At 72.6% G+C, this 56349-nt stretch carries 51 protein-coding genes (1 of these 51 running past the window's edge); 23 read left to right on the top strand and 28 right to left on the bottom strand.

From position 1 onward, the window contains the following. Positions 1–1033, bottom strand: partial view of a lipase maturation factor family protein gene (locus ACZ5NW_RS21505; RefSeq protein ID WP_468745644.1) — the 5' portion only. It extends 389 nt beyond the left edge of the window; 1033 of the gene's 1422 nt are visible here — the first part of the coding sequence; it begins with the start codon at positions 1031–1033; its stop codon lies beyond the left edge, outside the window. 127 nt (positions 1034–1160) lie between these two features. On the opposite strand from ACZ5NW_RS21505, the gene ACZ5NW_RS21500 reads away from it, so the two are divergent. Genes ACZ5NW_RS21500 through ACZ5NW_RS21490 form a run of 3 tightly spaced genes read left to right on the top strand, consistent with a single transcriptional unit; the run spans position 1161 to position 4551 of the window. Beyond that, positions 1161–1541 (top strand): hypothetical protein, encoded by a 381-nt coding sequence (locus ACZ5NW_RS21500; protein WP_468745467.1) that lies wholly within the window; start codon positions 1161–1163, stop codon positions 1539–1541. Positions 1542–1577: 36 nt separating this feature from the next. Further along, a complete protein-coding gene (locus ACZ5NW_RS21495) occupies positions 1578–3665 on the top strand; it encodes a SpoIIE family protein phosphatase (protein WP_468745466.1) in 2088 nt (695 codons plus the stop codon). 22 nt (positions 3666–3687) lie between these two features. Beyond that, positions 3688–4551: an Fpg/Nei family DNA glycosylase gene (locus ACZ5NW_RS21490; RefSeq protein ID WP_468745465.1), complete on the top strand. Its 864-nt coding sequence runs from the start codon at positions 3688–3690 to the stop codon at positions 4549–4551. A 7-nt stretch (positions 4552–4558) separates the two neighbouring features. On the opposite strand, the gene ACZ5NW_RS21485 is transcribed toward ACZ5NW_RS21490, so the two are convergent. The 5 genes from ACZ5NW_RS21485 to ACZ5NW_RS21465 form a co-directional block, all read right to left on the bottom strand. Then, positions 4559–7060 (bottom strand): caspase family protein, encoded by a 2502-nt coding sequence (locus ACZ5NW_RS21485; protein ID WP_468745464.1) that lies wholly within the window; start codon positions 7058–7060, stop codon positions 4559–4561. Next, on the bottom strand, positions 7057–7452 hold the full coding sequence (locus tag ACZ5NW_RS21480) for a hypothetical protein (protein WP_468745463.1): 396 nt from the start codon (positions 7450–7452) through the stop codon (positions 7057–7059). Before ACZ5NW_RS21480 ends, ACZ5NW_RS21485 begins: the two co-directional genes overlap by 4 nt. 89 nt (positions 7453–7541) lie before the next feature. Beyond that, positions 7542–8192 (bottom strand): zf-HC2 domain-containing protein, encoded by a 651-nt coding sequence (locus tag ACZ5NW_RS21475; RefSeq protein ID WP_468745462.1) that lies wholly within the window; start codon positions 8190–8192, stop codon positions 7542–7544. Positions 8193–8332: 140 nt separating this feature from the next. Then, a complete protein-coding gene (locus ACZ5NW_RS21470; protein ID WP_468745461.1) occupies positions 8333–8848 on the bottom strand; it encodes a hypothetical protein in 516 nt (171 codons plus the stop codon). Between the two features lie 149 nt (positions 8849–8997). Beyond that, entirely contained in the window at positions 8998–9546 is a 549-nt protein-coding gene (locus tag ACZ5NW_RS21465) for a sigma-70 family RNA polymerase sigma factor (RefSeq protein ID WP_468745460.1), read from the bottom strand. A gap of 222 nt (positions 9547–9768) precedes the next feature. Between ACZ5NW_RS21465 and ACZ5NW_RS21460 the strand changes: the two genes are divergently transcribed. Beyond that, a complete protein-coding gene (locus tag ACZ5NW_RS21460) occupies positions 9769–10920 on the top strand; it encodes a CapA family protein (RefSeq protein WP_468745459.1) in 1152 nt (383 codons plus the stop codon). A 66-nt stretch (positions 10921–10986) separates the two neighbouring features. Here the strand turns inward: ACZ5NW_RS21460 and ACZ5NW_RS21455 are convergent, their stop codons facing one another. Next, positions 10987–11442, bottom strand: coding sequence for a universal stress protein (locus ACZ5NW_RS21455; RefSeq protein ID WP_468745458.1), 456 nt, complete (start codon positions 11440–11442; stop codon positions 10987–10989). Positions 11443–11623: 181 nt separating this feature from the next. On the opposite strand from ACZ5NW_RS21455, the gene lysX reads away from it, so the two are divergent. Beyond that, positions 11624–14902 carry a bifunctional lysylphosphatidylglycerol synthetase/lysine--tRNA ligase LysX gene (gene lysX / locus ACZ5NW_RS21450; RefSeq protein ID WP_468745457.1) on the top strand — a complete coding sequence of 1093 codons (3279 nt, stop codon included), beginning with the start codon at positions 11624–11626 and terminating at the stop codon, positions 14900–14902. A 92-nt stretch (positions 14903–14994) separates the two neighbouring features. Further along, the gene (locus ACZ5NW_RS21445) at positions 14995–15840 is read left to right on the top strand and encodes a polysaccharide deacetylase family protein (protein ID WP_468745456.1); all 846 of its coding nucleotides are present in this window, start codon (positions 14995–14997) and stop codon (positions 15838–15840) included. Between the two features lie 45 nt (positions 15841–15885). Here the strand turns inward: ACZ5NW_RS21445 and ACZ5NW_RS21440 are convergent, their stop codons facing one another. Next, positions 15886–16557, bottom strand: a complete 672-nt coding sequence (locus tag ACZ5NW_RS21440) for a class F sortase (protein ID WP_468745455.1) — start codon at positions 16555–16557, stop codon at positions 15886–15888. 337 nt (positions 16558–16894) lie between these two features. Between ACZ5NW_RS21440 and ACZ5NW_RS21435 the strand changes: the two genes are divergently transcribed. Further along, the gene (locus ACZ5NW_RS21435; protein WP_468745454.1) at positions 16895–17413 is read left to right on the top strand and encodes a hypothetical protein; all 519 of its coding nucleotides are present in this window, start codon (positions 16895–16897) and stop codon (positions 17411–17413) included. A gap of 92 nt (positions 17414–17505) precedes the next feature. On the opposite strand, the gene ACZ5NW_RS21430 is transcribed toward ACZ5NW_RS21435, so the two are convergent. The 3 genes from ACZ5NW_RS21430 to ACZ5NW_RS21420 form a co-directional block, all read right to left on the bottom strand. Beyond that, positions 17506–18039, bottom strand: a complete 534-nt coding sequence (locus ACZ5NW_RS21430) for a hypothetical protein (protein WP_468745453.1) — start codon at positions 18037–18039, stop codon at positions 17506–17508. Positions 18040–18263: 224 nt separating this feature from the next. Next, positions 18264–19028 (bottom strand): bestrophin-like domain, encoded by a 765-nt coding sequence (locus tag ACZ5NW_RS21425; protein ID WP_468745452.1) that lies wholly within the window; start codon positions 19026–19028, stop codon positions 18264–18266. Positions 19029–19049: 21 nt separating this feature from the next. Next, positions 19050–19655, bottom strand: a complete 606-nt coding sequence (locus ACZ5NW_RS21420; RefSeq protein ID WP_468745451.1) for a hypothetical protein — start codon at positions 19653–19655, stop codon at positions 19050–19052. Between the two features lie 260 nt (positions 19656–19915). Between ACZ5NW_RS21420 and ACZ5NW_RS21415 the strand changes: the two genes are divergently transcribed. From ACZ5NW_RS21415 to ACZ5NW_RS21405, 3 genes are all read left to right on the top strand, one after another. Further along, a complete protein-coding gene (locus ACZ5NW_RS21415) occupies positions 19916–20887 on the top strand; it encodes an SCO0930 family lipoprotein (protein WP_468745450.1) in 972 nt (323 codons plus the stop codon). A gap of 326 nt (positions 20888–21213) precedes the next feature. Next, positions 21214–22026: an SAM-dependent methyltransferase gene (locus tag ACZ5NW_RS21410; protein WP_468745449.1), complete on the top strand. Its 813-nt coding sequence runs from the start codon at positions 21214–21216 to the stop codon at positions 22024–22026. Continuing rightward, entirely contained in the window at positions 22023–24158 is a 2136-nt protein-coding gene (locus ACZ5NW_RS21405) for a putative bifunctional diguanylate cyclase/phosphodiesterase (RefSeq protein ID WP_468745448.1), read from the top strand. Before ACZ5NW_RS21410 ends, ACZ5NW_RS21405 begins: the two co-directional genes overlap by 4 nt. Positions 24159–24278: 120 nt before the next feature. Here ACZ5NW_RS21405 and ACZ5NW_RS21400 read toward each other — a convergent pair whose 3' ends face one another. Beyond that, a complete protein-coding gene (locus ACZ5NW_RS21400) occupies positions 24279–25163 on the bottom strand; it encodes a LysR family transcriptional regulator (protein WP_468745447.1) in 885 nt (294 codons plus the stop codon). 120 nt (positions 25164–25283) lie between these two features. On the opposite strand from ACZ5NW_RS21400, the gene ACZ5NW_RS21395 reads away from it, so the two are divergent. The 3 genes from ACZ5NW_RS21395 to ACZ5NW_RS21385 are packed head-to-tail and all read left to right on the top strand — an operon-like array spanning position 25284 to position 28650. Beyond that, entirely contained in the window at positions 25284–25955 is a 672-nt protein-coding gene (locus ACZ5NW_RS21395; RefSeq protein ID WP_468745643.1) for a succinate dehydrogenase, read from the top strand. Between the two features lie 2 nt (positions 25956–25957). Continuing rightward, positions 25958–27904 (top strand): fumarate reductase/succinate dehydrogenase flavoprotein subunit, encoded by a 1947-nt coding sequence (locus ACZ5NW_RS21390; RefSeq protein ID WP_468745446.1) that lies wholly within the window; start codon positions 25958–25960, stop codon positions 27902–27904. Then, complete coding sequence (locus ACZ5NW_RS21385; protein WP_468745445.1) at positions 27901–28650, top strand: succinate dehydrogenase/fumarate reductase iron-sulfur subunit; 750 nt, start codon at positions 27901–27903, stop codon at positions 28648–28650. The genes ACZ5NW_RS21390 and ACZ5NW_RS21385 overlap by 4 nt, the downstream gene beginning before the upstream one ends. A gap of 31 nt (positions 28651–28681) precedes the next feature. Here ACZ5NW_RS21385 and ACZ5NW_RS21380 read toward each other — a convergent pair whose 3' ends face one another. Next, positions 28682–30676: a HEAT repeat domain-containing protein gene (locus ACZ5NW_RS21380; RefSeq protein WP_468745444.1), complete on the bottom strand. Its 1995-nt coding sequence runs from the start codon at positions 30674–30676 to the stop codon at positions 28682–28684. A 273-nt stretch (positions 30677–30949) separates the two neighbouring features. Here ACZ5NW_RS21380 and ACZ5NW_RS21375 point away from each other — a divergent pair, with 273 nt between their 5' ends. The 3 genes from ACZ5NW_RS21375 (at position 30950) to ACZ5NW_RS21365 (ending at position 33653) form a co-directional block, all read left to right on the top strand. Then, on the top strand, positions 30950–31723 hold the full coding sequence (locus ACZ5NW_RS21375; protein WP_468745443.1) for a GNAT family N-acetyltransferase: 774 nt from the start codon (positions 30950–30952) through the stop codon (positions 31721–31723). Further along, positions 31720–32532, top strand: coding sequence for a lysophospholipid acyltransferase family protein (locus ACZ5NW_RS21370; RefSeq protein WP_468745442.1), 813 nt, complete (start codon positions 31720–31722; stop codon positions 32530–32532). Before ACZ5NW_RS21375 ends, ACZ5NW_RS21370 begins: the two co-directional genes overlap by 4 nt. A 65-nt stretch (positions 32533–32597) precedes the next feature. Continuing rightward, positions 32598–33653, top strand: coding sequence for an NAD-dependent epimerase/dehydratase family protein (locus ACZ5NW_RS21365; protein WP_468745441.1), 1056 nt, complete (start codon positions 32598–32600; stop codon positions 33651–33653). Here ACZ5NW_RS21365 and ACZ5NW_RS21360 read toward each other — a convergent pair. The 3 genes from ACZ5NW_RS21360 to ACZ5NW_RS21350 form a co-directional block, all read right to left on the bottom strand. Further along, the gene (locus ACZ5NW_RS21360) at positions 33623–35974 is read right to left on the bottom strand and encodes an ATP-binding cassette domain-containing protein (RefSeq protein ID WP_468745440.1); all 2352 of its coding nucleotides are present in this window, start codon (positions 35972–35974) and stop codon (positions 33623–33625) included. The two genes, ACZ5NW_RS21365 and ACZ5NW_RS21360, sit on opposite strands and share 31 nt — an antisense overlap. A 94-nt stretch (positions 35975–36068) precedes the next feature. Then, a complete protein-coding gene (locus tag ACZ5NW_RS21355) occupies positions 36069–37082 on the bottom strand; it encodes an LLM class flavin-dependent oxidoreductase (protein ID WP_468745439.1) in 1014 nt (337 codons plus the stop codon). Positions 37083–37172: 90 nt separating this feature from the next. Next, complete coding sequence (locus ACZ5NW_RS21350; protein ID WP_468745438.1) at positions 37173–37535, bottom strand: hypothetical protein; 363 nt, start codon at positions 37533–37535, stop codon at positions 37173–37175. A 254-nt stretch (positions 37536–37789) separates the two neighbouring features. On the opposite strand from ACZ5NW_RS21350, the gene ACZ5NW_RS21345 reads away from it, so the two are divergent. Further along, the gene (locus tag ACZ5NW_RS21345) at positions 37790–38281 is read left to right on the top strand and encodes a phosphatase domain-containing protein (protein ID WP_468745437.1); all 492 of its coding nucleotides are present in this window, start codon (positions 37790–37792) and stop codon (positions 38279–38281) included. 17 nt (positions 38282–38298) lie between these two features. Here ACZ5NW_RS21345 and ACZ5NW_RS21340 read toward each other — a convergent pair whose 3' ends face one another. Continuing rightward, the gene (locus ACZ5NW_RS21340; RefSeq protein WP_468745436.1) at positions 38299–38514 is read right to left on the bottom strand and encodes a dodecin; all 216 of its coding nucleotides are present in this window, start codon (positions 38512–38514) and stop codon (positions 38299–38301) included. 222 nt (positions 38515–38736) lie between these two features. On the opposite strand from ACZ5NW_RS21340, the gene ACZ5NW_RS21335 reads away from it, so the two are divergent. Further along, the gene (locus ACZ5NW_RS21335) at positions 38737–39990 is read left to right on the top strand and encodes an extracellular solute-binding protein (protein WP_468745435.1); all 1254 of its coding nucleotides are present in this window, start codon (positions 38737–38739) and stop codon (positions 39988–39990) included. Between the two features lie 38 nt (positions 39991–40028). Here the strand turns inward: ACZ5NW_RS21335 and egtD are convergent, their stop codons facing one another. From egtD to egtA, 4 genes are read right to left on the bottom strand one after another with little or no spacing between them, the layout of a single operon-like run. Next, on the bottom strand, positions 40029–40991 hold the full coding sequence (egtD, locus tag ACZ5NW_RS21330) for an L-histidine N(alpha)-methyltransferase (RefSeq protein WP_468745434.1): 963 nt from the start codon (positions 40989–40991) through the stop codon (positions 40029–40031). Next, positions 40988–41779 carry an ergothioneine biosynthesis protein EgtC gene (egtC, locus tag ACZ5NW_RS21325; protein ID WP_468745433.1) on the bottom strand — a complete coding sequence of 264 codons (792 nt, stop codon included), beginning with the start codon at positions 41777–41779 and terminating at the stop codon, positions 40988–40990. Before egtC ends, egtD begins: the two co-directional genes overlap by 4 nt. Further along, the gene (gene egtB / locus ACZ5NW_RS21320) at positions 41779–43095 is read right to left on the bottom strand and encodes an ergothioneine biosynthesis protein EgtB (RefSeq protein ID WP_468745432.1); all 1317 of its coding nucleotides are present in this window, start codon (positions 43093–43095) and stop codon (positions 41779–41781) included. Before egtB ends, egtC begins: the two co-directional genes overlap by 1 nt. After that, on the bottom strand, positions 43092–44420 hold the full coding sequence (gene egtA / locus ACZ5NW_RS21315; RefSeq protein ID WP_468745431.1) for an ergothioneine biosynthesis glutamate--cysteine ligase EgtA: 1329 nt from the start codon (positions 44418–44420) through the stop codon (positions 43092–43094). Before egtA ends, egtB begins: the two co-directional genes overlap by 4 nt. A gap of 267 nt (positions 44421–44687) precedes the next feature. Between egtA and ACZ5NW_RS21310 the strand changes: the two genes are divergently transcribed. Continuing rightward, positions 44688–45515, top strand: a complete 828-nt coding sequence (locus ACZ5NW_RS21310; protein WP_468745430.1) for a TIGR02452 family protein — start codon at positions 44688–44690, stop codon at positions 45513–45515. Here ACZ5NW_RS21310 and ACZ5NW_RS21305 read toward each other — a convergent pair. From ACZ5NW_RS21305 to ACZ5NW_RS21290, 4 genes are all read right to left on the bottom strand, one after another. Continuing rightward, positions 45500–45946 (bottom strand): type II toxin-antitoxin system PemK/MazF family toxin, encoded by a 447-nt coding sequence (locus ACZ5NW_RS21305; protein ID WP_468745429.1) that lies wholly within the window; start codon positions 45944–45946, stop codon positions 45500–45502. The two genes, ACZ5NW_RS21310 and ACZ5NW_RS21305, sit on opposite strands and share 16 nt — an antisense overlap. Before the next feature lie 42 nt (positions 45947–45988). After that, on the bottom strand, positions 45989–47473 hold the full coding sequence (locus ACZ5NW_RS21300) for a flotillin family protein (RefSeq protein WP_468745428.1): 1485 nt from the start codon (positions 47471–47473) through the stop codon (positions 45989–45991). A 134-nt stretch (positions 47474–47607) separates the two neighbouring features. Continuing rightward, positions 47608–47826: a hypothetical protein gene (locus tag ACZ5NW_RS21295; RefSeq protein ID WP_468745427.1), complete on the bottom strand. Its 219-nt coding sequence runs from the start codon at positions 47824–47826 to the stop codon at positions 47608–47610. Positions 47827–47852: 26 nt separating this feature from the next. Then, entirely contained in the window at positions 47853–49274 is a 1422-nt protein-coding gene (locus ACZ5NW_RS21290; RefSeq protein ID WP_468745426.1) for an amidase, read from the bottom strand. A 215-nt stretch (positions 49275–49489) separates the two neighbouring features. Between ACZ5NW_RS21290 and ACZ5NW_RS21285 the strand changes: the two genes are divergently transcribed. Then, the gene (locus tag ACZ5NW_RS21285) at positions 49490–50875 is read left to right on the top strand and encodes a glycoside hydrolase family 43 protein (protein WP_468745425.1); all 1386 of its coding nucleotides are present in this window, start codon (positions 49490–49492) and stop codon (positions 50873–50875) included. Positions 50876–51011: 136 nt separating this feature from the next. After that, complete coding sequence (locus tag ACZ5NW_RS21280; protein ID WP_468745424.1) at positions 51012–51467, top strand: archease; 456 nt, start codon at positions 51012–51014, stop codon at positions 51465–51467. A gap of 23 nt (positions 51468–51490) precedes the next feature. On the opposite strand, the gene ACZ5NW_RS21275 is transcribed toward ACZ5NW_RS21280, so the two are convergent. Both ACZ5NW_RS21275 and polX read right to left on the bottom strand, forming a co-directional pair. Next, complete coding sequence (locus ACZ5NW_RS21275; RefSeq protein WP_468745423.1) at positions 51491–52906, bottom strand: RtcB family protein; 1416 nt, start codon at positions 52904–52906, stop codon at positions 51491–51493. Positions 52907–52948: 42 nt separating this feature from the next. Then, complete coding sequence (gene polX, locus ACZ5NW_RS21270) at positions 52949–54682, bottom strand: DNA polymerase/3'-5' exonuclease PolX (RefSeq protein ID WP_468745422.1); 1734 nt, start codon at positions 54680–54682, stop codon at positions 52949–52951. A gap of 77 nt (positions 54683–54759) precedes the next feature. Here polX and ACZ5NW_RS21265 point away from each other — a divergent pair, with 77 nt between their 5' ends. Both ACZ5NW_RS21265 and ACZ5NW_RS21260 read left to right on the top strand, forming a co-directional pair. Next, positions 54760–55062, top strand: a complete 303-nt coding sequence (locus ACZ5NW_RS21265; RefSeq protein WP_468745421.1) for a hypothetical protein — start codon at positions 54760–54762, stop codon at positions 55060–55062. 106 nt (positions 55063–55168) lie between these two features. After that, positions 55169–55699, top strand: a complete 531-nt coding sequence (locus tag ACZ5NW_RS21260; protein ID WP_468745420.1) for a hypothetical protein — start codon at positions 55169–55171, stop codon at positions 55697–55699. Between the two features lie 66 nt (positions 55700–55765). Here the strand turns inward: ACZ5NW_RS21260 and ACZ5NW_RS21255 are convergent, their stop codons facing one another. After that, positions 55766–56329, bottom strand: a complete 564-nt coding sequence (locus ACZ5NW_RS21255; RefSeq protein WP_468745419.1) for a hemerythrin domain-containing protein — start codon at positions 56327–56329, stop codon at positions 55766–55768. Between the last annotated feature and the right edge of the window lie 20 nt (positions 56330–56349).

Genomic DNA, 56349 nt, shown 5'->3' with positions numbered 1-56349 from the left:
CGTCGGTGCCCTCGATCACCACCTCGTAGCGGACCCTGCTGACGGTGCCGAACGCGCCGTAGGTGTTGACCAGATGGAGGGGGTCGAAGGAGCGGTTCATGACCTGGCGGCGCGAGATCATGTTGGTGACCGGGTGATAGCTGAGGCCCAGGAGCAGCGCGGCGACGGCGAGGACCACGATCTCGTACCACAGCGGCGGCCCGGAGACGGACGGCGCGGTGCCCTGGAAGTCGACCGCCGACAGGGCCAGCACGATGGTGATCCAGTTCAGCCAGGAGAAGTTGCCCGAGAGCACCAGCCACAGCTGGGTGAGGATCATCAGCGAGGCGGCGGCCGTGGCGATCGGCTGGGGGGTGAACAGCAGGACGGGCACGGCGAGTTGGGTGACGTGGTTCGCCGCCACCTCGACCCGGTGCAGGGGCTTGGGCAGATGGTGGAAGAACCAGCTGAGCGGGCCCGGCATCGGCTGGGTCTCGTGGTGGTGGTCCAGACAGGTCAGCTTGCGCCAGCAGGCGTCGCCGCGCAGCTTGATCAGGCCCGCGCCGAACTCCACCCGGAACAGGATCCAGCGCAGCAGGAACAGCACCACGACCGGCGGCGCCACCTCGTCGTTGCCGAGGAGGACCGCGAGGAAGCCGACCTCCAGCAGCAGCGACTCCCAGCCGAACGAGTACCAGGTCTGGCCGACGTTGACGATCGAGAGGTAGAGCGCCCACGGGATCAGCCACAGCAGCATCGCGCCCCACAGCGGCAGCACCGAGTCCAGCCCGGCCAGCAGCGCCGCCGACACCGCGCAGCCCGCCCAGGCGCAGGCCGCGAAGAAGCGGTCCGAGTAGTGGAGATGGAAGAGGCTCGGGGCGACCCGGAAGGGCACCCGGGCCACGAAACGCGGCACGGGGAGCATGCCGCGCTCGCCCATGAGCGCGCGGAACTGCAGGGCCGCCGTCAGGAACGCGACGAGATACACGGCGGCCAGGGCCCGCTGGAAGACCAGCCGGCTCAGCCAGTACTCGGGTGCGGCGAACCAGTCCACGGCCATGCGCTCCTCTCCGCCATTCTCCCCCTCGTCACGGTGCGTGTTCCACCGTTCCGCTTGCGTAACCCAAGCGAGTGAAGCAGACAATAGTGACGTATTGCCGGAAACAAGGCGGGTGATTCAGGTGCGGACGTCCTTCGGAGTCCTGGGTGCGGCCTGCGTGCTCTCGACGGCACTGGTCGTCGGCTGCGCGGGCGACACGGACAGTGACGATCGGGCGGGGGGCGAGATGTACGACGCGCCGACCCTGCCCGTGGTGTCGGTGGCCGGGAGTCCCGAACCCTACGGCGACACCGCGCCCGAGCCCGTCCCGGAGGCGGTGGTGCCGGATCCGTACGATCCCGATCTCGATCCCGATCCCTACGCCGTCGAGGAGATCGGCCCCGAGCGCGTCCCCGAGATCCCCGACCTCCCCGACGGGGGCGGTCTGATACCGGACGACCCCGGCGACCCGGACGCGACCGACAGCATCTTCGCCAGCCCCGTCGGCGTGTTCGGCGGCTGACTCGAAGAATCAGACAAATGCTGGCAAGGTGGCCCCATGGCTGATCGGGGAGCGAGCGCCCTGTCCCTCCCGGAGGACTGGCCCGCCCACCCGGATCCGATCCTGGCGCTCAACCACATGGGCAGCTTCGACTGGGACCTGGACTCCGGGCTGTTCCACATGGACGCCCAGGCCCATGAGATCTTCGACCTGCGCCCCGACGAGTACGACGGCCACCCCGAGTCGCTGGGAGTGCGCGTCCCGCGCAGCGAGGCCCTGCGCCTGGACGCGCTGGTCGCCCAGGCCATCAAGGACGGCAGCGAGAACTACGGCGCCTACTTCCGTATCCGGCTGCGCGACGGCGCCCTGCGCTGGACCCACACCCAGGGCTACATCCGGCGCGACGAGACCGGCCGCCCCCGCCGCATCATCGGCATCATCCGCGACGCCACCGCCGAGCTCAGCGACCTCGCCGACCGCGACGACGCGGCCGTCCACGACGACGTCCGCCGCGCGCAGACCAACGTCGTGCAGCTCACCACGGCGGCCCTCGCGCACGCCCGGACCGTGCAGGACGTCATCGACGTCCTCAAGGACACCCAGGGACTCACCCACCTCGGCGCGACCAGCCTCGTCATGGGCCTGGTCGAGGCCGGCCGCATCCGGCTGATCGCCGAGGGGCCCGAGGGCAGCTTCGTCCCGGGCACCCTGGTCACCCGGATCGACGAGCCGTACCCGATGAGCGAGGTCGTCCGCACGCTCACCCCCCGGTTCATCGAGTCGCCCGAGGAGTTCGCCGCCGGCTATCCGATCCTCTGGCCGCACATCACCGATCTGAAGATCACCGCGGCCGCCTATCTGCCGCTCATCGTGCAGGCCCGCCCGATCGGCGCGATGGGCCTGCTCTACAGCGACCGCAGCGGCTTCCGACCCGAGGAGCGCGACATCCTCGTCGCACTCGGCAGCAGCATCGCGCAGAGCCTGCAACGGGCGATGTTCTACGAGCAGGAGAAGGACATCGCCCAGGGACTGCAACAGGCGATGCTGCCGCGCACCATCCCCAGCGTGCCCGGCGCCGACGTCGCCGTCCGCTATCGCGCCGCGACCATCGGCGGGTCCCTCGGCCGGGACATCGGCGGCGACTGGTACGACCTGATCCCGCTGCCCGGCGGGCGCGTCGGCGCGGTCATCGGCGATGTCCAGGGCCACGACACGCACGCCGCCGCCGTCATGGGCCAACTGCGGATCGTGCTGCGCGCCTACGCCGCCGAGGGCCACACCCCGGCCGCGGTGATGGCCCGCGCCTCCGTCTTCCTGAACGAACTGGACACCGACCGCTTCGCCACCTGCCTCTACGCCGAGGCCGACCTGTCCACCGGCGTGGTCCAGGTCGTCCGGGCCGGCCACATCGACCCCTTGGTGCGCGCCACCGACGGCACCTGCCGCCGCGTCGACGTGCCCGGCGGGCTGCCGCTCGGCCTGTCCGCCGAGTTCGGCACCCTCCAGTACCCCGTCGGCACGGTGGAACTCGACCCCGGCCACACACTGCTGCTGTGCACCGACGGCCTGGTCGAGCAGCCCGGCACCGACCTCGACGACGGCATGCGGGAGCTGACCGCGCTGATCGCCGCCGCTCCCGCGGACGTCCGCGCCCTCGCCGACCGTCTCATCGAACTGGCCGAGGAGCGCGGCGGCGACGACGACGTGGCGCTGCTCCTGCTGCGTCGGCGCGGCCACGACACACGGCAGGCCGGTGGCCGGCTCCAGCAGCACGTGGCACCCGGCGATCCCGAGGCGCTCACCCACGCCCGCCACATGATCCGCGCCGCCGTGCGCGCGTGGGGCGCCCGCGACCGCGCCGACGAGATCGAGCTGGTCGCCGATGAACTGATCACCAACGCGCTCATGCACACCGAGGGCTCCGCGATCGTCACCCTGCGGATGCTGACCTCCCTCGACTCCCGGCTGCGCGTCGAGGTGGAGGACTCCTCCAGCGCGCTGCCCCGCCGCCGCGAGGCGGGGGAGTCGGGCGTGTCCGGGCGGGGCCTGCTCCTCGTCGACCTCCTCACCGACGTGTGGGGCGTGGAGGCGCGCGGCGGCGGGAAGTGCGTGTGGTGCGAGTTCGTCGTACCGGGCCACGGCTGAGGGCGGGTGGCACCCTGGACGTATGCCGGAGCTCCCCGAGGTCGAAGCGCTCAAGGACTTCCTCACCGAGAACCTCGTCGGTCATGAGATCGTCCGGGTGCTGCCCGTCGCGATCAGCGTCCTGAAGACCTACGACCCACCCGTCACCGCCGTCGAGGGCCACCGGGTCGCCGCGGTGCACCGGTACGGCAAGTTCCTCGACCTGCGCACCGACGGCGGCCCGCACCTCGTCACCCATCTCGCCCGCGCGGGCTGGCTCCAGTGGAAGGACCGCCTCCCGGACGGCGTCCCGCGTCCCGGCAAGGGCCCCCTCGCCCTGCGGGTCGCCCTGGAGACCGGCCAGGGCTTCGACCTGACCGAGGCCGGCACACAGAAACGCCTCGCGGTGTACGTCGTCCACGACCCCGGCCAGGTCCCGGGCGTGGCCCGGCTGGGCCCCGACCCGCTGGCCGGCGACTTCGACGAGGAGCGCTTCGCCGCGCTGCTGTCCACGGAACGCCGGCAGATCAAGGGCGTCCTGCGCGACCAGAGCCTCATCGCGGGCGTCGGCAACGCCTACAGCGACGAGATCCTGCACGCAGCGCGCATGTCCCCCTTCAAGCTCGCCGCGTCCCTGACCCCGCAGGACACCCACGTCCTGTACGAGGCCCTGCGCACGACCCTGACGGAGGCGGTCGAACGCTCCCGGGGGCTGGCGGCGGGCCGTCTGAAGGCGGAGAAGAAGAGCGGCCTGCGCGTGCACGGCCGCACCGGCGAACCCTGCCCGGTGTGCGGCGACACCATCCGCGAGGTCTCCTTCAGCGACTCCTCCCTCCAGTACTGCCCGACCTGCCAGACGGGCGGCCGACCGCTCGCCGACCGCAGGATGTCGCGGCTGCTCAAGTAGGCGACGGTCACCAGTAGTTGCTGCCGATGAGGTAGGCGAGGGTGGCCAGCGTGCCCAGCACCAGGGTCAGGGCGGCGAAGAACTTCGCCACGCCGGTCAGGCTCCTCGTGGCGCTCCTCGACGCGTCCGAGTAGCCGTCGTGGTGGGCCTTCACGTCGTAGCGGGCGAGCAGCACGAGCAGGAGCGCCGCCACGGCGGTGACCAGGGAGACGGTGAGGGGGGTGAGCATGCCGAGGTCGTGGACGGCCCACTCGATCTCACCGGAGGTCCCCTCGTCGCGGCGCTCGTTCACGGCTTCCGGCACATCCACGGCCATCATCACGAACGCGATCACGGAGACGCCGGCCAGGATCAGCGCGCCGGTGGCCATCACGACCGCGCGCCGCAGCCGGGGAGGGGGGCGCCGGGGTGGCCCTGACGGCGGCGTGGGCCACTCGCCCTGCCGTCTCTGCCATGCCTCACGCTCGCGGGCCTGCCGTTCCGCCTCGGCGCGGGCCTGCCGTTCTTGTTGGGCCTGCTGCTCCGCTCGGGCCCGCTGTTCCGCCTCGGCGCGGGCTCGCCGTTCTTCCTGGGCCTGCTGCTCCGCCCTCGCCCGTCGCTCTGCCTCCGCCCGGGCCTGCCGCTCCTCCCGTAGCCGCTGTTCCTCGCGAGCCCGCTGTTCCTCCTCGGCCCGTAGCCGCTGTTCCTCCCGAGCGCGCCGCTCCTCCTCGGCCCGTATCCGCTGTTCCTCCCGAGCCCGCCGCTCCTTCTCGGCTTCGCGTTCCTCCCGTAGCCGCTGTTCCTCCCGAGCTCGTTGTTCCTCGCGAGTCCGCCGCTCCTCCTCGGCCCGTATCCGCTGTTCCTCCCGAGCCCGGCGTGCCTCCCGGGCCTCGCGTTCCTCCTGAGCCAGCCGGGCGGCTTCGGCGGCGCGTTCCGCCTGGGCGGCCCGCTCCTCCGCCGCCCGTCGCGCGGCGGCGGCCCGTTCGGCCTTCGTCGTGGGGGACGGCTTCCCCTCCGCCCGCTCCTCGTCCGTGGCCGCGCGTTCGCGTTCGCGCTCCGCCGCGGCCGCCGCCTCCGCCGCCCGCCGGGCCGCCGCCGCCCGCTGCGCCTTGCTCATCGGAGGGGGCGCCTCCGTCTCCTCGGACTCCGGTTCGCCCGCGGACTCCAGGTCCAGCCCCATGTCCCGGTCCGCCTCGGCCTCCCGTTCCGCCTCCGCCTCGCGCCGTGCCCCGGCCTCCCGCGTCCCCTCCGCCGCCGGCCCCCTCGGCACCGCCGCCCGTACCGCCACCGTCACGGTGACGACCGCCTCGTCGGCCACCCCCTTCAGCACGATGTCGCCCGTCAGACGCCCCTCCCGATGCGTGTCGACGCCGACGTCCAGCCCCTCGGCGGAGTCCGCGACCCGCAGCCACGGCACTGTGGGCTGGGCGGCGCAGCAGCGGGCGAGCGGAATGCCGTCCAGGATCACGCGCCGGTGCGGCATCGCGGAGCCCCGCGCCACCTCCCCGAAGTCGAGGCGTTCCGTGGACGGTCGCAGACGGACGTCCCGCAGGGCCTCCTCCGCCTTGACCGCGACCTCCTGGACATCGCCCTGCGCGATCTTCTCCAGGGCCTGCCGGGCACCTTCCGCCACAGGCAGCCGCGCGTCCCGCAGCCGGTCGCGGAGGGCGACGACGGCGCCCCGCCGGGTGAAGGCGTTCCTGCTGCGCAGAGCGCTCTGCAACTCGGCCGGGATGGCGACGGGCTCGATCCGGAGCCGGCGGCGCCGGCTGTGCGCCACATGCATGCCGCCCCGCATCTCGACGGTCTTGCTCGGCGTCTGGTTGGGATTCTGGTCCCGTACGTGGTCGTAGACGTAGTCGTAGAGGTCGTCCAGCGAGACCTCGCCGTCGTCGTCGAGATCGGCGTCACCGGTCGCCAGCCCCTCCACCACCGCGTGGGTGAACACCGACGGCGGTGCGCTGGAGCCCTCCTTGAGCTCACCGGCCTCCATGGCGTACTCCATGGACGTCGACGCGGTGATGACGGCCCAGCCCCGGCCGCCGGCCGGCTTGTCGGTGGCGAAGGAGTCGAGCACGTTCACGTCGCCCGCGGCGCGTACGGAGGACGAACCCCGGGAGAAGGCCCCGCCGTAGCAGCAGTCGAGGAACAGCACGGTGCAGCCGGCCCGGCTGCGGGACATGCACCGGCGGACGAAGTGGGCGGGGACCGCCGTGGCGTCGAGCAGCCGGGGCTCGGTGTCACTGGCCGCGAGATACAGCTCGCCCGACTCGCTCTTCAGACCGTGGCAGGAGAAGTGCAGCACCAGCGTGTCGTCGCGGCGGGCCTCGGAGAAGAAGTGCTCGATGTGACGGCGGATCACGTACGACGGCTCGTCCCGCACCACCTCGACGTCGAAGTCCCCGACCTCGGGATCGCCGAGGACGCCGGCGAGCGCCTCGGCGTCGGAGGCCGGGGAGCGCAGCTTCTTCAGCCCCGTGTCGTCGTACCGGGCGTTGGCGATGATCAGGGCGTGGCGCGAGCCGCTCATGGCGGGTTCGCCGCCCGGGTGTGTTTGCTGATGAAGGTGTCGAAGGCCTGCGTGACCTGTTCGTCCGTGGCGTGCGAGATCTCCACCTCGTCACCGTCCAGGCGCAGCCGCAGTGATGGGCGGGTGGTGCCCCGGTGGCGGCTCAGCCAGCCGCGCAGCGCGCCGATCACCTGGGAAAGGCCGGTGACGGAACCGCTCAGGTCCACCAGCAGCGAGCCGACCTGGGTCACGTCCACGGCCCGAGCGCCGGGCGGTGCCTCGCCCGCGGACACGGACCTCACGTCGGCGACATCGAGTTCGAGCAGTTCCTCGCGCAGATAGCGGGTCAGCCGCTCCACCTGCTCGGGGTCCGCTCCCTCCTCGGACAGGAGGATCAGCAGTTGATCGTCCACCGTTCGGCCCCTTCGGTCGTGCTCTGAGGGGCGACGCGGAACGGAGAGGGGCTCCGCGTCTTCGACTCCAGTCTCCGTCCGGGCCCGGGCTACCGCGACTTGAGCGTGACCAGCGGCTTTCCGTCCGCCGTCCGCACCTCGTAGCGGGCGATCTCGTCGAGGTGGCGGGACGCCCCGCCGTGCATGGTGTTGGGGCGGGCGTCGTGGTCGGGGGTCTTCCAGCTGGTGACCGTCTCCTCGGAGCCGTCCTCGCCGACCGCGACCAGCCGGCAGTCACGCGGACCCGCGCCGTCCTTGATCTCCAGCTCGACGTCGCTGCCCCAGACGGCGTCCTCGGTGGTGATCTGCGCCCACACCCCGGAACGCTCGTCCGTCGCCGCCATCCGCACGGACTGCTCGCCGCCGCCCGCGAACACGGCGATCGCCGGCCCGCCCACCGCGATCACCACCGCCGCGGCCACCGCGTACAGCAGCCGGCGGCGCGCGGCACGGTGGCGGGTGGCCACCTCGCCGATGAGCTTGTCGAGGAAGCGGGGGCCCGGTCCGGCAAAAGGGTGCACGGCCCGCGGGGTGGCCCGCCGGTAGAGCATCAACTGCCGGGTGGTGGGCCCGAACTCGGTGACCTGAGCCGCGCACCGAGGACACTCCATGAGGTGGTCCTCGAAGCGGAACGCCTCCGCTTCGTCCAGCACGCCGAGCGCGTACGCACCGACGTCCGCATGCCTCTCCAGGGACCTCATGCCGAATCCTCGTGCCGTTGGGTGCGGGTGGGGTTACTCCTTGCTCCCATCGGTACGGACCAGACCGCCGGATCACTCAAGTCACACGGAGAATCGCGCAGAGATATTCGGAGCGGCCGGGCCCATGGATTGGTGCGAATCTAAAAAAGATGAATCGCGAGGTGGCCGAGGGGCAGTCCGAGCTGCCAGGCGGGCGTCCAGACCTTCGGCCCCTCGTCCTCGCCGAGCACCGCGCCGCCGCCCGGCACCGCGTTCAGATCGGGCGCGAGGAGCTCGGTCTCCTGAAGCCAGCGCCAGGCCGCGCACGCCAGGGCGAGGTCGGGCGAGGGCTCCGCCGACTCGGCCGCCACCGCGGTGAGGTGGTCCATCCGCTCGCACACCCAGTCCTGCCAGGGCTGGTCGTACGCGGTCAGCGACAGCCAGGTCTCCAGCTGGGTGACGACCCGGATGCCGGGCAGCTCGCCGTCGGTGTCGGACAGGAAGATGGTCAGCGCCAGGGCGTCGCGCCCGGCGCGGAACTCGAAGGACGTCGGCGGCATGAGATCGCCGGTCCGCAGCAGTTCGTCGGCGATGTACTCGGCGTACAACCAGGCCATGGGGACGGTCAGTTCGCCGCCGTCGGCGCCGTCCGTGTTCTGATGACCTCTGTGCAGCATCCTTGCCTGCCTTCCTCCGGTGCGTGCCTGTCGCCCGTTGCCGGGACCCTGGTGCCCGGCCCCCATCCGGAACACGGATGGGAACAGCCGATTACTCAACCGAGGTCTTCGGCAAGGCGCTTTACGGAGGTTTGACTTGGCTGCTGGTTTCAGTGCAGGTCGGCCGCGTATCCCGGAAGCACCCGGCGCAGGGCGCGCAGCGCGTAATACGCGCGGGACTTCACGGTACCGGGTGGGAGTCCCAGCGTTTCGGCTGCTTCCGCCACACTCGCCCCCTGGAAATACACCAGCACCAGGACTTCACGGTGCTCCGGAGTGAGTGTCTTCACAGCCTCGCGCACATCGAGGGCCGCGGCGGCCCGCTCGGCGTGATCGGCGCACACCGGCGCGTGCTCCAGGACCGCGTCCCCCACCTCGGCCGGGCGGGCCTGCCGGGCCCGCCGCGCGTCGATGGCGAGCCGCCGCGCGACGGTCATCAGCCACGGCCGGACCGAGTCGAAGTCGTCGGCGCGCAGCGCCTCCGGGTGCTGCCAGGCCCGCACCAGGGTCTCCTGCACCAGGTCCTCGGCGCGCTGCCGGTCGCCGTCGCACAGCCGCAGGAGCAGCGCGAAGAGCGGCCGGCCGTGCTCACGCTGGAGCGTGGCGAGCTCGTCCTCGGCGGTCGTCGTGCGGTGCGGATACGCGATGGCGGCGGTCATGGGCGTATGGCACCGCAGGCCGCCGCGTCGGGACAGGGCGCGCACACGGCTCTGCGGCGGACGGTCGATCGCGTCGACGAACGGTTCGATGAACGGTCGGGACTACGCCGATCGCGCGCATCGGGGGGAGGTGAAGGGAGTGCCGGGGTGGTGCGCGTCCGCGCATGGACTACTAGTGGGGCGTGCATAAATACGACAATCCGCTTGCAATGGGGTGATCGGATGATCGCGCGCAGACACCAGGTGGCCCTGGCCCTGACCGCCCTGCTCGCCGCGGCGGCCGCCTGCCAGGCCCACGAGCGGGAGTCGGCCCGGTCAGGACACCCGGCCCCCAACGCCGGATCCCGCGGCTTCACCCTCGTGGCCTCCGGCGACGTCCTCCCGCACACCTCGATCATCGACCGGGCCCGCTTCGACGCCGGCGGCACCGGCTACGACTTCCGCCCCATGTTCGAGGACATCGCGCCGGTCGTCTCCCGCGCCGACCTCGCCCTGTGCCACATGGAGACGGTCTACGGCGCGAACGGCGACTACACCGGCTACCCCGTCTTCAAGTCCCCGCCCGAGATCGCCCAGGCCCTCGCCGCCACCGGCTACGACGGCTGCTCCACCGCCTCCAACCACAGCCTCGACGACGGGGCCGACGGCGTACGCCGCACCCTCGACGCCCTCGACGGCGCGGGCGTGCGCCACGCCGGCACCGCCCGCACGGAGGCCGAGGCCAACGGGGTCACCCTGCTGCGCGCGGGCCCCGCGAAGGTCGCCCACCTCGCCTACACCTTCGACACCAACGGCTACCCCCAGCCCCCGGGGGCGCCCTGGACGGTCAACCTGCTCGACGAGAAACGAGTCGTCGCCGACGCCAAGGCCGCCCGCAAGGCCGGCGCCGACGTCGTGGTCGTCTCCGTGCACTGGGGCACCGAGTGGCAGGACGAGCCCGACGAGCGGCAGCTCACCCTCGCCCGGGCCCTCACCGCCTCCCGCACCGCGGGCCGCCCGGACATCGACCTGATCCTCGGCACCCACGCCCATGTCCCGCAGGCGTACGAGAAGGTCAACGGCACCTGGGTCGTCTACGGCATGGGCGACCAGATCGCCGGCGAGATGTTCAACCACCAGGGAGTGCCGGACCCGCGCGGCAACCAGTCCACGGTCGCCCGCTTCACCTTCGCCCCGCCCGCCCGTCCCGGCGGCCGCTGGGAGGTGAGGAAGGCCGAGTTCGTACCGCAGCTGTTCGACGTCGACGCCGGCCGGATCGTCGACCTGAACAAGGCGCTCGCGCAGGGCGCCGACGTGCGCGGCGCACGCGACCGGATCCGCGACGTGGTGCTCAGCAGGGGCGCGGCCAAGGACGGCCTGGTCATGGGGGAGTAGCCCCCGGCAACGAACGCGGCCGCCGGCATCCGTGTCCCGCGGCGCCTCGACCGGCGTGCCCCCGTCCTACGGCACCACCGTCACCGGCCACCGGCCCGCCTTCACCAGGCGGATCGCGACCGAGCCCACGATGCGGTGACCGGCCTGCTCGGACGCGCCGACGATCACCGCGTCGGCCTTGAGTTCCTCCGCGGCCTTCACCAGACCGCCGTAGGGGTCGCCGCGGAACGTGTGGAACTCCCAGCGCACGTCGAATATCCCCTTCACGCGCTCGGTCGCCTCGCGGATCTGCGCGACGAGGTCCTCGGCGATCTCGTCCGTGGCCTCCGCGATCGGGGCGCCCATCGCCGCGCTCGCCGCCATCACCGGCTGGACGTAGACCACGGCCAGGAGGGCGTGCTGGCGGCGGGCCAGACCGCCCGCGTACGCCGCGGCCCGCATCGAGGTGTCCGAGCCGTCGACGCCGACGAGGATGACCTTGGGGCCGTCGGTGCCGCGCTCGAACCTTTGCTGTTCCGTCACGGGGGGAGCGTATCCGAGCGGTGCGGGTCCGTTGTGGCTGGTCTGCGAGCGGTGCGGGTCCGTGTGGCTGGTCGCGCCCACGCGGCGGGGCCGCAGGTCGCCACGGCCCCGCGCCCCTGCCGTCGGTCCGCTCACGCTCCTCGACGGGCGAGGTGGGTCCGCGCTTCCTACCCTCGGAGTCATGAGTGTCAGCGTCGAGACCGGCCGGACCAGGGAGGCCGGGCCCGTACGCCCGGGCACCCGTCGTCTGCTGGCCCATGTGCCCCAGGGCTTCGCCGCCTTCTTCGGCGCCCTCGGCCTGCTCTGTGTGCTCCTCGCCCTCATCCCGCCCCTGCGCCGGCTGCTGCGGCCCGTCGTACGGGTGCTGGACCTGGTGATCGTGCCGGTCAGCGCCAATCTCGCCTACGCCGTCTTCCTCTTCCTGCTCGCCGCCGCCACCGCCGCCCGCAAGAAGATCGCCTGGTGGCTGGTGGTCGTCTATCTCGGGCTGCTGGTGCTGACCGACGTACTCGGCGTCGCCCTCGGGCTGTACGCGGAGTCGCTCCCGTCGCTGGTGGTGTGCTCCCTCGCCCTGGCCCTGCTGGTCGTCGCCCGCCGGGAGTTCTACGCCGCGTCCCGGCACGGGGCGGTCCGTCGGGCGCTGCTCGTCCTGCTCGTCGGGCTCGCAGTCGCCGTCCTGGCCGGCTGGGGGCTGGTGGAACTGTTCCCCGGCACCCTGCCGTCCGCCCAGCGCCTGCCCTGGGCCGCCAACCGCGTCCTCGGCGGCCTGGTCTCCACCCGCTCCTTCGACGGCCGCCCGCCCCGCGCCCTCTTCTTCGTCCTCGGCCTCTTCGGCGCCCTCGCCCTGCTCAACGCCGCCGCCACCCTCTTCCGCTCCCAGCGCATGGAAGCCGCCCTGCACGGCGACGAGGAGTCCCGCATCCGCGCCCTGCTGACGGCCTACGGAGGACAGGACTCCCTCGGCTACTTCGCCACGCGGCGCGACAAGGCCGTCGTCTTCTCGCCCAGCGGCAAGGCCGCCGTCACCTACCGCGTCGAGTTCGGGGTCTGCCTGGCCAGCGGCGACCCGGTCGGCGACCGCGAGGCATGGCCGCACGCCATCGCCGCCTGGCTGGACGTGGCCCGCCGGTACGCCTGGGTGCCGGCCGTGATGGGTGCCTCCGAGGACGGCGCCACCGCCTTCGCCCGGGCCGGACTCGGCGCCCTCCAGCTCGGCGACGAGGCGATCCTGCACATCGCCTCCTTCGACCTCGCCGGCCGCGACATGCGCGTCACCCGGCAGGCCGTCAACCGCGTCCGCCGCACCGGCGCCACCTGCCGCGTCCGCCGCCACTCCGCCCTCACCGACGCGGAGATGGAGGAGATCGTCGACCGCGCCGACGCCTGGCGCGACACCGAGACCGAGCGCGGCTTCTCCATGGCCCTGGACCGCCTGGGCGACCCGGCCGACGGGGACTGCCTGCTCGTCGAGGCCCTGGACGCGGACGGCAGGCTCCTCGCCCTGCTCTCCTTCGTCCCCTGGGGCGACGACGGCATCTCCCTGGACCTCATGCGCCGCGACCGCTCCGCCCCCAACGGGGTCATGGAGTTCATGGTCGCCGAACTGTGCGCCGTCGCGCCGAAGTCGGGCGTGCGCCGGATCTCGCTGAACTTCGCCGTCTTCCGCTCGGCCTTCGAGGAGGGCGCCCGTATCGGCGCCGGCCCGGTGCTGCGGCTGTGGCGCCGCCTGCTGCTGTTCTTCTCCCGGTGGTGGCAGCTGGAGGCCCTGTACCGCTCCAACGCCAAGTACCACCCCGAGTGGTTCCCCCGCTTCCTCTGCTACGGCGACGCGGCCGCCCTCGCCCGCGTCGGCCTGGCCTCCGGCATCGCCGAGGGCTTCGTCGCCGTACCGTCGCTGCGCAAGCTCTGGGGCAAGCGGCGTCCCCGAGCCGGGCCCCGGCCCGCGACCACCGAAGGACTGCCGTCCCTGGCGGCGCTCGACCTCGACGGAGGGGACGAGGCCGGGGCGACCGGTCCGGACGCGGGCCTGCCCGAGCAGGTCCGCGTCCGGCACCGCAAACTGGACCGGCTGCGCGCCGGGGGCACCGACCCCTACCCGGTGGGCGTCCCCGCGCCCACCCACGCCCTGGCCGACGTGCGCCCGGGCGTCGGCGCCGTCACCGTGTCCGGCCGGGTCATGCGGGTCCGCGACTTCGGCGGCCTCGTCTTCGTCACCCTGCGCGACTGGTCCGGCGACCACCAGCTCGCCCTCACCCGCGACCGGACCGGCGCGGACCTGGACCGCTTCACCACCGACATCGACATCGGCGACCACATCGCCGCCACCGGCACGGCGGCCACCAGCGACCGGGGCGAGCCGACCGTCTTCGTCACCGCCTGGCGGCTCACCGGCAAGTGCCTGCACCCGCTGCCCGACAAACGACGCGGACTGACCGACCCCGAGGCCAAGGTCCGCATGCGCTATCTGGACCTCGTCACCAGCCCGGCCGCCCGCGATGTCGTACGGGCCCGCTCCACCGCCGTGCAGGCCCTGCGCCAGGGCCTGCTGGAGCGCGGCTATCTGGAGGTCGAGACCCCGATGCTCCAGCAGATCCACGGCGGCGCCAACGCCCGCCCCTTCACCACCCACATCAACGCCTACGACCTCGACCTGTATCTGCGCATCGCCCCCGAGCTGTACCTGAAACGGCTGTGCGTCGGCGGCCTGGAGAAGGTCTTCGAGATGGGCCGCACCTTCCGCAACGAGGGCGTCTCCTACAAGCACAACCCCGAGTTCACGATGCTGGAGGCCTACCAGGCGTACGCCGACTACGACGTGATGCTCGACCTCACCCGCGAGCTGATCCAGGGCGCCGCCACCGCCGCCTTCGGCGCACCCGTGGCCCGCAAGGGCGGCGAGGAGCACGACCTCTCGGGCCGCTGGCCGGTGAAGACCGTGCACGACGCGATCTCCGAGGCCCTGGGGGAGGAGATCGGCCCCGGCACCGACCTCGCCCGGCTGCACAAGCTGTGCGACCGCGCCGGAGTGCCGTACACCCCCGACGACGGACCCGGCGACGTCGTCCTGGAGATGTACGAACGGCTCGTGGAGGCCAGGACCCTGCTGCCCACCTTCTACAAGGACTTCCCGACGGACGTCTCCCCGCTCACCCGGCAGCACCGCACCGACCCGCGCCTCGCCGAACGCTGGGACCTCGTCGCCTTCGGCACCGAGCTCGGCACCGCCTACTCCGAGCTGACCGACCCGGTCGAGCAGCGCTGCCGCCTCACCGCCCAGTCGCTGCTCGCCGCCGGGGGAGACCCCGAGGCGATGGAGCTCGACGAGGACTTCCTCGACGCGCTCGCCTACGCGATGCCGCCCACCGGAGGGCTCGGCATCGGCGTCGACCGGCTCGTCATGTTCCTCACGGGTCTGACGATCCGTGAGACGCTGCCGTTCCCCCTGGTGCGCCGCCGCTGACTCCCGCGGGCGCTGGGCCGGGCGGGTGGAATCGTGCCGCCGCACCGGTGCCGTGGTGGTGCGTCGGGTCCCCGCCGGGCGACTGATGACTCATGAAGAAGGATCAGTTGCTCACCCGGCGCCGGGCGTTGCTCGCCGGCGCCGCCGCCGTGGGGGCGGCCGGCACCGCCGGTCTGTTCGCGTGGGGCACGGGCGACGCGCCCGCCCCCCACCCGGCCGCCCCGGCCGCGGGCGCCGCCCCGGCGCACCGCCTCCCGCTGAAGCCCTCCGCCTACCGCCTCCAGCCCCTGACCGGCTACGGCCCGCCGCACACCGCGCCCGACCGGGTCCCCGTCCGCCACGAACCGCTGCTGCGGATCACCGGCCGCGGCCGCACCATGGTGCTGACCTTCGACGACGGACCCGACTCCCGCTACACCCCGGGCATCCTCGACACACTCGCCGAGTACGACGTGCGCGCGATGTTCTTCGTGTGCGGCGAGATGGTCGGCGGCAACGAGCACCTGCTGGAGCGGATGGCGGACGAGGGCCACATCGTCGGCAACCACACCTGGTCCCACCCGCTGCTCACCCGGCTCACCCGCGCCCAGATCCGCTCCCAGATGCAGCGCACCTCCGACGTCATCGAGGACAGCTACGGCGAGCGGCCCCAGTGGTTCCGCGCCCCCTACGGCGCCTGGAACCGCGCGGCCTTCCAACTGGGCGCCGAGATGGGCATGGAGCCGCTGGCGTGGACGGTCGACACCCTCGACTGGACCACCCCCGGCACCCGCACCATCGTCGACCGGGTCGAGGGCGGCGCCGCCCCCGGCGTCGTGGTGCTCTCGCACGACGCCGGGGGCGACCGCTCCCAGAGCGTGAAGGCGCTGCGCCGCTATCTTCCGCAACTGCTGGATTCCGGCTATCACATCACCGTTCCGCGCCGGCACATCGTCTGAACGCGATGCCCGCGCCCCGAAAAGGGGCGCGGGCACATCGGTTGTTCAGCGGACCTCGACGAGGCGCGCGAAGGCGACCACATTCCCGTCGTATCCGTTCGCCTTGGAGAAACCGCCGCCGCAGGTGATGATGCGCAGTTCCGGCGCCCCCTTGGAGGCGTACACGCGGTCGCCGGGGAAATTGTTCTTCTCGAACACCTCGATGCCGTAGATCTCGAAGACCGCCGTCTTTCCGTCCTTGCGCGCCACCTCGACGCGATTTCCCTTCTTCAGGGCTCCGAGTCCGTAGAACACGGCGGGGCCCTGTTTGTTGTCGACATGGCCGACGACGACCGCGGTCCCCTTCTCGCCGGGCGAGACGGCTCCGGTGAACCAGCCGGCCAGCCGGGGGTCCTCCGGCGGCGGCGCCGCGACCCAGCCGTCCGCGTCCAGGCCGACCGGCATGATCGGCGCGTCGACCTGGATCGCGGGGATGCGGACCCGGTCGGGCACGCCGTACGGCAGCGGGTCCGGGGCGCGGCCGAAGACGCCCGGGGCGGTGCGGCTGTCCGGGGCGGCCGCCGAGGCGGGCTGCGGCGGGCCGACGTCGAATTCCCCCGAACCGTTCCGGATGAGCGCGAGACCGGTGAGCAGAACAAGCGCTATCACGCCCCAAGGGGCGCGCTTCTTCGGCCGCTCCTCCTCTTCCGCCATTCCGGGCAGCTCGTAACCGGACATTCGCCATCCCCTTTCGGACACGGCCGTCGCCGCGTCCCCATCGCGCATACGAGCACGCTAAGCGCAGCGGACCGAAGAGGCGACGGGGCGGCGGCGAACGGGTGGCCCCCGGGATACGCGGTGCGCCATCCGAGTTGCCGTGCGCCGGAAAATTTCTGACGGTCCGTGACCTGCGGCGATATCCCCCGGTGTGCCGGTGCCCGGGCGTGTTCGCTCACCAGGACGGACCATTGCCGAAATGCGGGCGCCCGCACGGCATCTGAGGGTCTGTTCCGGGAGGCGCTTTCTCGCCGATCGACCGGGGACGGGTCCCGGGGCGCCTTCCGCGGAGGATCCTATGCGTACCACTCGTGCCCTGGCGGCCTCGGCCGCCGCGGTCGCCGTCCTCGGGCTCGCCGCGCCCGCCGCCGTCGCGCGCGACGGCATGCCCGGCGGCCCGGGCCACGTCGTCAGCCCGACCAACATCGTCGCGCTGCCCAGCGTCATCGCCCGCGGCGGCCAACTGACGATCACCGTCGACAACTGCCCCCAGGGCGGCACCGCGACGTCCGCCGCCTTCCCGGCGACCACGCTGACCCCGATCAACGGGGCCAACCAGAGCTCGCGGGGCACCGCCACGATCAACAGCAACGCCAGCCCCGGCCCGTACGACATCACGGTGACGTGCACCGGCACCGGCACACTGACCCGCCCGGCCGCCTTCACCGTCATCGGCGGTGTCCGCGGCGGTCTGGGCGGCAGCAGCTCCAGCGGGGCCACGCCGACGGACATGGCCATCGGCGGCGGGCTCGTCGCGGCGGCGCTGATCGGCGGCGGCGTGTTCTGGATGCGCCGGCGCGCCGAGCGCCGCATCTGACGCGCCGGCGCGGTCGCCGCGCGGCTGAGAGAAGGCCTTCGGCCCGGCCCCCCTCGGGGGTCCGGGCCGAAGGCCTTGTGGCGAGCGGCGGGTCAGGCGCCGTCCTCGCCGCCGCGGCGGCGCGAGAAGTAGTACGCCGCGCCCACCGACCCCGCGATGAGGGCCGCGCCCAGCCCGATCTCCTTGAGGTCGAACCCGGCGACGCTGCCGCCCTCACCGGCGTGCACACCCCGGTCGGGCCGCAGCGGGACCGGGGTGGGGACCGGGCGGCCGCCGGCGATGGTCAGCCCGGTGGAGCCGCTCACGCCGTCACAGGTGAACGTCACCTGGTAGACCGCGCCCGGCCGCGCGTCCCAGTCGACCGTCGCCGTCGCCGCCGAACGGCCCGAGGGGATGCGTACGGTGTCGAAGACGCCCGAGGACACGGTCACGGAGCCCCGGCAGCCGCCGTCCCGGTCGACCTGGAGGGTGACCTGGCCGCCCGCCGCGACGGTGGAGGGCAGGACGCTGAAGCCGAACGGCGTGATGTCGCTCCAGGTGCCGTCGCCCGCGACGGCGGCCGGTGCGGAGAAGGTCAGGGCGCTGAGCCCCAGCAGTGCGGCCGAAGCGACGCGTATCGCGCGCATGGTGGATCCTCCGGTCCCCGAGGAGCGGCCGCGGACCTTTTCCGCTGTCGCCGGAAATGCACCTCGATGACCGAAACGCTAGGAACAGGTGTGCGCCCCCGCGATCGCAGTCGCGCGAATGGGGCACACGTGTGGGCCGCACAGGGGACACGATTCCCACGACCGGGGGACGTCGGCGGCGTGGCGGCCCGTCCCCCGGCCCTGCGGCGTGCGGTGAGGGACCGTCAGCCCTTGGCGTGCGGGAAGAGCAGGGTGAAGGGCTCGGGCGACGCGGTGATGCCCCGGCTGTAGGGCGCGTCGAAGTCCCAGATGAGGAAGAGCAGGAAGGCGATGAGTGCGGAGAACAGCCCGGCGAGGATCAGCTCGCGGGTGGTGCGCCGGATCTGGAGGGCGAACACCATGCCGATGGTGATCACGGCGCCCGTGATCAGTCCGAACCACACCACGCCCGGCATGGTCGGATCCGTCGCGTCCGCCCGCGCGGTACGCGCCTGATCGGCCGCCGCGACCTGGTCGACCAGCGGCTGGTAGGCCTGGGCCTCGAAGTCGGTCCGGGGCTGGTAGTCGGTGACGTCCGAGCGGACCCGCGCCAGGAGTTCGTCGCCGCGCCGGGTCACCTCCCCGGTGTCGGCCATCTTCTTCCACTCGACGTCGACGACGTGTCCGACATAGGCGTTGACATCCTCCCGAATGCGGTCACGGGCGTCGGCCGGATACACCCGCACCCGCTCCGTGATCTCGTGCAGCGCCTGCGCCTCCGCCTGGACGTGGTCCTCGGCGGCGCTGCGGGCCTCCCAGACGCCCGCGATGGCCAGGCCCAGCACGATCGCGTACACCACTCCGATCCACATCGTCATGTACTCGATGACGTCCGGGGTCTCGGACGGGTCCTCGTCGTCGGCGGCGGTCTTGTGCCGCACGAGCGTGATGACGACCACCACCGCGCAGGCGGCGAGCATCGCGAGGGTGAGAACAAGCCATTCCGGCAAGGGATGCCTCCTTGGTGCGCGCTAGCGCGGACGCAGCGCGGCGACGGCCGCGATCGCGGGGACCGTGATGAGCAGGACATAGGTGAGGGGCGACACCGTGCGGTGCACGGTCCGGGGGCGCGGCGGGGTGTGGTACGCCGGGTACGTCACCGGGGTCGCGGACGGGCGCGGGGCCGGGGTCGGCCTGGGGGTGGGGGTCGGTTTCGGGGACGGGCTCGGGGCCGGCCTGGGGATCACGCGCGGTGCGGGGGCCGGTGCCGGTGGGGGAGGGGGCTCGGGGGCGGGCTTCGGCGGGGGCTTCGGCGCCGGCGGAGGGGTCACGGGGGGTGGGGGCGGGGTCGGGGTGGGGGTCGGCTCGGGCGTCGGCTTCGGCGGCTTCGACGGCTCCGGGGTCGGTTTCGGGGGCGGCGGGGGCGTGGGGGTCGGGGCCGGGCACGGGGGCGGGGTGGGCCACATATGGCTCCCCGCGACCGCCCACACCTCGGTGCCGCCGGGGCCCGTCGAGGCGTACGCGCAGGCGTCGGCGACCGCCGTCCCGGCCGGTGCGCCCACGAGGATCCAGGTAGCGCCCAGCGCCGCCAACGCCCGTGCGGCGACGACGAGTCGGGTCGGTTCGGGTGCATGCACGACGAAGATCATGAGGTCTTCGGGACCGGCCGCGGACCCCAGTGCGCGCGGATTGGCCCGAAGGGGGGAAGTTCGCCCTCGCCGGTTTGAAACGGAGGCGCTCCCACGTCCGGACCGGCGCACGCCCGTACGAGCGAACACGGCCGGCGGAAAGTTTTTCCCGCCGCGATTGAACACAACCCCCGCCCCGATGCGTACCCAATGCCGTGCGGCGGCGCAGCAGGGCGCTGCAACACCTTGTGATGATCGGGGAGTTGACGATGAACACCTCCTGGCGGAACGCCTCACTCGTGGCGGGCGCCGCGGCCGTGCTGGCGCTGACGACGGCGTGCGGTCAGGAAAGCGGTGGCAGTTCGGCCGTGAGCCAGAACGTGGGAGCCACGGCTCCGGCCGCCAACGGCGGGGTCGGCGTGGGCGCCGGCTACGGCGTGGGCGCCGGCACGAGTGCCAGCCCGGGCACCGGAACGGGCGCCGGAGCCGGTGCCGAGTCCGCCGGCGATGCGGGCGAGCTGGCCGTCTCCGTGAACACGGAGCTGGGCAAGATCCTGACCGACGGCGGCGGCAAGACCCTCTACCGCTTCGACGCGGACACCGCCGAGCCGCCCAAGTCGAACTGTGACGGCGACTGCGCCAAGGCCTGGCCGCCGGTGCCCGCGGACGGCGTCACGGCCGGCGACGGCATCGACAAGTCGCTGCTCGGCGAGGTCACCCGCTCCGACGGCACCAAGCAGCTGACCATCGGCGGCTGGCCGGCCTACTACTACGCCAAGGACGCCAACCCCGGTGACACCAGCGGGCAGGGCGTCAACAACAAGTGGTTCGCGCTGGCCCCCGACGGCAAGAAGGCCAAGTCGGCCAACGATCTGGCCGGACTGTCCGTCCGCAAGGACCCCAACCTCGGCGACATCGTCGTGGACCGCAACGGCATGACGGTCTACCGCTTCATGAAGGACCAGGCCTGGCCCAAGCCGGTGTCCGCGTGCAAGGGCGCCTGCCTGGAGAAGTGGCCGGCCGTCGCGCCCGTCAACGCCAACGACACCCAGGGCGTGGTGAAGAAGGGCCTGATGAGCTTCACCCGGCCCGACGGTGTGAAGCAGCAGACGGTCAACTGCTGGCCCATCTACACCTTCTCCGGTGACAAGGCGCCGGGGGACATCAACGGTCAGGGAGTCGGCGGCACGTGGTACGCCGTGGCCCCCGACGGCAAGCCGGTCGGTGCGCCCAAGCAGTGACGATCACCTCCCCAGGGCTGATCCCCGCAACTGCTTCACCGCGCCCGACCCCCCGGTCCGCCCCCTCCGCGCCGCACGGAGGGGGCGGACCGCTGTGCTGTTCCTTCACCTTCCGTATGCGTAGGCTTCCGCCACGCTTCACTCCGGTCCGAGACCGTCCGGAGCGCAACGGGTACTTTTCGTAGGCCTCACGGGCAAGTCGATTCGGCACGTGCCGCTGGTCGTGACCGGGAACGGACGGTCAATTTCCGTTTCCACTCGCTCCTTTGGCGAGCGATCAGTAGCCTCAGCTCGAACACCGGATCGCCTACGCCTTGGAGAGATAGATGGAGCGTCCCGCCTGGGCCCCACGGAGCATCGACATCTCGGTGCCCAGTGTCTCGCGCATCTACGACTACTTCCTGGGCGGTTCGCACAACTTCGAGGTGGACCGGGAAGCGGCGCGCAGGGCGATGGAGTTCGTGCCGGGACTTCCCAAGATCAGCCAGGCGAACCGGGCGTTCATGCGCCGAGCGGTGCGCTACGCGGCCGCCCAGGGCATCACGCAGTTCCTGGACATCGGCTCCGGCATCCCCACCTTCGGCAACGTCCACGAGGTCGCCCAAGCGGCCGGCCCCGGGGCCCATGTCGTCTACGTCGACCACGACCCGGTCGCGGTGGCGCACAGCCAGGCCGTGCTGGCGGGAAACGACGGCGCGGACGTTGTCGCCGCCGATCTGCGCAAGCCGCAGGACATCCTGACGAGCCCCCAGGTGCGGCGGCTGATCGACCCGAACCGCCCGGTGGCCCTGCTGCTCGTTGCCATACTGCACTTCGTGGACGACGAGGACGACCCGTACGGCGCGGTCGCACAGCTGCGCGACGCCTGCGCGCCCGGCAGCCTGCTGATCCTCACCCATGCCTCGTACGAGGGAATCCCGCTGCCGCCCGAGCGGGCCGAGGGCGCGGTGGACGTATACAAGGACATTCGCAACCCGCTGATCATGCGCTCGCGCGACGAGATCGCGCGGTTCTTCGAGGGGTACGACATGGTGGAACCGGGACTGGTGCCGATGCCGCACTGGCGTCCGGAGACGGCACCGGAGGACGAGGATCCGTATGCCTTCTCCGGTTTCGCCGGCGTGGGGATCGCCGCGTGATCGCGGAACCGGACGGGCCGGAGGACAGACTGCGCAGGTTCGCGACGATCTGGAGCCGGGCGGTGTTCCCGGCCACCTCGACGTCGCTGACCCGGCCGGAGTTCGAGGAACTGCTGCTGCCCCTCGCGCGGCGGCTGCGCGAGGCGCTGCGGGCCCGCGCCTTCGACGCCGACGAGGGCAAGGCGGTGGGTGCAGCCCTCGTCGGCGCGCACTGCACCGACCCCGACGCGCTCAGCCGCACCCTCGACTGCGTGGACGCCTATCTGGTGCTCTACTGCGGCGAGGACGGACCGCAGGAGGACCTGCGCACCCGCTCCTCCCGGCTGCAGCACGCCATGGCGGCCGGCTTCGCGCAGGCGCTGCGCGAGCGCACGCTGGCCGAGCAGGAGGCCATCGCCCAGGCGGCGTTGCGGGCGCAGGGCGTCGTCGCCCAGGCGCTGCACGCGAGCGAGGCCCGCTTCCGCGCGGTCTTCGAGGGCGCGGCCATAGGAATCGGCATCGCCGACCTCGACGGCAACGTCCTCCAGGTCAACGGGGCGCTGCTGCGCATGTTCGGCGGCGCCGAGCAGACGCTGCGCGGCCGGAACGTCAAGGACTGGACGCACGCCGACGACGCCCCGCAGATCTGGAAGCTCTACGACGAGCTGGTGAGCGGCGCCCGCGAGCACTACCACGTGGAGAAGGCGTTCTACCGCCCCGACGGAACGGTCCTGTGGACCAATCTGACGGTGTCCCTGCTGCGCGACGCCGACGGCACCCCGCAGTACCAGCTCGCGCTGATGGAGGACACCACCGAGCGCCGCCTGCTCAACCTCCGGCTGCGCTACGAGGCCACGCACGACGCCCTCACCGGCCTGCCCAACCGCACGCTGTTCTTCGAGCGGCTGGAGAAGGTGCTCGGCTCCGGCGAGGGGCACCGCTTCGGACTGTGCTACCTCGACCTGGACGGTTTCAAGACGATCAACGACAGCCTCGGGCACGCGGCCGGCGACCGGCTGCTCGTCGAGATCGCCGACCGGCTGCAGTCCTGCGCGACGGCGCCGGGCGAGATGGTCGCGCGGCTCGGCGGTGACGAGTTCGTGGCGCTGACCACCGGCTCCGACGCTCCCCGCGAGGTGGACGAGCTGGCCGCCCGCATCATGAACGCCCTGGTCGCCCCGGTCCGTATCGACGGACGCGAGCTGACCGTGCGGGGCAGTATCGGCATCGTCGAGGGGGCGGCGGGGGAGCGCAGCGCGGCGGAGGTGCTGCGCAGCGCCGACATCACCATGTACCGGGCCAAGTCGGCGGGCGGCAACCGCTTCGAGCTGGCCGACCCGGAGGCCGACGCCCGCGCGATCACCCGCCACGGTCTGACCACGGCGCTGCCCGCGGCCCTGGACCGGGGCGAGTTCTTCATCGAGTACCAGCCGCTGGTGCACCTCGGTGACGGGAGCGTGCGGGGTGCGGAGGCGCTGGTCCGCTGGCTGCACCCGCAGCACGGCGTGCTCGGCCCGGACCGCTTCATCCCCCTCGCCGAACACACCGGCCTGATCGTGCCGTTGGGCCGCTGGGTCCTGGAGCAGTCGGTCCGCCAGGCCAAGGACTGGCAGGAACGCACCGCCGACGCGGGCCCGTTGCGCATCAACGTGAATCTCTCCCCCTGCCAGCTCACCCACCCCGGGCTGGTCCAGGACACGGTGGACATCCTCGAACGCGCGGGTGTCCAGCCGCAGGCGCTGTGCCTGGAGGTCACCGAGTCGGCGCTGATCGGCGCGGACGACGACCTGCTCAAGCCGCTGCGCCGGCTGGCGGAGATGGGCGTGGACATCGCGCTGGACGACTTCGGCACCGGCTATTCCAACCTCGCCAACCTGCGCCGCCTCCCGGTGAGCGTCCTGAAGCTGGACCGCTCCTTCACCCAGGGCATGCAGCAGTTCCCCGCGGACCCGGTCGACCTCAAGATCGTGGAGGGGATCGTCTCCCTCGCCCACAGCCTGAACCTCGCGGTGACGGTCGAGGGAGTGGAGACGGGGGCCCAGGCCGAACAGCTGCGGATACTGGGCTGCGACACGGCCCAGGGCTGGTACTACGCCCGCCCGGGCCCACCGGAGCGCCTGCACGAGCTGGCGCTGGTGGACGCCACTGGCTGACCAACGGCGTGAGTCCCCGCGCCCCGAAAGGGGCGCGGGGAACCGCGCGACAAGCCACGATGCACCCGCGCGGCCCGACGGCGCTTCCGCGCAACGACGGTCGAGGCAGCGCAGGTTCCCTCACCGCTCAAGCAACATCCGCTGCAACTCCCGAGCGGCCCGAGGCGGAGCCACATCGCTGCGATGCGCCAACGCGATGGTCCGATGCAGGCCCGGCCGAGCGAGCGGAGTCACCCGGAGCCCCCGCCCGGAGCGAGCGGCCACCATGCGCGGTACGACGGCCACTCCCAGCCCCGCCCGCACAAACCCCAACACCGCGTCCATCTCACCGCCCTCCACGGCGAAACCCGGCTCGAACCCGGCGGAGCGACACGCCGCGACGGTGAGTTCCCGCAGGTCGTACCCGTGCCGGAACATCACCAGGCGCTCGCCCTCCAGATCGGCGATCCGCACGGTCCGCCGTCCGCCCCCCGGCCGGGTCGCCTCCGGCGACGACACGACCACGAGGTCCTCCCGCAGCAGCTCCACCGTGGTCAGCGCGGGCGCCGGCGACGGCAGCGGCAGCACCACCAGGGCCAGATCGAGCGCGCCGCGCGCGAGCTGACGGACCAGGTCGTGCGAGCCGCCCTCCTCGATCAGCAGCCGCACCCCGGGATAGCGGTCGTGGAAGGCGCGCAGCACGTCCGGCAGCAGGCCCGTGCACAGGCTCGGTGTGGCGCCCAGTCTGACCCGGCCGCCCCGCAGCTCCACCAGCTCCCGCACCTCGTAGCGCGCGGTCTCCGCGTCCGCCAGGATCCGGCGCGCCAGCGGCAGCAGCGCCTCACCCGCGTCGGTCAGCGCGATGTTGCCGCGCGCCCGCAGGAACAGATCGGCCCCGAGCTCCCGCTCCAACGCCCTGATCTGCTGGGACAGCGACGGCTGGGCCACGTGGACCAGCTCGGCGGCCCGGGTGAAGTGCCGGGTCTCGGCGACCGCCACGAAGTACTGGAGCTGCTGGAACTGCATCCTCGTACGATAGCCGGAGGCTATCGAATCAAGCCGGACCATGTCTTGGACCGATCGGGCCGTTCGGCCCTAGCGTCATGACCCATGGCTCTGGCAACGCGGACGGACCGACGGCCGTCCATGGCGCGTACCGTCTGGGACTCCTCCGTCGGCAAGAAGACGGTGATGGCGGTCAGCGGCGTGATCATGCTGCTGTATCTGGTCGCCCATGTGATCGGCAACCTGAAGATCTTCTTCGGCCCCACGGAGTTCAACCACTACGCACACTGGCTGCGCACGGTCGGCGAACCGTTCATGCACTACACGTGGACGCTGTGGCTGATCCGCGTCGTGCTGATCGTCGCGGTCGTCGCCCACGCGGTCTCCGCCTACCAGCTCAGCCGCCGCGACATCAAGGCGCGCCCGAGCAAGTACGTCCACACCAGGCCCCGGGCGAGCTACGCGACACGCACCATGCGCTGGGGCGGGATCATCCTCGGCCTGTTCATCGTCTGGCACATCCTCGACCTGACCACCGGGACCGTGCACTCCGGCGGCTTCCAGGAGGGGCACCCGTACCAGAACGTCGTGGACACCTTCTCCACCTGGTACGGCGACGTCATCTACATCGTCGCGATGCTCGCCCTCGGCCTGCACATCCGGCACGGCTTCTGGAGCGCCGCGCAGACCCTCGGCGTCGGCAGCCGCACCCGCGACCGCGCCCTGAAGACCGTCGCCAACGTCCTCGCACTGCTGCTCACGGCCGGCTTCATCGCCGTACCCGTGGGCGTGATGACCGGAGTGGTGAGCTGAACATGACCTACGTCGACTACACGACCGGTTCGGCGCTGACGGATGGCAAGGCGCCCTCCGGGCCCATCGACGAACGCTGGGACAAGCGCCGTTTCGAGGCCAAGCTGGTCAACCCGGCCAACCGGCGCAAGCACACCGTGATCGTGGTGGGCACGGGGCTGGCGGGCGGTTCGGCGGGTGCCACCCTCGCCGAACAGGGCTACCACGTCGTCCAGTTCTGCTACCAGGACTCCCCGCGCCGCGCCCACTCCATCGCCGCGCAAGGAGGCATCAACGCCGCGAAGAACTACCGCAACGACGGCGACTCCGTCCACCGCCTCTTCTACGACACCGTCAAGGGAGGCGACTTCCGGGCCCGCGAGTCCAACGTCCACCGGCTCGCGCAGATCTCCGTCGAGATCATCGACCAGTGCGTCGCGCAGGGCGTGCCGTTCGCCCGCGAGTACGGCGGACTGCTCGACACCCGCTCCTTCGGCGGCGTCCAGGTCTCCCGCACCTTCTACGCGCGCGGCCAGACGGGCCAGCAGCTCCTCCTCGGCGCCTACCAGGCCCTCAGCCGGCAGATCGCCGCCGGGAACGTCGAGATGCACCCGCGCACGGAAATGCTCGACCTGATCGTCGTCGACGGGCGGGCGCGCGGGATCGTCGCCCGGGATCTCATCACCGGGAAGATCGACACGTACTTCGCGGACGCCGTCGTCCTCGCCAGCGGCGGCTACGGCAACGTCTTCTACCTGTCGACCAACGCCATGAACTCCAACGCCACCGCGATCTGGCGGGCCCACCGGCGCGGCGCCTACTTCGCCAACCCCTGCTTCACCCAGATCCACCCCACCTGCATCCCGCGCACCGGCGACCACCAGTCCAAGCTGACCCTGATGAGCGAGTCGCTGCGCAACGACGGCCGGATCTGGGTGCCGAAGGCAAAGGGCGACAACCGCCCGCCGAACAAGATCCCCGAGGACGAGCGCGACTACTACCTGGAGCGCATCTACCCCTCCTTCGGCAACCTCGTCCCCCGTGACATCGCCTCCCGCGCCGCGAAGAACGTCTGCGACGAGGGACGCGGCGTCGGCCCCGGCGGGCAGGGCGTCTACCTCGACTTCGCCGACGCCATCCAGCGCATGGGACGCAAGGCCGTCGAGGCCAAGTACGGCAACCTCTTCGACATGTACCAGCGGATCACCGACGAGGATCCGTACCAGGTCCCGATGCGGATCTATCCCGCCGTGCACTACACGATGGGCGGACTGTGGGTCGACTACGACCTCCAGACCACCGTCCCGGGCCTGTTCGCCATCGGCGAGGCCAACTTCTCCGACCACGGCGCGAACCGCCTCGGCGCCTCCGCCCTCATGCAGGGCCTGGCCGACGGCTACTTCGTCCTGCCGGCCACCATCAACGACTACCTCGCCCGCAACCCGCACCAGGACGAGATCGGCGTCGAACACCCCGTCGTCCAGGAGGTGTTGGCGGAGACCGAGGACCGCCTCAACCTGCTGCTGTCCGTCGACGGCGACCGCACCCCCGACTCCTTCCACCGCGAAGTCGGCGAACTCATGTGGGAGTTCTGCGGCATGGCCCGCACCGACGCCGGACTGCGCAAGGCCCTGGAGCGCATCCCCCAGATCCGCGACGAGTTCTGGCGGCGCATCAAGGTCCCCGGCACCGGTCAGGAGTTCAACCAGTCGCTGGAGAAGGCCAATCGCGTCGTCGACTACCTGGAGCTCGCCGAGCTGATGTGCCTCGACGCGCTCCACCGCGAAGAGTCCTGCGGCGGCCACTTCCGCGAGGAGTCGCAGACGCCCGACGGTGAGGCAGCCCGCAAGGACGACGCGTTCTCCTACGCGGCCGCCTGGGAGTTCACCGGTACCGGCACGGCTCCGACCCTGCACAAGGAAGACCTGGTCTTCGAGTACGTCCACCCCACCCAGCGGAGCTACGCATGAAGCTCACCCTGCGCGTCTGGCGGCAGAAGAACGCCGACGCCGACGGCGCGATGTCCACCTACGAGGTGGACGGCATCTCCTCCGACATGTCGTTCCTGGAGATGCTCGACACCCTCAACGAGGAGTTGATCCTCCGGGGCGAGGATCCGGTCGCCTTCGACCACGACTGCCGGGAGGGCATCTGCGGTGCGTGTTCGCTGGTGATCAACGGCGAAGCGCATGGACCGGAGCGTACGACGACCTGTCAGTTGCACATGCGGTCCTTCAAGGACGGCGACACGATCGACATCGAGCCCTGGCGGGCCTCCGCCTTCCCAGTGATCAAGGATCTCGTCGTCGACCGGTCGGCCTTCGACCGGATCATCCAGGCCGGGGGTTACATCACCGCGCCCACCGGGGCGGCGCCGGAGGCGCACGCGACGCCGGTGCCGAAGCCGGACGCCGACTTCGCCTTCGAGCACGCGGAGTGCATCGGGTGCGGGGCGTGTGTGGCCGCCTGCCCCAACGGGGCCGCGATGCTGTTCACTTCCGCCAAGGTCAATCACCTCAATGTGCTGCCGCAAGGGGCGCCCGAGCGGGAGACGCGGGTGCTGGACATGGTGGCGCAGATGGACGAAGAGGGGTTCGGGGGGTGCACATTGACCGGTGAGTGTGCGACGGCTTGCCCGAAGGGGATTCCGCTCGTCTCCATCACGAGCATGAACAAGGAATGGTTGCGGGCTGCGCGGAAGGTGGGGAAGCGGTAGCCGTCGCGGCGGCGGTGCGGCCCCACCACGGCTATGTGGCCAGCGCCTCGTCGATCAGCGTGCGGAACTCCTCGTCCTGGAGGATCGCCCGGTAGTCACCGTACGCCGAGATGCGGCGGTCGTCGGCGCGGAGGGTGTGCAGGGCGGTCCGGACGGTGGGGGAGAGGGCGTCGAAGCGGGTCAGCGTGCGCAACGCGTCGTCGAACAGGCCGTAGTACTCGTCGTTCCCGGAGGTGAAGGCGAGCAGCTGCCTCTCCAGCAGGGGCCGGGCGGGCTCGGGGTCGCCCGTGATCGACCACAGCGCGACCGCCGCCCGCACCCGGAGCCACTGCTCGCCCCTCTCCAGCAGGTGGCGCACCCGGTCGGCGTACGGTGCCGCCTCCGCCCCGAAGTCGGCGAGCAGGCCGACCTGGCCGTAGGGCGGGTCGCCCGCCGCGACCGGCAGTTCGGCTGCGACGGCCCGCAGCGCCTCGGCCGTGTCGACGCCGCCGATGCGCCAGAGCACCCAGTGCGACCACGGGTGGTTCCCCTGGGGTTCGAGAGCCATCCGCTCGCGCACGGCCGGCGCGGCGGAGACGGCGGCCGGTCCCATCGCCGCCAGAGCCTCGGCGGCCTCGTGCCAGCGGAAGCGGTCGGCCACGCAGGCCGTGACCTCCGGAAGGGCGGGCAGCGCGGCCGGTCCCCAGGCCTTCAGCGTCGCCAGGAGGTCGCCCAGCAGCGAACTGGACCCCTCGGGGTCGGCCAGCTCGCGGCGCATTTCCTCCCGGATCGGCGGCAGCAAGGCGTCCGCGTGCGCCGCGAGCGGGCCCAGGACGTCCGCGAGATCCGGGCAGCGCGGATCGCTGACGACGTAGCCGCGGCCCTGGTGCCGCTCGCGCCACAGCGCGCAGAGCTCCTCGACCAGGCCGGGCAGCGCCCGCGGGTCGTCCATCCGCGTCAGCGCCCAGCGGGCGTGTTCGCCGATGCTGCCCTCCAGGAGCTCGTCCTCGCCCGTGTCGTCGAGCAGCCCGGCGAGCCGGTCCGCGTAGCCGGCGGCCTCCGGGCCGAGCACGGCGAGGAGATGGACGGCGCGATACCGCACGGACGGGTCGGGGTGTTCCACGAGGCCGCCGGCCAGCGGGAGTACCGCGGTCGCGACGGACCGGCGGAGGGTCAGCAAGCGCCAGGCCCGGTCCAGTACGGCGCACAGCAGATCGGTGTCCTCGGCGGGGTCCGCCGCCGCGGCCAGCCGGGCCAGGAACGTCGTCGCCGGGCCGGGTGCGTCCTCGAACAGTTCCGCCGTCCGATACGCGACGCTCTCGCGGTCGTACGGGTGCTCCACGTCCGGCATGTACCAGACGGACGCCCAGCGCGACCGTACGGCGGGGTCGGCGAGGATCTCCACCAGTCGATCCAGCTCCCGGACCGCGACCTCGGGGTCCAGGCCGGTCCAGGCGTGCACGGCCGCGCACCTCACGACGGGGTCGTCGTCCCGCAGCGCCATTGCCAGGACGGCACGGGTGTCGTCGCCGGCGTCGTCGAGGGCCAGTTTGAACAGGACCGGCAGTCGTACCGACAGGTCACGTTCGTCGTGCCACCGTGCGAGGAGCGCCTCGGGTCCGTCCGCGAGGGGGATCGCCTCTCGGCGTACCGCCGGGTCGGGATCGGTGAGCAGGGCCTGGATCGTGGCGTGCTCCCGGTGCCACGCGTCGGTCCAGCCCTCGTCGACCAGGTGCGGCTGGGCCTTCGCGGCGGTCCAACGCAGGAAGCCCAGGAGTTCGACGAGCGTGGTGCGCGCGCCCGTCCCGTGGTCGGCCGCGAGCGCGACGACGAACGGCAGGGCGGCCGTGGCGACGGAGGAGACACCGCGCGACTGCAGGGCGAGGCCGGACCACAGAGGCCAGCAGTCGTCCTCGGTCGACTCGGGGCCCTTGCGGAAGAGACGGCGCAGCACCCGGCGTATCTCCTTGGGCGGTACCTCCGGGTCCACCGACTCCAGCCGCTCCCACGGCACCGCGTCCAGCGCCTCCGCCGACAGCTCCGCCACGCACATCCCCCGTCCCCGGTGATCGGCTCCCGAGGAGAAGACGGTGTCCGGGAGCGGCGGGTTGCCTCCCGCCCGTCATCTGTCCGACACCGGCCCGTCGACCGAGTCGGACGCCTCCGACACCCGGCCCGAGCCGTTCAACCTCCGCACATCCGCGATCCCGGAACCGGTCACGTCCGCGCCAGCCCGCGGCGGAAGAACAGGGGCGACGGGCCGGACCCCACCGGCCCACCGGGCGCCGTCCCCGAACCGGCCCGTGACCTGGAGAGAGCCATGACCGGTGTTACCACCCTCGACCGTCCCCCGCTCGATGTCGCCCCCAGCCGCTACACCGTCTCCCTGGCCCGCGACGAGGACGACGTACGGGCCGCCCAGCGGCTGCGGCACGACGTGTTCGCCGGGGAGATGGGCGCCCTCCTGGCCACCCCGCAGCCCGGCCTCGACGTCGACCCCTTCGACGCCTACTGCGATCATCTGCTCGTCCGGGACACCGGGACCGGGCAGGTCGTCGGCACCTACCGACTGCTGCCGCCGGAGCGGGCCGCCGTCGCCGGACGGCTGTACTCGGAGGGCGAGTTCGACCTGGGCGCGCTGGACGCCGTCCGCCCCGGCCTGGTCGAGGTCGGCCGGTCCTGTGTGCACCCCGACCACCGCGACGGCGCCGTCATCGGGCTGATCTGGGCCGGTATCGCCCGGTACATGGTCGACCGCGGCCACGAATGGCTGGCCGGCTGCTGCTCCATCCCGCTCGCCGACGGCGGCGCCCTCGCCTCCGGCGCCTGGGACCGGGTCCGGGACAGGCATCTCGCCCCCGAGGAGTTCCGGGTGCGCCCGCTGCTGCCCTGGGTGCCCGGCCGGCCGCCGGCCGAGCGCACCGAGCTGCCCGCTCTGCTGCGCGGCTACCTCCGGCTCGGCGCCTGGGTCTGCGGCGAGCCCGCCCACGACCCCGACTTCGGCGTCGCCGACCTGTACGTGCTGCTGTCGATGCGCCGGGTCAACCCGCGCTATCTGCGTCACTTCCTCTCCCTCGTCCCCGCCGCCCGGTGAGCGTCTGGCTGCCCGGTGCGCCCTGCACCCCGCGGGCGTGCGTGCCGGCACCGGGCCGGGTGACGGCCGCGCCCCTGGCCGTGGCCCGGCTCACCGCCGTGGTCCTGCTGCTGCTCGCCGGGATCGCCCTGGTCCCGCTCGGCGGGCGCGTGCCCGCCGGGTGGGTGCGCGGGTGGAGCCGTACCGTCGTGCGGGCCGCGGGCGTGCGGGTCCGCGTCACCGGGGCCGCCGCGCCGACCGGGGGACTGCTGCTGGTCGCCAACCACATCTCCTGGCTCGACATCCCGCTGCTGGCCGCCGTACGGCCCGCCCGCATGCTCGCCAAGAAGGAGATCCGCGCGTGGCCCGTCGCGGGTCCGCTCGCCGCGCGTGGCGGGGCGCTGTTCATCGACCGGGACCGACTGCGTGCCCTGCCCGGCACGGTGGCGCGGATCGCGGAGGCGCTGCGTTCCGGGCAGGCCGTGACCGTGTTCCCGGAGGGCAGCACCTGGTGCGGGCGCGCCCAGGGCCACTTCCGGCGGGCCGCGTTCCAGGCCGCCCTCGACGCGGGCGTCCCCGTCCAGCCGGTCCGCGTGCGCTACCGCACGGCCCGGGGCGCGGCCAGCACCGCCCCCGCGTTCGTCGGCGACGACTCCCTGCTCAGCTCGCTGTGGCGGGTGGCGACCACCCGGGGGCTGATCGCCGAGGTGGAGGTACGCCCGGAGGTGCCGCCCGGCCGCTACCTCGACCGCAAGACCCTCGCCGCGAGCGCGGAACGCAGCGCGATGGGCACCCACGCGGGCGTCACCGGCGGCCTCCATTCCCTGTGAGCCGGGGCCGTTCCGGGTGTCGCCGTGGAATCATGACGCCTCGGACCCACCCGAGGGGAGCGCGTGTGAGCACGGTGCTGGTGACGGGCGGCAGCGGTTTCGTCGCCGCCCATCTGGTGCGGCTCCTGCTGGAGCGCGGCCACCATGTGCGCACCACCGTCCGCCGCACGGCCGACCGCCCGAAGGTGGCGCCGCTGAGGGCGATGGCCGAGGCTCACCCCGGCCGGCTGGAGCTCTTCGAGGCGGATCTGCTCACGGAGGGCGCCTTCGACGAGCCCATGAAGGGCTGTTCGGTCGTCTTCCACGTGGCCTCGCCCTTCCTGATGCCGGAGAAGATCAAGGACAGCCGGCGGGACGTCGTCGAGCCCGCCCTGAACGGCACCCGCAACGTCCTCGCGGCCGTCGAGCGCACCGGCACGGTCGAGCGCCTCGTCTTCACCTCCACGGTCGGCGCGATCTTCGGTGACTACGCCGATGTCCTCGCCATGGACGACCAGGTGCTGTCGGAGCGGTACGTCAACACCACCAGCACGGTGGAGAACAACCCGTACCACTACGCCAAGACCGTGGCCGAGCAGGCGGCCTGGGAGGCGGAGGCGACGCAGGACCGCTGGCGGATGGTGTCGGTGAACCCCGGCCTGATCCTCGGGCCCTCGCTCACCCCCGCCTCCGACTCGGGCAGCCTGTTCCTGCTCGACGAGCTGTTCAAGGGCTACTTCTGCTATGGCGCCCCCGACTTCAGCTTCACGACCGCCGACGTGAGGGACGTCGCCGAGGCGCACCTCGCGGCCGGTGAGCACCCGGACGCCCGGGGGCGGTACATCGTCGCCGCGCCGGAGATGACGTCCTTCCACGAGATGGCCCGCATCCTGCTCAAGCACCACCCGAGGAACCTGCGACTGCCCCGGACAGCGCTGCCGCACTGGCCGGTCCGCCTCCTCGGCCCGGCCTTCGGGCTGAGCCAGGACTACATCCGCAAGCACCTCGGCATCCGCTTCCGGGTGGACAACCATCGGAGCGTGGAGGAGTTGGGCCTGACCTACCGCCCGATCGAGGAGACCCTCGTGGACCACTACCGGACGTGGCGGGATCAGCGGGGGCGCAGCGCGCGGGCCAGATAGGGGGCCGTGGCGCTGCCCGCCGCGGCCGCGACCCGCGCGGGCGGGCCCGCGGCGACGATCCGGCCGCCCTCGTCGCCGCCGCCCGGCCCCAGGTCGATCACCCAGTCCGCGCCCGCGACCACCGTCATGTCGTGCTCGACGACGATCACCGTGTGTCCGGCGTCGACGAGGCCGTGCAGCTGGCGCGTCAGGACCTCGACGTCGGCCGGATGCAGGCCGGTCGTGGGCTCGTCGAGGAGATAGAGGGTGTGCCCGCGCCGACCGCGCTGCAACTCGCCCGCCAGCTTGATGCGTTGGGCCTCCCCTCCCGACAGCTCGGTGGCCGGCTGGCCCAGCCGCAGATAGCCGAGGCCGACGTCGAGGAGGGCGGTGAGGCTCCGGGCGACGGCGGGGTTGTCCGCGAAGACGCCCGCCGCGGCCTCGACCGTCAGGTCCAGCACCTGCGCGATCGACCGCCCCCGGTACGTCACCTGAAGCGTCTCGGGGTTGTAGCGCGCCCCGGCGCAGTCCGGGCAGGGCGCGTAGGTGCTCGGCAGGAACAGCAGCTCGACGCTGACGAACCCCTCGCCCTGGCAGGTCTCGCAGCGTCCCCCGGCCACGTTGAAGGAGAAGCGCCCGACGCCGTAACCCCGCTCGCGTGCCGCGTCGGTGGCCGCGAAGACCTTCCGCACCACGTCGAACAGGCCCGTGTAGGTCGCCAGGTTGGAGCGCGGGGTGCGGCCGATCGGCTTCTGGTCGACCGCCACGAGGCGTTCCACGCCCGGGAGTTCCCCGGTGATCTCGCCGATGAGCGTGGACTTCCCCGACCCGGACACCCCGGTCACCGCGGTGAACACCCCGAGCGGGAACTCGGCGGTGACCCCGCGCAGATTGTGCCGCGTGACCGGGCCGACCCTCACCTGCCCCCGCGGCGCGCGCGGTGGCCGTAGCGGGGCGGGGGAGCGGTCGAACAGGAAGCGGGCGGTGGCCGACTCCGCGACCGACGCCAGCTGGGCGACGGGCCCGCTGTACAGGACCTCCCCGCCGTGCTCGCCCGCCCGTGGACCCACGTCGACCAGCCAGTCCGCGCCGCGCATCACGTCCAGGTGGTGCTCCACCACGAACACCGAGTTGCCCGCCGTCCTCAGCCGCTCCAGCACCGTCAGCAGCGCCTCGGTGTCCGCCGGGTGCAGTCCGGCCGACGGTTCGTCCAGGACGTAGACGACACCGAACAGCCCGGAGCGCAACTGGGTGGCCAGCCGCAGCCGTTGCAGCTCGCCCGCCGAGAGCGTCGGTGTCGCGCGGTCCAGGCTCAGATAGCCGAGGCCGAGCTCCACGACCGGTGCGATACGGGCCCTGAGGTCGCCGGTGAGGACCCGGGCCGCCTCGGACCCGCCGCCGTCGGGCGCCCCGGCGAGTGCCCCGTCGAGCTCCGTCAGCGGCAGGGCGGCCAGCTCGGCGATCGTACGGCCCGCGAAGGTCACCGCCAGCGCCTCCGGGCGCAGCCGGCTGCCGCCGCACGCCGGGCAGGGCGCGCTGGTGAGGAAGCGTTCGGCCTTCGCCCGCAGGGTCGGGCTCTTGGAGTCCGAGAACGTCTTCATCACATAGCGGTGGGCGCTCATGTACGTGCCCTGGTACGGGCGTTGGATACGGTCGGCGTCCCGCACCGGATGCACCGTGACCACCGGCTGCTCGTCGGTGAACAGGATCCACTCCCGCTCCTCGGCGGGCAGTTCGGCCCACGGCCGGTCCACGTCGTGGCCGAGGGTGTCGAGGATGTCCCGCAGATTCTTGCCCTGCCACGCGCCGGGCCAGGCGGCGATCGCGCCCTCGCGGATCGACAGCGACGGATCGGGGACGAGCGACTCCTCGGTCGTACGGTGCACCTCGCCCAGCCCATGGCACCGAGGACAGGCGCCCGCGGCCGTGTTGGGGGAGAAGGCGTCCGAGTCGAGACGCGCGGCGCCCGGGGGATACGCGCCGGCGCGGGAGAACAGCATGCGCAGCGAGTTGGACAGGTTGGTGACCGTACCGACCGACGAGCGGGAGGTGGGCGCGGCACGCCGCTGCTGGAGCGAGACCGCGGGAGGCAGCCCGGTGATCTCACCGACCTTGGGCGCGCCCACCTGATGGATCAGCCGGCGCGCGTACGGCGCCACCGACTCGAAGTAGCGCCGCTGCGCCTCGGCGTAGATCGTCCCGAACGCCAGCGACGACTTCCCCGAGCCGGACACCCCCGTGAACACCGCCACCACGTCCCGGGGGATGTCGACGTCCACGCCCTTGAGATTGTGCTCACGGGCGCCGCGCACACGGACGTACGGATCGTGGGGGCTGGCCATGGCGGGAGACTCCGTACGGATCATCGACGACGAAAGGACAAAACTACCCGAACATCCGCATGGTCCCGAGCGGGCGGACCAGCGGGGGTGGAGGTCACCCGGTGGCCCTCGCCCGGTGCACGATGCCGGCCAGCCGCCGGTAGGAGTCCAGCAGTGCCCCGCGGTCGTAGGTGCTGGTCGTGACGAGGACCTCCTGCGCTCCCGTCTCCTTCAGCAGGTTCTCCAGCTCGTGGGCGACCTGCTCCTCGGTGCCGGCGATGTGACCGGTCAGGCCGGACTCGTAGAAGCCGCGCTCCTTGCCGGTCATCGGGCGCCGTTCCACGTCCTCGGCCGGCGGCAGCGGCGGGAAGGTGCCGTGCGTGCGCGAGTACGCCATCGACCACGCCTCGGGGACCAGGATCCGCCGGGCCGCCTCGGGGGTCCCGGCCACCGCGATCGAGCCGGAGACGACGACATACGGCTCCGACGCCCAGTGAGAGGGGCGGAAGCGGGCGCGGTAGTGATCGATGCCGCGCCGCATCTTCTCCCGGCTCCGCAGGTCGCCGATGACCAGGGGCAGTCCGGCGCGGGCCGCGATCTCCGCGCCCTCGCCCATCGCCAGCACGAACGGCGGCACGGTCAGGCCCTCCGCGGGGCGGGCGTGCACGCCGGTGGGGGACGTGCCCCGGAACCAGCCCAGCAGCTCCTCGATCTGGGCCGCGAAGTCCTCGGCGTCGCCCCTGTCGTGCCCGAGCGCCCTGCGCACGCCGTCGGTGAAGCCGACCGAGCGCCCGAGGCCCATGTCGATCCGGCCCGGGAAGAGGGACTCCAGCACCCCGAACTGCTCGGCCACCACCAGCGGGCGGTGGTTGGGCAGCATGACCCCGCCGGTGCCCACCCGGATGGTGCGGGTGGCGCCCGCGACGGCGGCCGCCAGCACGGTCGGCGCGGAACCGGCGACCCCCGGCACACCGTGGTGCTCCGACACCCAGAACCGGTGATAGCCGAGCGCCTCCGCCTCCTGCGCGAACCGCACGGTGTCGCGCAGCGCGGCGCCGGGCGGATGGCCCTCGCGGGTGCGGGAGCGGTCGAGGACGGAGAAGCGGGTCCGGGCGATCAGTGGGTGCACACAGGGTTCAACAGCGGGGAACTCCCGGGATTCCCGGGACAGGCCTCAGGCGATCAGGTCGGCGGGGGTCCCCGGCGCTTTCCGGGATCCTCAGGTGATCTCCCAGGTGATGTCGCCGAGGAACTGCGGGTCGTTCGGGTCGAGGACCGTGCCGCCGCCCGTCGTGCCCCGGCCGGGCAGGCCGCCGCCGGGTGCGACGAAGTCGTTCAGGCCGACGACGACGCGCGCGTCGGCCGAGGGGCCGTCGAAGACGAAGGCGACAAGATGGCCGGGCCGGCCGTCCCAGTCGAACTCACCGGACTCGGAGGGCACGAACACCGAGGCGCCGCGCCACTCACCACGGAGCTGCTCGACCCCGGACGGGGCCGACTCGATCGTCATGTTGATGAACTGGACGCTGTCGGGGTCGTTGACGTCCGTGAGGCGTACGTCCACGTTGAAGTCGAAGGCCATGGAGGCTCCTTGCGATGGCGCGTCACGCGTAGGCGCGATGACGCGATCTGTCGGTCAGCATGGCACGGCCACAGGACCCCGCGGCAGAAGACGGAGATGCTCCGCTTTCGGCGCGACCGCTCCCGACCACATTCCCGTGTTGCGCATGCTGCTCGCTCCCGTCTTCCGGTCGACGTCGTTCCCGAGGACATGAGGCTGTCGTCGCCGGGCCGGGAAAGGTTGCCGCGGTGGGCGGCGCGCTTAGGCTGTGCGGTGTGACCGACAGTGCCCAGCGGCCGCTCGCCGTGTTCGATCTGGACAACACGCTCGCCGACACCGCGCACCGGCAGCGGTTCCTTGAGGCCCGGCCCCGCGACTGGAACGCCTTCTTCGCGGCGGCGCCGCAGGACCCGCCGATCCCGGACGGGGTCGCCCTGGCGGTGGACAGCGCGCGGGAGTGCGAGGTCGTCTACCTCACCGGACGGCCCGAGCGCTATCGGCGGGACACCCTGGAGTGGCTCGCCGCGCACGGACTTCCGGACGGCCGGGTGTACATGCGGCGCAACGACGACCGGCGGCCCGCCCGCCACACCAAGCTGGAGATTCTGCGCCGGCTGGCCCGTTCGCGTGAGGTCCGTGTCCTCGTCGACGACGACCCGCTGGTGTGCGACGACGCACAGCGCGCCGGATTCACCGTCGTACGGGCGAACTGGACAGCGCCGTCGGGCGAGCTGCGGCAGGCCCAGGAGGGTGAGGGCCGTACCTGAGCGGCCGGCGGCGCGGCTCAGTCCGTCTCCTCCAGGCGGAAGCCGGCCTTCAGGCCCACCTGCCAGTGCGCGATCTCGCCGTTCTCGATCTGGCCGCGCACCTGGGTCACCTCGAACCAGTCCAGGTTGCGCAGGGTCTGCGAGGCGCGGCTGATGCCGTTGCGGATGGCTTTGTCGACACCGTCCGGCGAGGTGCCGACGATCTCCGTGACCCGGTAGGTGTGGTTCGACATGGGGTGCTCCTCTCCACGGTGACGGGGGATCCCTGTGTGTCACGCGTCACTCCACCGTGCCCCAAGCGGCGGCGTCGCGCGAGGCGTCGCGAGGGGACCGCGGGTAACCCTTGACCTCCGCATTGGTCCATACCAAAATCCTGCACACCCGTTCGAGCCAGGTGCTCGGTCCCCCACGTCGGGTCTCCCTCCCCTGTCCGCCCGACAGCACAAGGACCCCTCGTGAGACGTCGACTCCTGGCCCTCGTATGCGTGTCCGCCTCCCTTCTCGCCGGCTGCGGCCTCCTCCCGCACGACGCCCAACGGCACACCGTCACCGTGTGGTTGATGAAGGGCAGCGCCTCGCAGGAGTTCCTGGACCGCTTCACCGAGGACTTCGAGCGCGACCACAGCGGCCTCGACCTCGACATCCGGATCCAGGAGTGGACCGGCATCGGCGAGAAGGTCGAGAAGGCGCTCACCACCGACGACGACACGGGACGGCCCGACGTCATCGAGGTCGGCAACACCCAGGTCCCGCGCTACGTCGACGGCGGCCGGCTGCTCGACCTCACCCTGGAGTCGGCGCGGGACTGGGGCGGCCGCGACTGGCTGCCGGGCCTCGCCGAACCGGGGCAGCTGCGCTACCACCAGTACGGAATTCCCTGGTACGCGGCCAACCGGGTGGTCATCTACCGCAAGGACCTCTTCGCCCGGGCCGGGGTCACCGCCCCGCCCCGCACCCGCGAGGAGTGGCTGGACGCCACCGAGAAGGTCGACCGGGGCGACACCCAGGGCATCTATCTCGCCGGCCAGGACTGGTACACGCTGGCGGGCTTCGTCTGGGACGAGGGCGGTGAACTCGCCACCGACCAGGGCGGCCGCTGGGCGGGCACCCTGGACAGCGCGGCCGCCCTGCGCGGCATGGACTTCTACCGTCGGCTCCAGGCGCTCGGCGACGGGCCGGTCGCCGCGGACGAGGAACACCCGCCCCAGGCAGGCGTGTTCGCGCACGGCAAGGTCGCGCAGATCGTCGCCGTGCCCGGCCTCGCCCAGGCCGTCGTGCAGCAGAACCCGCAGCTGGAGGGCAAGCTGGGCTTCTTCCCGGTGCCGGGCCGGACCGCCGGCAAGCCGGGCGCCGTCTTCACCGGCGGGTCCGACCTCGTCATCCCGCGCGACACCGACGACCGCGACGGCGCCATCGCCGTGGTCGCCGCGCTCACCGGCGCGCAGTGGAACACCGAGCTGGCCCGCACCATGAACTACGTGCCGAACAAGGCCGGACTGGCGTCGGCCGTCGCGGGCGAGGAGGGGGCCGCGGCCATGGCGGCGGGCGCCGCGCGCGGCCGCGCGACCCCCAGCACGCCGGAGTGGGCGAACGTCGAGGCGGACAACCCCATCAAGGCGTACATGACGAAGGTGCTCACCGGGTCCGACCCGGCGACCGAGGCCCGCCGCGCCTCCGATCGGATCACGGAGGCGCTACGGGTGTCGTGACGCCGGCCGCCCGGTGCCCGGCGCTCAGGGCTCGCCGCTTACTGCACCGTGCTCAGGGACAGCGCGAACCGGCCTTCGATGTCCGTCCACCAGTGGGTCAACACCAGCCCCGCGGCGGCCAGTTCGCCGCGAATTCCCTCCTTCCGGAACTTCGCCGACACCTCGGTGCGCATCTCCTCCCCCGCCGCGAAGTCCACGGCGAGGTCCAGGGCCGGCACCTTCACGGTCTGCGCGTCGAGGGAGCGCAGCCGCATCTCGATCCACTCGTTCTCCGCGTCCCACAGCGCGACATGGGCGAAGGCGTCCGGATCGAAGTCGGCGCCCAGCTCGCGGTTCATGACGCTCAGGACGTTCTTGTTGAACGCGGCCGTCACCCCGGCCGCGTCGTCGTACGCCCGGACCAGCACATCCTCGTCCTTGACGAGGTCGGTGCCGAGCAGCAGCGCGTCGCCCGGCGCGAGCAGCCCGCGCACCGAGGCGAGGAACGCCGCCCGTTCGGCGGGGAGCAGATTGCCGATCGTGCCGCCGAGGAACGCCACCAGCCGGGGCCCCGGTGTGTCCGGCAGCCGCAGCGGCCGGGTGAAGTCGGCGATCAGGGCGTGCACGCCGAGGCCGGGCCGCTCGGCGATCAGCGCGTGCCCGGCCTGGGTGAGGGCGCTCTCGCTGACGTCGACCGGCACATAGGTGTGCAGCGCGGCCAGCGCGTCGATGACATGGCGGGTCTTCTCGGAGGAGCCCGAGCCCAGCTCGACCAGGGTGCGGGCCCCGGAGACGGCCGCGATCTCGGTGGCCCGGGCAAGCAGGATCTCCCGCTCGGCCCGCGTGGGGTAGTACTCCGGCAACTCGGTGATCTGCTCGAACAGTTCGCTGCCGCGGGCGTCGTAGAACCACTTCGGCGGCAGTGTCTTGGGCGTGGCGGTCAGGCCGTGCAGCACGTCGGCGCGCAGCGCGGCGTCCGTGGCGTCCTCGGGCAGGGTGCGGGTGATCTGGAACGGACTCACGTACAGGGCTCCTTGCAGGATGCTGATGCCGCGTCGTCGGCCGGGTCCTTCAGCGGCGTGAGCAGCACGTCCGTGCGGCTCGCGGTGAGCAGCGCGCGGTCGGGGACCTCCCGCCAGCGCGGATCGTCGTCGTAGGGCTCGGAGGCCACGACCGCGCGCCGGCCCGGCTCGGCCAGATACCAGAGCGTGTCGCCCCAGGCGGTCGCGGCGATCGTGTCGCCGTCGGTGAGCAGCAGGTTGAGCCGTGCGCCGGGGGCCGCCGCGGCGACCTCCCGCACGGTGTCGGCCAGCGCCTGCCCCATCTCGTCCCCGGTCCGCAGCCGGGCCAGCACCAGCGCCCACACGAACGCGGAGTCGTTGCGGGCCTCCATCGACAGCAGTTCGGCCGCCGGGAGGGTGGGGGCGAGCGCGGCGAGGGAGCCGGGCCAGCCCGGGACCGCGCCGTTGTGGCTGAACAGCCACCGCCCGGCGGCGAACGGCGCCGCCGCGGCCTCGGCGTCGGCCCCGGACAGGGTGGCGTCCCGTACGGCGGCCAGCAGGGCCCGGGTGCGCACCACCCGGGCCAGATCGGCGAAGGACAGATCGGCCCAGATCGGCCCGGCGCGCCGGTAGCGGGCCGGCACCGGGTCGCCGGGCGCGTACCAGCCCACGCCGAAACCGTCGGCGTTGACCGTCCCGTACCGCTGGTGGCGGGGCGCCCAGGACTGCCGGTACAGGGCGTGCGGGGGAGCGACGAGGAGCTCGCCGAGCCGCTCCTCCTCACCCACGCAGGCGATATGGCGGCACATCAGACCGCCCCGGAGCGGGCGGTGCGGAAGCCCGAGAAGATCTGCCGCCGGATCGGATAGTCCCAGTTGCGGAAGGTGCCCCGGCAGGCCACCGGGTCCACGGCGAACGAACCGCCGCGCAGCACCTTGTACTCGGGCCCGAAGAACACCTCCGAGTACTCCTTGTACGGGAACGCCCGGAACCCCGGGTACGGCCGGAAGTCGCTCGCCGTCCACTCCCACACATCGCCGATCAACTGCCGTACGCCCAGCGGCGACGCGCCGGCGGGATAGCTGCCGGCCGGCGCCGGGCGCAGATGGCGCTGGCCCAGGTTGGCGTGTTCGGGCGCCGGATCGGCGTCGCCCCACGGGTAGCGCATGGAGCCGCCGGTCGCCGGGTCGAAGCGGGCCGCCTTCTCCCACTCCGCCTCGGTGGGCAGCCGGCGCCCAGCCCAGCGGGCGTAGGCGTCGGCCTCGTACCAGCACACGTGCAGCACCGGTTCGTCGGGCGGCACCACTTCGGTGACCCCGAAGCGGCGGCGCAGCCACTGCCCGGCGTCACGGTGCCAGAACAGCGGCGCGGTGATCGAGTGGCGCCGGATGTGCTGCCAGCCCTCGGGCGTCCACCAGCGCTCGTCGTCGTAGCCGCCGTCCGCGATGAACGCCTGGTACGCGGCGTTCGTCACCGGCGTGGTGTCGATGTGGAACGCGGGGACGTCGACCTGGTGCGCGGGGCGTTCGTTGTCCAGCGCCCAGGGCTCGGTCGAGGTGCCCATGCTGAACGGGCCGGCGGGGACGAGGACTTCGGCCGGTCCCGTGAACAGCGGGGCCGGGTCGGGGTCCGGCGCGGTCAGGGCCTGCGGGCCCTTGCGCAGCTGATGGGTGATCAGCATCGTCTCGTCGTGCTGCTGTTCGTGCTGGGCGATCATCCCGAAGGCGAAGCCGGCCTCGGTGAGCCGGGTGCCGTGGAAGTCGGCCGACGCCAGCACGTCCAGGACCCGGCCGCGCACCTCGCCCGCGTACGTGCGGGCCTCGGCGGGCGCCAGCAGCGGCAGGGAGGGCCGCTCGGCGCGCGGGTGCTCGAAGGCGTCGTAGAGGCTGTCGATCTCGGGGCGTATCGCCTCCCGCCCGGCGACCGCGCGCAGCAGCCACAGCTCCTCCTGGTTGCCGATGTGCGCCAGGTCCCACACCAGCGGGGACATCAGCGGGGAGTGCTGTGCGGTCAGGTCGGGGTCCTCGACGCAGCTGGTCAGCAGCGTGGTGCGCTCCCGCGCGGTGATCAGGGTGGTCAGCGCGCGCTCGCGCAGGGTCTCGGCGTCGAAGGCGGGGGCGGTCATGAGGGGATGTCCTTCCCGTGCGTGAGGGTGGCGCCTCCGGCCGGGCGCGGCCGGGACCGGGCCTGCGCGCCGCCGCGCAGGCCGTCGAGCAGGTCGTCGGCGGGGCAGCGGCCCCGCAGGACGTAACGGTCGAGGTAGGCCGCGACGGCGTCCATGACCCGCGGTTCGGCGCCCAGCCGGGGCAGGGCCTCCAGGGCCGCGGTGAAGCACACGACGGCGGCCTCGTGCAGCTCCGGGTCCGTCAGCCCGTCGCGGGCCGCGTCGATCCACAGCGGGTTGTGCGGCGCCGGCAGGGGCAGGGCCCGCTCGGCCAGCGGCTTCACGGTGCGATAGGCGATCTCGGCGGTCTCGGGGTCGTCGAACAGGGCCGCCGTCACCGCGAGCGGGACGAGCCAGCCGTCCTCTCCGGGCTGCGCGTCGATCATGCGCAGCTCCAGATGGCCGCGCGGCCGCACCGGCGGGAACAGCGTCGTGATGTGGTAGTCGAGGTCGGCCCGGGTGACCGTGCCGGCCCGGACCCACTCCCGGAAGGCGAGCCCCTCGGGAACGTCCCAGGGACCGGCCTCCCGGCGCACGCACATCACCGGTGAGTCCAGCACGTGCCGCGCCCAGGCGGCGGCCGGGTCGCCCTCCAGGGCGGGGGCACCGGCGCGCCCGGCGCCTATCTCCGTCCACAGCAGCTGCCGGGTGGAGCGCCAGCCGGTGGGCTCGCCACCGAGCAGGGGCGAATGGGCGAAGGCGGCCACCAGGACCGCGCCCAGTGTGTGCGCCAGCCACCAGCGCCGCCCGTGTCCCAGCGGACCGGGCTCGGCGTACCCGGCGTCCAGGCACACCTGGACGGAGGCCGAGGTGCACATCATGGCCCGGCCGGCGGGGCCCTCGCGGTCGAGGCAGGCCTCCATGGCGTCGTACCGGCGTTCGTGCAGGAACCGACGGGGAGGGTGCCAGGGATCGGTGCCGATGCCGGTCAGGGCGAGGCCCTGCTCGCGCAGTGTGGCGCGGACGGCGGTCAGATCGGCGGAGACGATGCCGACGCACTCGGTGAGGGAGGCGGCGGGCGGCGAGCTGAGCTCCAGCTGGCCGCCGGGTTCGACGGTGAGCGCCGACCTCAGGGGCACGTTCCGCAGTGCGGCGTAGGCCGCTTCGAGCCGTTCGGGTGTCACGGGGAGCCGCGGATCACGCAGCTCGTGGACCAGCCATTCGACTTCGACCCCGAGGGCGCGGGGCGGGCCGGTCTTGAAGCAGATGCCCCTGACCAGGGCCTCCACCTCGGCTTCGGTCAGGGCGGTGCGGGGCTCGGTACAGTCGCCCACCGCATCGGACATAGCGGAATCCTCCTGGTCTCCGGTGTGCCGTCGCCCTGACGCCGGGTGGGCCCGGGTGCGGCGCACTCGTCCCACCCAAGACCCTCGCGTCGATTCGCACAAGGGTGCACAACGGTATGTTCCGGGCCCGTCACTTCCGTCTCCTGCTCGTTTCGAGCCCCGGGAAACTCTGTTGCACCGCACGTCCAGCATCGCTCACGATGCGTTCATGAGCACGACGGGGGAGGGCGCGCGCGGCGCGCTCATGCCGTTCACGGGGGTGACGGCATGAGCGCGCGGCTGCGGGGCATCGCACAGGAGACCGAGAAGATCGTCGAGGCGGGGTACTACCGCGCGGCCGACGGGTCCGAGGTGTCCCTCGCGGCGGCGATCGACGCCGCACGGGCGGGCACCCGCATGGCGGGGCCCGGTCCGGTGACCGTCCCCGCGCTCCCGTCGCTCACCACGACTGTCGAGGTCACCGGCGAGAGCAGCCTGGAGGCCGCCCGGCGCCTCGCGGCCGCGCCGGTCGCCGTGCTGAACTTCGCCTCCGCGCGCAATCCGGGCGGCGGCTACCTCAACGGCGCGCAGGCCCAGGAAGAGGCCCTGTGCCGGGCCTCCGCCCTGTACACCTGCCTGCTGCGGGCCCGGGAGTTCTACGACCACCACCGCGCCCACCGCGACCCGTTCTACACGGACCGTGTCATCCACTCACCGGCCGTGCCCGTCTTCCGGGACGACCGGGGACGGCTCCTCGACACGCCGTTCACGGCCGGTTTCCTCACCGCCGCCGCGCCCAACGCGGGCGTGGTGCTGCGCACCCAGCCGGAGCGGGCGTCCGAGCTGCCCGCCGCCCTCGCCGTACGGGCGGAGCGGGTCCTGGAGACGGCCGCCGCGCACGGCTACCGGCGGCTGGTGCTCGGCGCGTGGGGATGCGGTGTCTTCCGCAACGACCCCGCGCACGTCGCGGGGGCGTTCCGGGCGCTGCTCGGCCCCGGCGGGCGCTTCGCGGGCACCTTCGAGCAGGTGGTGTTCGGGGTGCTGGACCGCACCCCGGGAGCGGTGGTGCGGGCGGCGTTCGTACGGGCGTTCGCGGAGCCTCAGCTCCAGCCGTAGCGTTCGCGAAGGCGCTGCCTGACCAGGTTGAAGCGGCCCCGGTCCAGGGCGCAGGCCTCCCGGCGCATGCCGTCCTCGTGCAGCCGCAGGATCCGGTCCACGTCCACCCAGGAGTCCCGGCCCGAGCGGTCCCACGGTCCGCTGCCGATCGCCACCCACTCGCGGTCGGCGTCGTGCCGCTTGCTGGAGAGCTGTACCGCCAGGAAGGTGCCGGCGGCCTCACGGGCGACGACCAGCACCGGGCGGTCCTTGCCGCGTCCGTCGTTCTCCTCGAAGGGCACCCAGGTCCACACGATCTCCCCGGGATCCGGGTCGCCGTCGTGCGCGGGCGAGTACTCGGTGCGCACCCGGCCGACCTCGCGGGGCTCGGCCTCGGTGGTGGCGGTGGGGCCGAAACGCCCCGGGACGTTCTCATCGGTAAACGCGGTCACGGGGGCACCCTAAGGGGTACCCCCGTGGTCACACCCGCCGGGTCACGCCTCGTCCACCGGGACCTTCCCCGAGGGCGGCGGCGCCACCTGGCCGTTGAGCGGGGCGGCCCCGTTCGGCGTCTGACCGTTCTGGTTCATGGACGCCAGCAGTTGACGTGCCAGGCCCAGTCCGGTCCCGCCCATGGTGAGTGCCTTCGCGAACAACTCGGCCATGCCGTCGGCGCCGTTGAGCAGCACCATGTTGTCGACGTTGCCGAAGGCGGACGCGCCGGCCTGGACGATCTCCGGCCACTTCTCGGCGAGTTGCTGGGCGACGACCGCCTCCTGGTTCTCGGCGAGGGCGGCCGCGCGTGCCTTGATGGCCTCCGCCTCGGCGAGTCCCCGCGCCCTGGCCGCCTCGGCCTGCGCGAGCCCCTTGGCCTGCTCGGCGGCCGCCTCGGCCTCACCGGTGGCCTTGGTCGCGGCCGCCGAGGCGGTGCCGCGCGCCCTGGTCGCCTCGGCCTCGGCACCGGCGGCCGCCTTCACCCGGGTCGCCTCGGCGGCGGCCGCGAGCTCGGTCTCCTTCGCCTTGGCCTGCGCCGCCGAGATCCGCGCGTCGCGTTCGGCCTCGGCCAGCGTGCGCTTCTCGTACGCCTTGGCGTCGGCCGGCTTGCGGACGTCGGCCTGGAGCTGCTGCTCGCGCCGGTGCGCCTCCAGTTCGGCGACCCGTGTCTCCTGGACCACGACCTCCTGACGCGCCCCGGCCTCGGCGAGCGGGCCCGCCTGCCGGGCCTTCGCGGCCGCCTTGTCCCGCTCGGCCTGGTAGCCGGCCTGGAGGATCTCGCTGTCCCGGGTGGCCTCCGCCATCCGGGCGAAGGACGCCTGCTCGGCCTCCGTGGCGAGCCGGTTGGCCTCCGCCTGCGCGATGCGCGCGTCCCGCTGGACGGCCGCCGCGTGCGGCATCGCCAGATTCTGGATGTACCCGGTCGGGTCCTCGATCTCGTGGATCTGGAGCGAGTCCACGATCAGACCCAGCTTCTCCATCTCCGTACCGCACGCCGCCCGGGTCTGCCCGGTCAGCTTCTCCCGGTCGCGGATCATGTCCTCGACCGTCAAACCGCCCACGATGGACCGCAGATGGCCCGCGAAGACGTTGTGCACCCGCTCCGACATCAGTTTCTGCTGGTCCAGGAAACGGCGGGCCGCGTTCGCGATCGACACGAAGTCGTCGCCCACCTTGAAGATGACCACGCCCCGCACCTTCAGCGGAATGCCCTGGTGGGTCACGCAGTCCACGTGCAGCTCGGTCTCGTTGAGATCGAGCGACAGTTTGCGCACCACCTGCACCCCGGGCAGCACGAGTGTGCCGCGCCCCGTGACGATGCGGAAGCCCATGCCTTCCTCAAGGCCCTCCATCCGGTGCTTGGAACCGGAGATGACCAGGGCCTCGTTGGGCTCGGCCACCCGCCACATCATCTTGAACAGACCGATCAGCACGAGGACGGCGAGAACCGCCACCCCCGCGACGACGCCGACGACCATCGGCATGCGCCCCCTTTGCATGGTGCCCTCTCGGCACCGAACGAAGGGAGTGTGCGCCTGTTCGACCCCTGCGGTGAAGCCACCGGCGCGTCCTTGTTGCAATCTTGACGCGAAGGGCTATCACCTGCGGTGGCGCATGCTCAACTGTCGTACGCGGCCGTGACATAGACCGTTCGCGGCGGCAGATACTCCACCACCATCACCACGGTCCCGGGCGCGATACGGTCCGAGCCCGCCGCCGCGTAGGCGAGGAAGTGCTCGGCGCCGCCCCGCACGCGGACGATCACCTCGCCGACGAGCCCCGGCCCGATCGTCCCGGTGACCCGCCCCATGAGCCCGATCATCGACGCGTCGTCCATGGTCACAGGGTACGGGCGCGATCCGCCTACACGGCAGGGGAGCGCACGGCCGCCGGGTCGGGCCACCTCTCGTACCACCGCAGCTCGGCCTCCAGCTGCGCGGCGAGCGAGAGCAGCAGCGGCTCGCCGCCGGCCGGGCCGAGCAACTGCGCGCCGACCGGCAGCCCTTGCGCGGTGAAGCCCGCGGGCACGTTGACGCCGGGCCAGCCCAGGACGTTCCACGGCCAGGCGTACGGGCAGGCCGCGATCATCGCCCGGTCGGTGGCGAACCCGCCGAGCCCGAGCAGTGCGCCGACGCGCGGCGGCGGTGCGGCCGTCGTCGGCGCGAGGATCACGTCGTACGCCGAGAAGAAGCCGCCGATACGACGGTGCAGCACCGCCTCCGCGCGCCGCGCCGCCCGCAGCGGTGCCCCGCCGAGCAGCCGGCCCAGCCGTGCGGCGTCCCGGGTGCGCCGGTCGAGCAGTGCCGGGAAGGGGGCGTCGGCGACGCGCTCGGCGATGCCGGCCGTGGCCCGGGGGACGAAGGTCAGCCCGATCTGCCCGTAGGGCGGGTCGGCCTCCTCGACGGTGTGCCCCGACGCGGCGAGTCGCTCGGCGAGTTCGACGACGCGGGAGCGGACGTCCGGGTGCAGCCGGGCGGGCAGCGCGGTGAAGGGCGGCTTCAGCGAGAGCGCGACACGCAGCCGGCCGGGGTCGCGGCGCGTGGCGGCGACGGCGTCGATGGCGGCCGGCCGGTGCGGGTCGCGGGCGTGGTTGCCGCTCGCCGCGTCGAGGAGCAGGGCCGCGTCGGCGACCGTCCGGGCGAGGGTGCCGTTGACGGTGATGCCCTGGAAGGACTCGCCGCGCGGCCAGGTGGAGATGCGGCCGCGCTGCGGTTTGACGCCGATGAGATGGGTCCAGGACGCCGGGATGCGCACCGAGCCGGCGCCGTCCGAGCCGAGGGCGGCCGGGACCAGTCCGGCCGCCACCGCGGCCGCCGACCCGCCGGAGGAGCCGCCCGGGGTGTGTTCCGGGTGCCAGGGGTTGCGGGTCGCGCCGAAGGCGGGCCCCTCGGTGAACGGCCACTGCCCGAACTCGCAGGTGTTGGTCTTGCCGACGATCACCGCGCCGGCCGCGCGCAGCCGTCGTACGGCCTCGCCGTCCTCGGCGACGGGCGGATGCGGGCCCGGACAGCCGAAGGCGGTCGGCTCGCCCGCCACGTCCATGTCGTCCTTGACGGCGACCGGCACCCCGAGCAGCGGCCGGTGCGCCCCGGCGGCCAACTCCCGGTCCGCCGCCTCGGCTTCGGCGAGCGCCGCCTCGGCCCGTACGATCCGGAAGGCGTTGAGGGTGTCCTGGCTCGCCTCGATCCGTGCCAGCGTGCGCTCGACGAGCTCGCGGGACGAGACCTCCCCGGCGGCGAGGGCGCGGGCGGTCTCCGCCAGGCCGGCGGCACGGTCGAGCGTCATACGGGGCCTCCCGGACGTCGTTGTCTACTGCACAGTAACCTCTGGCGGAGCGCGGACGGAATGCCTGTGCGGGCGGCGGGAGTTGCCCCGGTCGCCACAGGGGCCCCACGGGTTGCTGCGCAAACCGTTGACGCGCCCCGGCCCCGCCCCTACCTTCTGATCGACTTTCCGAACCTTGTTCGGCATGTCGAACCTTGAGCCGTAGGGAGAGCCGCATGACCCCGTCCCCCACCCCGTCCCGCCGCACCCTGCTCCGCGCGCTCGCCGTGGTCCCCGCCACGGCGCTCGTACTCGGTGAGGCCCCCGGCGCACTGGGCACCGCCCTCGCCGCGGCACCCGCCGCCCGATCCGCCACCCGCTACACCATCGTGCCCTTCCTCGACAGCGACGACGGCACGGTCAACGTCTACCAGTCCGACGACGCCACGGACTTCCGCCTGCTCCAGGCCTCCGCCTACACCCCGCCCGCCCATCGCATCCGCGACGCCAGCATCTTCAAGCACACGGACGGCTACTACTACCTCACCTACACCACCCACACCTGGCAGGACGTCAGCACCACCATCGGCTTCGCCCGCAGCGCCGACCGCGTCGACTGGACCTTCCTGTACGACTACACGGTCCCCATCGCGAACCTCTCCCGGGCCTGGGCGCCGGAGTGGTTCGTCGACAGCGACGGCAGCGTCAACGTCATCGTGTCCTGCTCCCTCACCAGCGACGAGTGGATCTTCACCCCCTATCTGCTGAGGGCCACCAACTCCGCGCTCACCGCCTGGAGTTCACCCGTCGCCCTGTCCGGCATCGGCAGCAACCACATCGACACGTTCATCGTGCGGATCGGCTCGACCTACCACGCCTTCACGAAGAACGAGACGACCAAGTACATCGAGTACGCGACCGCGAGCGCCCTCACCGGCCCCTACACGATCTCGAGGACCGGCGACTGGGCCGGCTGGGGCAGCTACCGCGAGGGCCCGGCCCTGGTCCAGCTGGACAACGGCGGCTGGCGCATCTTCTTCGACGGCTACGGCGACCGCACCTACTACTACAGCGACAGCTACGACACCTTCGCCACCTGGAGCGCGCCCAAGGCCCTGCCCGCCGTCTCGGGCACCGCCCGGCACTTCACCGTCATCAAGGAGACGGTCCCGGGCGGCCCGTGCATCCCCAGGAACGCCACCCGCTCCCTGCGGTCCGCCAACTACCCCACCCGGTACTGGCAGGAGCAGTCCTCACTGCTCAACCTGCCCGTGGTGACCTCCGCCGGCACCGGCGCCGAGAAGCAGGCGTCCACCTTCACGGTCGTCGAGGGCCTCGCCGACCCCGCCGGCTACTCCTTCCGCGACGCCGCCGGAAACTACCTGCGCCACTACGGCTTCCGGGGCCGCTTCGACCCGAACGACGGCACGTCCACCTTCGCCAAGGACGCCACCTTCATCGCCCGCGCCGGCGCGACGACCGGCGCGGTGCGCTTCGAGTCGTACAACTACCCCGGCTACTACCTGCGCCACTACGACTACCAGCTGCGCGTGGAGGTCTCGGACGGAACGGCGCTCTTCCGCCAGGACAGCTCCTTCGTGCCGGTGACGGCCTGGGCCTGACCGCCTGCCCACGCCCGACGAGACCCGGCTCGACCTGTCGGCGGCCCCGCGCGTGCCGCCGCCGGCGAGCCGTCTCGGCCTCGGATCCGACCATGTCGGCTCGCGTGCGCGGCGGACGAGCGGGAAGGTGGTGGACATGGTCGGAGAAACGGGCGACGAGCTGGCGGCGCGGCGGCAGGGCGTGAACGGGCACCGGACGGTGCCGCACACCGCCGACCTGCGCATCGAGGCGTGGGGCGCGAGCCGGGAAGAGTGCTTGGTGGAGACCGTGATGGGTCTCGTGGACTGCTTCGCCGACGTCTCGGGGGCCCATCCGCGCGCGGTGGAGCGCGTACGGCTGCCCGAGACCGACGACGACGATCTGCTGGCCGAACTGCTCGACGAGGTCATCGTGCGGCTGGAGGTCCAGGGCCGGGTGCCGGTGGACGTCGAGGTGGAGCCGGAGGACGGCGCCCTGGACATACGGCTGGCGGTCGCGGAACTGGCCGACGTGCAGATCGTCGGCGCCGTACCGAAGGGCGTCACCTGGCACGGGCTGCGCATCGGCCCGGACTCCTACGGCTGGTCCTGCTCGGTCACGATCGACGTGTGAGCCGGGACAAGCCGGGACACCGCTCAGCCCTTGACCACCCCCAGCGGCACCAGCCGGGCCACGGTCCGGCACAGGCCCGCCCCCTCGCTCGCGGCCACCACCGCGTCCACGTCCTTGTACGCCTCCGGGGTCTCCTCCGCCAGACCGCGCCACGACTTCGGGCGCACCGCGATCCCCGACCGCTCCAGACGCGCGCGCAGCTCCTCCCCGGTGACCGTGCGGGCCGCCTCGTGGCGGCTCATCGTGCGGCCCGCGCCGTGGCAGGTGGAGGCGAACGCGCCGCCGTCCGCCACCCCCGCCAGGACGTACGAGGCGGTGCCCATCGTGCCCGGGATCAGCACCGGCTGCCCCGCCTCGCGCAGATCGTCCGGCAGCTCGGGATGCCCGGGCGGAAAGGCCCGGGTGGCGCCCTTGCGGTGCACGCACAGCCGTCGGCGTACGCGGTCCAGTGAGTGGGTCTCCAGCTTGGCCAGGTTGTGCGAGACGTCGTACACCAGCGACAGCCGGATCCCCGCGACCCGGCGGAACACGGCACGGGTCGCGTCGGTCAGCAACTGGCGGTTCGCGCGGCCGTAGTTGGCGGCGGCCGCCATCGCCCCGAGATAGTCGCGCCCCTCGGGGGAGTCCACCGGGGCGCAGGCCAGCTGGCGGTCGGGGACGGAGATGCCGTAGCGGGTCATCGCCCGGTCCATCGCCCGGACGTGGTCGGTGCAGATCTGGTGGCCGAGCCCGCGCGAGCCGCAGTGGATCATCACGCACACCTGGTTCTCGGCGATGCCGAAGGCGTCCGCGGCGGCCCGGTCGTACACCTCGGCGACCCGCTGCACCTCCAGGAAGTGATTGGCCGAGCCCAGACTGCCCACCTGGCCCAGCCCGCGCTCGCGGGCCCGCGCGCTCACCTGGGCCACGTCGGCGTCGGCGACCGCCCCGCCGTCCTCGCACCGCACCAGGTCGCGCTCCTCGCCGCGCCCCTGCTCCACCGCGTACCGGGAGCCGCCCTCCAGGAGCCGTTCGAGCTGGCCCGGCCCGGTCAGCCGCCACACCCCGCCGGGGCCCGCGCCGCGCGGCACCGCCCGGTCCAGTCCGGCCATCACACCGGGCAGCGCCCGCCGGAAGGCCCGGTCGTCGCAGTCGGCGGCCAGCAGCCGCACCCCGCAGGAGATGTCGAAGCCCACGCCGCCGGGCGAGACCACGCCGCCCTCGTCGACGGCGGTCGCCGCCACCCCGCCGATGGGGAAGCCGTAGCCCCAGTGGATGTCCGGCATGGCGTACGAGGCGCCGACGATGCCGGGCAGGGTGGCCACGTTCATCACCTGGGCCAGGGACTGCTCGGCGTCGCGCAGCAGGTTCCGGGTGGCGAACACCACGCCGGGCACCCGCATGGCCCCCTGCCGTTCGATACGGAACCGGCAGGGCCCGTCCTCGATCAGTCTCGTCATCGCCGTCTCCCGACGCGTTTCATCGCTGTCTCCCGGCGAGGTTCAGCGCCGCCCCTTGCGCAGGAAGCGTCGCAGGCGGGTCAGCGGCCAGGTGTTGATCACGTCGTCCCTCGTCAGCCAGCCGCGCTGGGCCGTCCCCACGCCGTAGCGCATGTTCGCCAGATGGGGCGTGGCGTGGGCGTCGCTGTCGACGGCGAACTTCACCCCGTACCGCCGGGCCCGCAGGATGTCCTCGTCGCGCAGGTCGAGGCGGTCCGGGGCGGCGTTGATCTCCAGCGCCGTACCGGTGCGGGCGCACGCGGCGAAGACCTCGTCGAGGTCGGCGTCGATCGCGGGCCGTCGGCCGATGATCCGGGCGGTGGGGTGGCCGATGACGTTGACGTGCGAGTTCTCGCAGGCCCGCACCAGCCGCCGGGTCAGCTCCCGCCGGCTCTGGTTGAAGTGGGAGTGCACCGAGGCGACGCACAGGTCGAAGCCGGCCAGGAACTCCGGCGGCCAGTCCACCTCCCCGTCCGGGTCGATGTTCAGCTCCGCGCCGTGCAGCAGCCGCATGCCGCCCCGCCCGCCGTGGGCGCCGTCGAGTTCCCGGACCCGCTCGCGCTGGGCCAGCATCCGCTCGTCGGTCATGCGCTGCATGTACAGGTTGGGGCCGTGGTCGGTGATCGCGTAGTAGGCGTAGCCGCGTTCGGCGGCCGCGGCGACCATCTCCTCCAGCGGGGCCAGACCGTCGGTGAGATCGGTGTGGGTGTGCAGGTCGCCGCGGATGTCCTGCTCCCGGACCAGCTCGGGCAGCTCGCCGTTCAGCCCGGCCTCGATCTCGCCACGGTCCTCGCGCAGGGTGGGCGGGATCCACGGCAGGCCGAGCCGTTCGTAGACGTCCTCCTCCGTCTCGGAGACGATCTTCGCTCCGCTCTCGACGTCGAACAGCCCGTACTCGGAGAGCTTGAGCTTCTGGTGGACGGCCATCTCGCGGGTGCGGATGTTGTGCGCCTTGGCGCCGGTGAAGTACTGCATGGCCGCGCCCCAGGAGTCCGGCGGCACCACACGCAGATCGACCTGGAGCCCCTTGGTGGTGCGGATCGACGTCTTCTTCGCACCCTGTCCGATGATCTCCAGGACGTACGGCAGCTCGGTGAACGCCCGCATCAGCCGCGCCGACGTCCCGGCCGCCGCGAGGACGTCGATGTCGCCGACGGTCTCGCGGAACCGGCGCAGCGAACCGGCGTACGCGCACCGGCGGCAGCCCGGGACGGCGGCCAGCCCGGCGACGATGTCCTCGGCCAGGTCCAGGGCGACGTCGAGGAGGACCCGCTCGCCGGAGGAACGCAGCAGCTCGATGCCGTGCAGGAGGTTCTCCTCGGTCTTCGGGCCGAAGCCCCTCAGATCGCGCAGCCGTTCCTCGTGGATGGCCTCCGCCAGCTCCTCCGCCGAGGAGATGCCCAGCTCCTCGTAGAGCACCAGAGCCTTGCGCGGGCCCAGGGTGGGGATCGCGGTCAGCCGCCGCACCCCGGCGGGAATCTTCGCCCGCAGCTTCTCCACGGCCGCGATGTCGCCGGTGCGGAAGTACTCGACGATCTTCTCGGCGGTCGACCTGCCGACGTTGGGGATCTCCTGGAGACCCTTGAGGTCCAGGGTGGACACGTCGGCGTGATAGCCGCCGATCGACCGCGCGGCCTTCTCGTAGACACGCGCCCTGAACGCGTCTCCTCCGGTGATCGAGATCAGGTCCGCGTACTCGGCGAAGAGCGCGGCGACCTCGTCGTTGGACCGAGCCACCCTTTCAGGGTAGGCACGCCACGGTAGCTCCGGGCGCTCGCGGGTACCCGGCGCATCCGCAGACGTTTCCGGAGGAGATGACTCGGATGCTGTTCCTCGGACTGCTCCTTATCGCGTGCACGGGCGCGTTCACCGCCCTGGTGATCGCCGACAACCTCTCGGGCGGTCCCGAATACACCGTGTCCGTCCTCGGCCACGACATCGCCACCATGAACGGTCTGGCGATCTTCTGCTCCGGACTCGCGCTGGCGCTCATCTTCTGCCTGGGCCTGGCCCTGATGGCGAGCGGCACCACTCACCGGCACCGCCACGTGCGTCACCCGCGCCGCCACTGGGGCGTACGGGCGGGCGGTCCCACCGAGCCGGAGGCCCGGGCCTGACCGTGTGATCCTGGGCAAGTCGGGCGGGCACGCCTGTTCGGCCCGGGGGTGGACGGGCTACTGTGCAGGGATCCCGCCCACCGCTCGATACCGGGACGGCCCAGCAGTGCTCGCAGATCTCTCTCCGCTCATCGCCGCGACCACCCAGTGGCTCACCCGCGCCTACCCGCCCTGCGGCGGCGCGCTCGCCTCGGCCCTGTGCGAGGTGCAGGCGCGGCAGGCCGTCACCGTCGCGGCGTGGCTGCGCTACCCCACCCCCATGGACGCCGCCCTGGTCGGCCTCGCCGGCCCCGGCGGCTCGGGACGGCTGGACCTGGTCGCCGGCGGCGGGACGGACACCACGGACGAGGACCCGGACGACACCGCCTGGCGGACCTGGGTCGACGAGGTCGTCGCCAGCTGGGCGGCATGCCTGCTCGCCGACGCGGCGCTGGCCCGCCTCGCGGTGACCGCGCTGGGCGAGGGCGGCCACACGACCGGCGTGTCGGTGGAGTTCCGGCGCCTGACCGCGCCCGACGAGGGCGAGCGGACGGCGGCGGCACTGCTGCGCCACCCCGACCTCCTCGCCCCCGTCGCCGACCTCCACTCCGCTCACCTGCGTGACCGCCTCGCCCCCGGGCAGGAGCTGGTGGCCTGAGAGCCCCCTGAGCACCGGGGTCTCGCAGGCCGCGGTCAGCTCTTCTTGCCGGTCACTCTCGCGGGGTCAGCTCTTCCTGCCGCGTCCCGACAGGGCATCGCGCAGGCGGTCGATCAGGCCGACCCCCGGTGCCAGCAGTTTGTTGGCGGGCGGCTCGCTCGGGGTCGACGGATGCGGGCGCGTCGGGGCGGTCTTCTTCGCCTGACGCACCTTGTCGCCCAGCGCGTCGAGCGTCTCGTCGGAGCACGCCGTCCGCAGCCGGGGGAAGAGGCTGCCTTCCTCCTCGGCCAGATGGGAGCGGATCTCGGTCATGAGCCGCTCCATCAGCCCGTCGAACGCGGGATCGTCCGCGGGGCGGCCCTCCAGGTCCTTCATGATCCGCTCGGCCCTGGAGTGGTCCTCGATCTCCTTGTCGGCCAGGGCGTCGCCGCCCGCGATGTGTTCCCGTACGGCCGGGTAGAGGTACTCCTCCTCGGCCACGGAGTGCTTGACCAGCTCCATCGTCGCCCGGTCGGCGTACACCTTCCGGTTCGCGTCACCGGACGGCAGCGCCTCGATGCGGCCGAAGAGCTGCTCGACCTCGCGGTGATCCGTGATCAGCTCGTCGATGACATTCCCGCCGTGTTCCATGTCCCTCACCTCCGCGGTCC

This window comes from Streptomyces sp. NPDC032126 (assembly GCF_055580085.1).
Note: the sequence above shows the minus strand (reverse complement) of the source record. Positions and strands in the feature narration are given on the sequence as shown.

Excerpts from the sequence above, each read along its gene's own strand:
- ACZ5NW_RS21495 (WP_468745466.1), top strand. The coding sequence starts at position 1,578 with ATGGCTGATCGGGGAGCGAGCGCCCTGTCCCTCCCGGAGGACTGGCCC.
- ACZ5NW_RS21490 (WP_468745465.1), top strand. The coding sequence starts at position 3,688 with ATGCCGGAGCTCCCCGAGGTCGAAGCGCTCAAGGACTTCCTCACCGAG.
- ACZ5NW_RS21485 (WP_468745464.1), bottom strand. The coding sequence starts at position 7,060 with ATGAGCGGCTCGCGCCACGCCCTGATCATCGCCAACGCCCGGTACGAC.
- ACZ5NW_RS21475 (WP_468745462.1), bottom strand. The coding sequence starts at position 8,192 with ATGAGGTCCCTGGAGAGGCATGCGGACGTCGGTGCGTACGCGCTCGGC.
- ACZ5NW_RS21470 (WP_468745461.1), bottom strand. The coding sequence starts at position 8,848 with ATGCTGCACAGAGGTCATCAGAACACGGACGGCGCCGACGGCGGCGAA.
- ACZ5NW_RS21465 (WP_468745460.1), bottom strand. The coding sequence starts at position 9,546 with ATGACCGCCGCCATCGCGTATCCGCACCGCACGACGACCGCCGAGGAC.
- ACZ5NW_RS21460 (WP_468745459.1), top strand. The coding sequence starts at position 9,769 with ATGATCGCGCGCAGACACCAGGTGGCCCTGGCCCTGACCGCCCTGCTC.
- lysX (WP_468745457.1), top strand. The coding sequence starts at position 11,624 with ATGAGTGTCAGCGTCGAGACCGGCCGGACCAGGGAGGCCGGGCCCGTA.
- ACZ5NW_RS21445 (WP_468745456.1), top strand. The coding sequence starts at position 14,995 with ATGAAGAAGGATCAGTTGCTCACCCGGCGCCGGGCGTTGCTCGCCGGC.
- ACZ5NW_RS21440 (WP_468745455.1), bottom strand. The coding sequence starts at position 16,557 with ATGTCCGGTTACGAGCTGCCCGGAATGGCGGAAGAGGAGGAGCGGCCG.
- ACZ5NW_RS21435 (WP_468745454.1), top strand. The coding sequence starts at position 16,895 with ATGCGTACCACTCGTGCCCTGGCGGCCTCGGCCGCCGCGGTCGCCGTC.
- ACZ5NW_RS21430 (WP_468745453.1), bottom strand. The coding sequence starts at position 18,039 with ATGCGCGCGATACGCGTCGCTTCGGCCGCACTGCTGGGGCTCAGCGCC.
- ACZ5NW_RS21415 (WP_468745450.1), top strand. The coding sequence starts at position 19,916 with ATGAACACCTCCTGGCGGAACGCCTCACTCGTGGCGGGCGCCGCGGCC.
- ACZ5NW_RS21410 (WP_468745449.1), top strand. The coding sequence starts at position 21,214 with ATGGAGCGTCCCGCCTGGGCCCCACGGAGCATCGACATCTCGGTGCCC.
- ACZ5NW_RS21400 (WP_468745447.1), bottom strand. The coding sequence starts at position 25,163 with ATGCAGTTCCAGCAGCTCCAGTACTTCGTGGCGGTCGCCGAGACCCGG.
- ACZ5NW_RS21395 (WP_468745643.1), top strand. The coding sequence starts at position 25,284 with ATGGCGCGTACCGTCTGGGACTCCTCCGTCGGCAAGAAGACGGTGATG.
- ACZ5NW_RS21390 (WP_468745446.1), top strand. The coding sequence starts at position 25,958 with ATGACCTACGTCGACTACACGACCGGTTCGGCGCTGACGGATGGCAAG.
- ACZ5NW_RS21385 (WP_468745445.1), top strand. The coding sequence starts at position 27,901 with ATGAAGCTCACCCTGCGCGTCTGGCGGCAGAAGAACGCCGACGCCGAC.
- ACZ5NW_RS21375 (WP_468745443.1), top strand. The coding sequence starts at position 30,950 with ATGACCGGTGTTACCACCCTCGACCGTCCCCCGCTCGATGTCGCCCCC.
- ACZ5NW_RS21360 (WP_468745440.1), bottom strand. The coding sequence starts at position 35,974 with ATGGCCAGCCCCCACGATCCGTACGTCCGTGTGCGCGGCGCCCGTGAG.
- ACZ5NW_RS21350 (WP_468745438.1), bottom strand. The coding sequence starts at position 37,535 with ATGGCCTTCGACTTCAACGTGGACGTACGCCTCACGGACGTCAACGAC.
- ACZ5NW_RS21340 (WP_468745436.1), bottom strand. The coding sequence starts at position 38,514 with ATGTCGAACCACACCTACCGGGTCACGGAGATCGTCGGCACCTCGCCG.
- egtC (WP_468745433.1), bottom strand. The coding sequence starts at position 41,779 with ATGTGCCGCCATATCGCCTGCGTGGGTGAGGAGGAGCGGCTCGGCGAG.
- egtB (WP_468745432.1), bottom strand. The coding sequence starts at position 43,095 with ATGACCGCCCCCGCCTTCGACGCCGAGACCCTGCGCGAGCGCGCGCTG.
- egtA (WP_468745431.1), bottom strand. The coding sequence starts at position 44,420 with ATGTCCGATGCGGTGGGCGACTGTACCGAGCCCCGCACCGCCCTGACC.
- ACZ5NW_RS21310 (WP_468745430.1), top strand. The coding sequence starts at position 44,688 with ATGAGCGCGCGGCTGCGGGGCATCGCACAGGAGACCGAGAAGATCGTC.
- ACZ5NW_RS21300 (WP_468745428.1), bottom strand. The coding sequence starts at position 47,473 with ATGCCGATGGTCGTCGGCGTCGTCGCGGGGGTGGCGGTTCTCGCCGTC.
- ACZ5NW_RS21295 (WP_468745427.1), bottom strand. The coding sequence starts at position 47,826 with ATGGACGACGCGTCGATGATCGGGCTCATGGGGCGGGTCACCGGGACG.
- ACZ5NW_RS21290 (WP_468745426.1), bottom strand. The coding sequence starts at position 49,274 with ATGACGCTCGACCGTGCCGCCGGCCTGGCGGAGACCGCCCGCGCCCTC.
- ACZ5NW_RS21285 (WP_468745425.1), top strand. The coding sequence starts at position 49,490 with ATGACCCCGTCCCCCACCCCGTCCCGCCGCACCCTGCTCCGCGCGCTC.
- ACZ5NW_RS21280 (WP_468745424.1), top strand. The coding sequence starts at position 51,012 with ATGGTCGGAGAAACGGGCGACGAGCTGGCGGCGCGGCGGCAGGGCGTG.
- ACZ5NW_RS21275 (WP_468745423.1), bottom strand. The coding sequence starts at position 52,906 with ATGACGAGACTGATCGAGGACGGGCCCTGCCGGTTCCGTATCGAACGG.
- ACZ5NW_RS21265 (WP_468745421.1), top strand. The coding sequence starts at position 54,760 with ATGACTCGGATGCTGTTCCTCGGACTGCTCCTTATCGCGTGCACGGGC.
- ACZ5NW_RS21255 (WP_468745419.1), bottom strand. The coding sequence starts at position 56,329 with ATGGAACACGGCGGGAATGTCATCGACGAGCTGATCACGGATCACCGC.